Annotated in this window: 54 protein-coding genes and 1 tRNA gene (1 of these 55 running past the window's edge); 24 read left to right on the forward strand and 31 right to left on the reverse strand. The window is 62.7% G+C overall.

Translation table 11 applies throughout. The features are described from left to right. Positions 1–230: 230 nt before the first annotated feature. Both L981_RS08790 and L981_RS08795 read right to left on the reverse strand, forming a co-directional pair. Positions 231–698, reverse strand: coding sequence for a DUF5680 domain-containing protein (locus L981_RS08790; protein WP_043614070.1), 468 nt, complete (start codon positions 696–698; stop codon positions 231–233). Positions 699–778: 80 nt separating this feature from the next. After that, a complete protein-coding gene (locus L981_RS08795) occupies positions 779–1,351 on the reverse strand; it encodes a hypothetical protein (protein WP_043614184.1) in 573 nt (190 codons plus the stop codon). A gap of 418 nt (positions 1,352–1,769) precedes the next feature. Between L981_RS08795 and dnaE the strand changes: the two genes are divergently transcribed. Next, positions 1,770–5,267, forward strand: a complete 3,498-nt coding sequence (gene dnaE / locus L981_RS08800) for a DNA polymerase III subunit alpha (RefSeq protein WP_043614072.1) — start codon at positions 1,770–1,772, stop codon at positions 5,265–5,267. A gap of 108 nt (positions 5,268–5,375) precedes the next feature. On the opposite strand, the gene L981_RS08805 is transcribed toward dnaE, so the two are convergent. The 4 genes from L981_RS08805 to L981_RS08820 all read right to left on the reverse strand — a co-directional run bounded on the left by L981_RS08805 (position 5,376) and on the right by L981_RS08820 (position 9,118). Next, positions 5,376–6,605, reverse strand: a complete 1,230-nt coding sequence (locus L981_RS08805) for a L,D-transpeptidase family protein (RefSeq protein WP_043614074.1) — start codon at positions 6,603–6,605, stop codon at positions 5,376–5,378. A 139-nt stretch (positions 6,606–6,744) separates the two neighbouring features. Next, positions 6,745–8,037, reverse strand: coding sequence for a DNA polymerase IV (locus L981_RS08810; RefSeq protein WP_043614077.1), 1,293 nt, complete (start codon positions 8,035–8,037; stop codon positions 6,745–6,747). A gap of 167 nt (positions 8,038–8,204) precedes the next feature. After that, positions 8,205–8,846 (reverse strand): hypothetical protein, encoded by a 642-nt coding sequence (locus tag L981_RS08815; RefSeq protein ID WP_043614084.1) that lies wholly within the window; start codon positions 8,844–8,846, stop codon positions 8,205–8,207. Between the two features lie 2 nt (positions 8,847–8,848). Continuing rightward, positions 8,849–9,118 carry a DUF3572 domain-containing protein gene (locus L981_RS08820; protein WP_043614086.1) on the reverse strand — a complete coding sequence of 90 codons (270 nt, stop codon included), beginning with the start codon at positions 9,116–9,118 and terminating at the stop codon, positions 8,849–8,851. 156 nt (positions 9,119–9,274) lie between these two features. Between L981_RS08820 and L981_RS08825 the strand changes: the two genes are divergently transcribed. Beyond that, positions 9,275–9,646 (forward strand): response regulator, encoded by a 372-nt coding sequence (locus L981_RS08825; RefSeq protein ID WP_003537642.1) that lies wholly within the window; start codon positions 9,275–9,277, stop codon positions 9,644–9,646. Between the two features lie 17 nt (positions 9,647–9,663). Then, the gene (locus L981_RS08830) at positions 9,664–11,031 is read left to right on the forward strand and encodes a PleD family two-component system response regulator (RefSeq protein ID WP_043614090.1); all 1,368 of its coding nucleotides are present in this window, start codon (positions 9,664–9,666) and stop codon (positions 11,029–11,031) included. Between the two features lie 577 nt (positions 11,032–11,608). Here L981_RS08830 and rpmG read toward each other — a convergent pair. The 10 genes from rpmG to L981_RS08880 all read right to left on the reverse strand — a co-directional run bounded on the left by rpmG (position 11,609) and on the right by L981_RS08880 (position 23,515). Then, the gene (gene rpmG / locus L981_RS08835; protein ID WP_034795357.1) at positions 11,609–11,776 is read right to left on the reverse strand and encodes a 50S ribosomal protein L33; all 168 of its coding nucleotides are present in this window, start codon (positions 11,774–11,776) and stop codon (positions 11,609–11,611) included. A 93-nt stretch (positions 11,777–11,869) separates the two neighbouring features. Further along, on the reverse strand, positions 11,870–13,054 hold the full coding sequence (locus L981_RS08840) for an MFS transporter (protein ID WP_043614093.1): 1,185 nt from the start codon (positions 13,052–13,054) through the stop codon (positions 11,870–11,872). 13 nt (positions 13,055–13,067) lie between these two features. After that, positions 13,068–13,772: an NUDIX domain-containing protein gene (locus L981_RS08845; protein WP_043614095.1), complete on the reverse strand. Its 705-nt coding sequence runs from the start codon at positions 13,770–13,772 to the stop codon at positions 13,068–13,070. Further along, complete coding sequence (locus L981_RS08850) at positions 13,769–14,224, reverse strand: DUF983 domain-containing protein (protein ID WP_043614190.1); 456 nt, start codon at positions 14,222–14,224, stop codon at positions 13,769–13,771. The genes L981_RS08845 and L981_RS08850 overlap by 4 nt, the downstream gene beginning before the upstream one ends. 26 nt (positions 14,225–14,250) lie before the next feature. Beyond that, on the reverse strand, positions 14,251–16,623 hold the full coding sequence (gene rnr / locus L981_RS08855; RefSeq protein ID WP_043614098.1) for a ribonuclease R: 2,373 nt from the start codon (positions 16,621–16,623) through the stop codon (positions 14,251–14,253). A 2-nt stretch (positions 16,624–16,625) separates the two neighbouring features. Then, positions 16,626–19,292 (reverse strand): type I DNA topoisomerase, encoded by a 2,667-nt coding sequence (gene topA / locus L981_RS08860; protein ID WP_043614100.1) that lies wholly within the window; start codon positions 19,290–19,292, stop codon positions 16,626–16,628. Between the two features lie 208 nt (positions 19,293–19,500). Further along, positions 19,501–20,643, reverse strand: a complete 1,143-nt coding sequence (gene dprA / locus L981_RS08865) for a DNA-processing protein DprA (protein WP_043614104.1) — start codon at positions 20,641–20,643, stop codon at positions 19,501–19,503. Next, complete coding sequence (gene plsY / locus L981_RS08870) at positions 20,643–21,254, reverse strand: glycerol-3-phosphate 1-O-acyltransferase PlsY (RefSeq protein WP_043614105.1); 612 nt, start codon at positions 21,252–21,254, stop codon at positions 20,643–20,645. Before plsY ends, dprA begins: the two co-directional genes overlap by 1 nt. 30 nt (positions 21,255–21,284) lie before the next feature. Then, positions 21,285–22,577, reverse strand: coding sequence for a dihydroorotase (locus L981_RS08875; protein WP_043614106.1), 1,293 nt, complete (start codon positions 22,575–22,577; stop codon positions 21,285–21,287). Beyond that, positions 22,574–23,515 carry an aspartate carbamoyltransferase catalytic subunit gene (locus L981_RS08880; protein ID WP_043614107.1) on the reverse strand — a complete coding sequence of 314 codons (942 nt, stop codon included), beginning with the start codon at positions 23,513–23,515 and terminating at the stop codon, positions 22,574–22,576. Before L981_RS08880 ends, L981_RS08875 begins: the two co-directional genes overlap by 4 nt. A 157-nt stretch (positions 23,516–23,672) precedes the next feature. On the opposite strand from L981_RS08880, the gene L981_RS08885 reads away from it, so the two are divergent. Further along, entirely contained in the window at positions 23,673–25,325 is a 1,653-nt protein-coding gene (locus tag L981_RS08885) for an acyl-CoA dehydrogenase family protein (RefSeq protein ID WP_043614109.1), read from the forward strand. Positions 25,326–25,349: 24 nt separating this feature from the next. On the opposite strand, the gene L981_RS08890 is transcribed toward L981_RS08885, so the two are convergent. After that, a complete protein-coding gene (locus tag L981_RS08890; RefSeq protein WP_043614111.1) occupies positions 25,350–26,285 on the reverse strand; it encodes an AEC family transporter in 936 nt (311 codons plus the stop codon). A gap of 231 nt (positions 26,286–26,516) precedes the next feature. On the opposite strand from L981_RS08890, the gene L981_RS34990 reads away from it, so the two are divergent. Both L981_RS34990 and L981_RS08895 read left to right on the forward strand, forming a co-directional pair. Continuing rightward, positions 26,517–26,657, forward strand: coding sequence for a hypothetical protein (locus tag L981_RS34990; protein ID WP_089045732.1), 141 nt, complete (start codon positions 26,517–26,519; stop codon positions 26,655–26,657). Beyond that, a complete protein-coding gene (locus L981_RS08895; RefSeq protein WP_043614112.1) occupies positions 26,654–26,995 on the forward strand; it encodes a DUF6105 family protein in 342 nt (113 codons plus the stop codon). The genes L981_RS34990 and L981_RS08895 overlap by 4 nt, the downstream gene beginning before the upstream one ends. On the opposite strand, the gene ruvX is transcribed toward L981_RS08895, so the two are convergent. Beyond that, positions 26,941–27,426, reverse strand: a complete 486-nt coding sequence (ruvX, locus tag L981_RS08900) for a Holliday junction resolvase RuvX (RefSeq protein WP_043614114.1) — start codon at positions 27,424–27,426, stop codon at positions 26,941–26,943. The two genes, L981_RS08895 and ruvX, sit on opposite strands and share 55 nt — an antisense overlap. Positions 27,427–27,507: 81 nt before the next feature. Here ruvX and L981_RS08905 point away from each other — a divergent pair, with 81 nt between their 5' ends. The 5 genes from L981_RS08905 to L981_RS08925 all read left to right on the forward strand — a co-directional run bounded on the left by L981_RS08905 (position 27,508) and on the right by L981_RS08925 (position 32,316). Next, positions 27,508–28,212: a metal-dependent hydrolase gene (locus L981_RS08905; RefSeq protein WP_043614116.1), complete on the forward strand. Its 705-nt coding sequence runs from the start codon at positions 27,508–27,510 to the stop codon at positions 28,210–28,212. Positions 28,213–28,321: 109 nt separating this feature from the next. Continuing rightward, entirely contained in the window at positions 28,322–28,609 is a 288-nt protein-coding gene (gene gatC, locus L981_RS08910; RefSeq protein ID WP_043614118.1) for an Asp-tRNA(Asn)/Glu-tRNA(Gln) amidotransferase subunit GatC, read from the forward strand. 50 nt (positions 28,610–28,659) lie between these two features. Then, positions 28,660–30,141 carry an Asp-tRNA(Asn)/Glu-tRNA(Gln) amidotransferase subunit GatA gene (gatA, locus tag L981_RS08915; RefSeq protein WP_043614121.1) on the forward strand — a complete coding sequence of 494 codons (1,482 nt, stop codon included), beginning with the start codon at positions 28,660–28,662 and terminating at the stop codon, positions 30,139–30,141. A 99-nt stretch (positions 30,142–30,240) separates the two neighbouring features. Then, entirely contained in the window at positions 30,241–30,732 is a 492-nt protein-coding gene (locus tag L981_RS08920) for a GNAT family N-acetyltransferase (protein ID WP_043614124.1), read from the forward strand. 132 nt (positions 30,733–30,864) lie between these two features. Beyond that, positions 30,865–32,316: a diguanylate cyclase gene (locus L981_RS08925; protein ID WP_156134013.1), complete on the forward strand. Its 1,452-nt coding sequence runs from the start codon at positions 30,865–30,867 to the stop codon at positions 32,314–32,316. 77 nt (positions 32,317–32,393) lie between these two features. On the opposite strand, the gene L981_RS08930 is transcribed toward L981_RS08925, so the two are convergent. Beyond that, entirely contained in the window at positions 32,394–32,648 is a 255-nt protein-coding gene (locus tag L981_RS08930; RefSeq protein ID WP_043614127.1) for a YjhX family toxin, read from the reverse strand. A 205-nt stretch (positions 32,649–32,853) separates the two neighbouring features. After that, entirely contained in the window at positions 32,854–33,132 is a 279-nt protein-coding gene (locus L981_RS08935) for a DUF1294 domain-containing protein (protein WP_043614130.1), read from the reverse strand. Positions 33,133–33,292: 160 nt separating this feature from the next. Here L981_RS08935 and gatB point away from each other — a divergent pair, with 160 nt between their 5' ends. From gatB to L981_RS08960, 5 genes are all read left to right on the forward strand, one after another. After that, positions 33,293–34,795 (forward strand): Asp-tRNA(Asn)/Glu-tRNA(Gln) amidotransferase subunit GatB, encoded by a 1,503-nt coding sequence (gene gatB, locus L981_RS08940; RefSeq protein ID WP_043614196.1) that lies wholly within the window; start codon positions 33,293–33,295, stop codon positions 34,793–34,795. Between the two features lie 3 nt (positions 34,796–34,798). Continuing rightward, positions 34,799–35,293, forward strand: coding sequence for a GNAT family N-acetyltransferase (locus L981_RS08945; RefSeq protein WP_043614133.1), 495 nt, complete (start codon positions 34,799–34,801; stop codon positions 35,291–35,293). A gap of 127 nt (positions 35,294–35,420) precedes the next feature. Next, positions 35,421–35,888 (forward strand): GNAT family N-acetyltransferase, encoded by a 468-nt coding sequence (locus tag L981_RS08950; RefSeq protein ID WP_043614136.1) that lies wholly within the window; start codon positions 35,421–35,423, stop codon positions 35,886–35,888. A 108-nt stretch (positions 35,889–35,996) separates the two neighbouring features. Then, entirely contained in the window at positions 35,997–36,392 is a 396-nt protein-coding gene (locus L981_RS08955) for an NADH:ubiquinone oxidoreductase subunit NDUFA12 (RefSeq protein ID WP_043614139.1), read from the forward strand. 121 nt (positions 36,393–36,513) lie between these two features. Beyond that, the gene (locus L981_RS08960; RefSeq protein ID WP_043614142.1) at positions 36,514–36,966 is read left to right on the forward strand and encodes a DUF2155 domain-containing protein; all 453 of its coding nucleotides are present in this window, start codon (positions 36,514–36,516) and stop codon (positions 36,964–36,966) included. A gap of 39 nt (positions 36,967–37,005) precedes the next feature. Here L981_RS08960 and aat read toward each other — a convergent pair whose 3' ends face one another. The 5 genes from aat to L981_RS08985 all read right to left on the reverse strand — a co-directional run bounded on the left by aat (position 37,006) and on the right by L981_RS08985 (position 40,812). Then, positions 37,006–37,620 (reverse strand): leucyl/phenylalanyl-tRNA--protein transferase, encoded by a 615-nt coding sequence (gene aat, locus L981_RS08965; protein ID WP_043614144.1) that lies wholly within the window; start codon positions 37,618–37,620, stop codon positions 37,006–37,008. Positions 37,621–37,630: 10 nt separating this feature from the next. Next, positions 37,631–38,974, reverse strand: coding sequence for an acetyl-CoA carboxylase biotin carboxylase subunit (accC, locus tag L981_RS08970; RefSeq protein ID WP_043614147.1), 1,344 nt, complete (start codon positions 38,972–38,974; stop codon positions 37,631–37,633). Between the two features lie 12 nt (positions 38,975–38,986). After that, positions 38,987–39,466 carry an acetyl-CoA carboxylase biotin carboxyl carrier protein gene (gene accB / locus L981_RS08975; protein WP_043614150.1) on the reverse strand — a complete coding sequence of 160 codons (480 nt, stop codon included), beginning with the start codon at positions 39,464–39,466 and terminating at the stop codon, positions 38,987–38,989. A 25-nt stretch (positions 39,467–39,491) separates the two neighbouring features. Beyond that, positions 39,492–39,938 carry a type II 3-dehydroquinate dehydratase gene (aroQ, locus tag L981_RS08980; RefSeq protein ID WP_043614153.1) on the reverse strand — a complete coding sequence of 149 codons (447 nt, stop codon included), beginning with the start codon at positions 39,936–39,938 and terminating at the stop codon, positions 39,492–39,494. Positions 39,939–40,044: 106 nt separating this feature from the next. Continuing rightward, entirely contained in the window at positions 40,045–40,812 is a 768-nt protein-coding gene (locus L981_RS08985) for a DsbA family protein (RefSeq protein ID WP_043614156.1), read from the reverse strand. A gap of 233 nt (positions 40,813–41,045) precedes the next feature. Between L981_RS08985 and L981_RS08990 the strand changes: the two genes are divergently transcribed. After that, a complete protein-coding gene (locus L981_RS08990; protein ID WP_043614199.1) occupies positions 41,046–42,203 on the forward strand; it encodes a pyridoxal phosphate-dependent aminotransferase in 1,158 nt (385 codons plus the stop codon). A gap of 112 nt (positions 42,204–42,315) precedes the next feature. Here L981_RS08990 and L981_RS08995 read toward each other — a convergent pair whose 3' ends face one another. Beyond that, positions 42,316–45,120, reverse strand: coding sequence for a ribonuclease E/G (locus L981_RS08995; protein WP_043614158.1), 2,805 nt, complete (start codon positions 45,118–45,120; stop codon positions 42,316–42,318). 748 nt (positions 45,121–45,868) lie between these two features. Between L981_RS08995 and L981_RS09000 the strand changes: the two genes are divergently transcribed. The 3 genes from L981_RS09000 (at position 45,869) to prfB (ending at position 51,134) form a co-directional block, all read left to right on the forward strand. Further along, positions 45,869–47,113, forward strand: a complete 1,245-nt coding sequence (locus L981_RS09000) for an N-acetylmuramoyl-L-alanine amidase (RefSeq protein ID WP_082005949.1) — start codon at positions 45,869–45,871, stop codon at positions 47,111–47,113. Positions 47,114–47,451: 338 nt separating this feature from the next. Then, positions 47,452–49,905: a penicillin-binding protein 1A gene (locus L981_RS09005; protein WP_043614161.1), complete on the forward strand. Its 2,454-nt coding sequence runs from the start codon at positions 47,452–47,454 to the stop codon at positions 49,903–49,905. A gap of 97 nt (positions 49,906–50,002) precedes the next feature. After that, positions 50,003–51,134 (forward strand): peptide chain release factor 2 gene (gene prfB / locus L981_RS09010; RefSeq protein WP_156134014.1). Its coding sequence is split into 2 segments (ribosomal slippage): positions 50,003–50,071 and positions 50,073–51,134, totalling 1,131 coding nucleotides; the frame shifts between segments, so codons are not numbered across the junction. A gap of 68 nt (positions 51,135–51,202) precedes the next feature. Here prfB and L981_RS09015 read toward each other — a convergent pair. Further along, on the reverse strand, positions 51,203–51,691 hold the full coding sequence (locus L981_RS09015; RefSeq protein WP_043614167.1) for a hypothetical protein: 489 nt from the start codon (positions 51,689–51,691) through the stop codon (positions 51,203–51,205). Between the two features lie 102 nt (positions 51,692–51,793). Then, on the reverse strand, positions 51,794–52,567 hold the full coding sequence (locus tag L981_RS09020; protein ID WP_043614170.1) for an NAD kinase: 774 nt from the start codon (positions 52,565–52,567) through the stop codon (positions 51,794–51,796). Between the two features lie 157 nt (positions 52,568–52,724). On the opposite strand from L981_RS09020, the gene L981_RS09025 reads away from it, so the two are divergent. Next, positions 52,725–52,800: transfer RNA gene (locus tag L981_RS09025), tRNA-Thr, on the forward strand. 105 nt (positions 52,801–52,905) lie between these two features. Here the strand turns inward: L981_RS09025 and L981_RS09030 are convergent. Beyond that, the gene (locus L981_RS09030) at positions 52,906–53,154 is read right to left on the reverse strand and encodes a hypothetical protein (protein WP_043614173.1); all 249 of its coding nucleotides are present in this window, start codon (positions 53,152–53,154) and stop codon (positions 52,906–52,908) included. A gap of 355 nt (positions 53,155–53,509) precedes the next feature. Here L981_RS09030 and L981_RS34995 point away from each other — a divergent pair, with 355 nt between their 5' ends. Continuing rightward, positions 53,510–53,731: a hypothetical protein gene (locus tag L981_RS34995; RefSeq protein WP_197067113.1), complete on the forward strand. Its 222-nt coding sequence runs from the start codon at positions 53,510–53,512 to the stop codon at positions 53,729–53,731. Between the two features lie 443 nt (positions 53,732–54,174). Here the strand turns inward: L981_RS34995 and L981_RS09040 are convergent, their stop codons facing one another. Further along, positions 54,175–55,116 carry a LysR family transcriptional regulator gene (locus L981_RS09040; RefSeq protein ID WP_043614179.1) on the reverse strand — a complete coding sequence of 314 codons (942 nt, stop codon included), beginning with the start codon at positions 55,114–55,116 and terminating at the stop codon, positions 54,175–54,177. A gap of 137 nt (positions 55,117–55,253) precedes the next feature. On the opposite strand from L981_RS09040, the gene L981_RS09045 reads away from it, so the two are divergent. Together L981_RS09045 and L981_RS09050 are read left to right on the forward strand one after the other, a co-directional pair. Further along, a complete protein-coding gene (locus tag L981_RS09045) occupies positions 55,254–55,874 on the forward strand; it encodes an FMN-dependent NADH-azoreductase (protein ID WP_043614181.1) in 621 nt (206 codons plus the stop codon). A 131-nt stretch (positions 55,875–56,005) separates the two neighbouring features. Next, on the forward strand, positions 56,006–56,296 hold the full coding sequence (locus tag L981_RS09050) for a hypothetical protein (protein WP_371258850.1): 291 nt from the start codon (positions 56,006–56,008) through the stop codon (positions 56,294–56,296). 185 nt (positions 56,297–56,481) lie between these two features. On the opposite strand, the gene L981_RS09055 is transcribed toward L981_RS09050, so the two are convergent. Next, a protein-coding gene (locus L981_RS09055) for an RNA methyltransferase (RefSeq protein WP_043614183.1) crosses the window boundary here: on the reverse strand, positions 56,482–56,747 show its end. It continues 610 nt past the right edge of the window; only the last 266 of its 876 coding nucleotides appear in the window; its start codon lies beyond the right edge, outside the window; it ends in the stop codon at positions 56,482–56,484.

The raw sequence follows: 56,747 nt of genomic DNA on the forward strand, positions 1-56,747 counted from the left end.
CGATCTTTCCGGCCTGGCGCGCCTCGCGCCTCGATCCGGTGCAGGCTTTGCGTTACGACTGACCCGACCCCACGACCGACAACGGCATCTCTTGAATGAATGCGCGCTTGCGACGAGCGACCGCCACCGTCACAAGCGATTCCACCGCACAGGGCGCCGAAAGTTCGCCGCGATCTTTCCGCGTCGCAGACCGCTGCTCGCTCCTGCGCCACAGGCCGCAGCGTCTTGCCCTATGGCCTGATCAGGCCGCCGCGATAGTCGAGCTCATAGGCTTCCTCGCCATCGACGAAGATGACCTCGTGCCCGGAAAAATGAGCGATGTCGCCGCGGCTGTTGTCGATATAGTAGCCATGGGCGTGCCGGAACTCCGTGCCGCCGAGGAAATGCCGCTTGTCGCGGTACATCGCCTGAAGTGCCGCCTTGATGACGACGCCTGCCTTTTCGCCGTTGATGAGGTCAGGACGGATGATCCGGCCGAAGTAGTTCATCGCCCACTGCGGCTGATCATCCTGCCAAACGGTCTCCTGGCCTGCGAAATCGGTCCCGCCGAAATAGCTGTCGACGTAGCGCCAGCGATCCCGTTCATAGCCGATATCGTGGGAACCCGGGCGTGACGACGAGCGCCGCCCGCCGCCGCCGACATAGGTGTTTGATTTCGCTTCGACGATGAATTCTTTGAGTGGTTCGAGCGCGGCCATGATTGTTCCTCATACGTTCGAACAAAAGGATGCAGCGGTCCGTCGAGGTTGTAAAGAACAAATAGGGAACATTCACCCAATTATTGCAGGCCGCAAGCCTTCTGCCCGCGATCGTCGGTCCAGTCCTTGAGGAGGATGAGCTCGCCTTTGGCTTCGACTGGCTTGTCGTTGGATTTGCCCTTGCCAGTCAGCACATTGAGGTCGCATTGCGCGGTGTTGTCGGGATCGAGCGTATCGTAGGACGAGTAGGTGTAGCCCGCCACGACGAAGTCGAAGTTGCGATAGGCGACCGTCAGCTTCTGTTCCCAGCGGTCACGCCCGATGGCATCGTTGTGACTGGTGATGAGCAGCGAGCCGCTCGGCAGCGCTTCGATCGAGGGCGCTTGGCCGACGAGTTCGAACTGACCCCAGACCTTGTTCGGAATGGCCGATCTCAATGCCAGCGCGCCGTTGTCGCCGGTGAGGTAGAGAACGACGCCGTTGTCGTCGTCGCTGCCTTCGGCCGGTCGCACGATCAGCGCGAGATCGGAAGAACCGTCCTTGTCCCAGTCGCCGGTCGCCGCAGAGACGATACGGGCGGGGTCGATTGCGTCGGCCGCCGAAGCAACGGCAGGAAGCAGTAGCAGAGAGGGGAGAATCAGGCGTGCAAGCATGTCGGAGCGCTCCGCGTGGTTGTTCCTTTTGATATGCGGGCGCGGCACTTTCCTCAAGCGGCTTGCCCGCCGGTTAACCCGCATTCACGCGCCGTATTAACCATCGTGAACAGAACGCCTGTGCATTGCTTGACGCGTGAACAAAAATGGAACAAAATAAAAACATAACGGAAAAGGAGCCATGTTATGACTGATTTTGTTCGTGACCTCGCCGCCTTCGCGTCGATGAGCCTGTTCATCGCAAGCATCTCTTTCATCGCGCTCGGCCTCTGAAGGCGGGCGTCGATATTTTCTCTCAAGCACCTCCGCAAAGCGCCTCATCCCCGTTGAATAAGGGGGACGATATGCCAGGGGAATCTGGACATGGCGGGTGATAAACGGGATATCCTTCCGAGTGGACAGGAATCAGGGTGCGACAATGGCAGACGACAGCAAGGCAGCATCGAGTGAGGCGCTCGGCACGGATCCGCAATTCGTGCATCTGCGCGTCCACTCTGCCTTCTCCTTGCTCGAAGGCGCCCTGCCGCTGAAGAAGGTCATCGGCAAGGCGGTCGCCGATAACCAGCCGGCGATCGGGATCGCCGACACCAACAATCTTTTCGCAGCGCTGGAATTCTCGCAGAAGGCAGCCGGTGACGGGCTGCAGCCGATCACCGGCTGCCAGCTGTCGATCGACATGGAAGACGAGACCGAGGGGGATCGACGCGGCCATGGGCACCAGCTTGCCAAGCTGCCGTCGATCGTGCTGATCGCGGCGACCGATGACGGCTATACGCGCCTCGTCGATCTCGTCAGCCGCGCCTATCTCAGCGGCGAGGGCAGCCAGGCGACGCGCATCACCCGCTCCTGGCTTGCCGAGTGCGGCACCGAGGGGCTGATTGCGCTGACCGGCGCATCCGGCGGTCCGGTGGATGTCGCCATGAAGACAAGCTCGACGGCGCTCGCCGAAGCGCGCCTCGAAGCCCTGCATGATCTCTTCGGCGATCGGCTCTATATCGAGCTGCAGCGGCATGGTGGCTACGACCGGCGGCACGAAAGCCGGATGATCGAGCTTGCCTACAAGTTCGACATTCCGCTTGTCGCCACCAACGAAGCCTTCTTCCCGTCGCCCTCCGACTACGAGGCGCATGACGCCCTGATGGCGGTCGCGCACAATGCCATGGTTTCGGACGACAGCCGCTTCCGATTGACGCCGGACCATTATCTCAAGAGCCGCAAGGAAATGGCGGCGCTGTTTGCCGATCTGCCCGAGGCGCTGGAAAACACGCTCGAGATCGCCCGGCGCTGCTCCTTCATGCTGAAGACCCGTGGGCCGATCCTGCCGCGCTTTACCGGCGCGACGGCGGATCCGGAGGAGGCTGAGCGCGCCGAGTCGGACGAACTGCGTCGCCAGGCGGAGGAGGGTCTTGAAGATCGTCTCGCGAGGCTCGGCATGGCGCCCGGCTACACCGAAGAGGAATACCGCGAGCGCCTGGCCTTCGAACTCAGCGTCATCGAGCGCATGAAGTTTCCCGGTTACTTCCTGATCGTTGCCGACTTCATCAAATGGGCCAAGCAGCACGACATCCCCGTCGGGCCGGGTCGTGGTTCGGGTGCCGGCTCGCTCGTCGCCTATGCGCTGACGATCACCGACGTCGATCCGATGCGCTTCTCGCTGCTGTTCGAACGCTTCCTCAATCCCGAGCGCGTCTCGATGCCCGACTTCGACATCGACTTCTGCCAAGACCGGCGCGAAGAGGTGATCCGCTACGTGCAGCGCAAGTACGGCCGCGAGCAGGTGGCGCAGATCATCACCTTCGGTTCGCTGCAGGCGCGCGCCGCCTTGCGCGACGTCGGCCGCGTGCTGGAAATGCCCTATGGTCAGGTCGACAAGATCTGCAAGCTGGTGCCCAACAACCCGGCCAACCCGACGCCGCTTTCCAAGGCGATCGAGGAAGAGCCGCGCCTGCAGGAAGAGGCCGAGAAGGAGCCGGTGGTCGCCCGCCTGCTCGATATCGCCCAGAAAATCGAGGGCCTCTACCGCCACGCCTCGACCCACGCCGCCGGCATCGTGATCGGCGACCGGCCGCTGTCGCAGCTGGTGCCGATGTATCGCGATCCGCGTTCCGACATGCCGGTCACCCAGTTCAACATGAAGTGGGTGGAGCAGGCCGGTCTCGTCAAGTTCGACTTCCTCGGCCTGAAGACGCTGACCGTCCTGAAGGTCGCCGTCGATTTCGTGAAGCAGCGCGGCATCGAGGTCGATCTGGCGAGCATCCCGCTCGACGATCCGAAAACCTACGAGATGCTGTCGCGCGGCGAAACGGTCGGCGTGTTCCAGGTGGAAAGTGCCGGCATGCGCAAGGCGCTGATCGGCATGCGGCCCGACTGTATCGAAGACATCATTGCGCTCGTGGCGCTCTATCGCCCGGGCCCGATGGAGAACATCCCGGTCTATAACGCCCGCAAGCATGGCGAGGAGGAGGTCGAGTCGATCCACCCGAAGATCGACCACCTGCTCAAGGAAACCCAGGGCGTTATCGTATACCAGGAGCAGGTGATGCAGATCGCCCAGGTGCTCTCTGGCTACTCGCTCGGAGAGGCCGACCTTCTGCGCCGCGCCATGGGTAAGAAGATCAAGGAGGAGATGGACAAGCAGCGCGCCCGTTTCGTCGACGGCGCCGTCAAGAATGAGGTGTCGAAGCCGCAGGCCGACCTCATTTTCGACCTGCTCGCAAAGTTCGCCAACTACGGCTTCAACAAGTCGCACGCGGCAGCCTACGCGATCGTGTCCTATCAGACCGCCTACATGAAGGCGCACTATCCGGTCGAGTTCCTGGCGGCGTCGATGACGCTCGACATGTCCAACACCGAAAAGGTCAACGACTTCCGCCAGGATGCCAAGCGCCTGGGCATCGAGGTGATCGCCCCGTCGGTGCAGACCTCGTTCCGGCATTTCCAGACGGGCGAGAGCCGCATCTACTACTCGCTTGCAGCGATCAAGGGCGTCGGCGAATCGGCCGTCGAGCACATCGTCGAGGTTCGCGGCGACAAGACCTTTGCAAGCCTCGAAGACTTCTGCCTGCGGATCGACCCCAAGCTTCTCAACCGACGCGTCTTTGAAAGCCTGATTGCCGCCGGCGCCTTCGATTGCTTTGGCTACGACCGGGCGGAGCTGGTCGGCGGGCTCGATCGCATTCTCGGATTTGCCCAGCGTGCCCAGGAAAACAAGACGAGCGGGCAGAGCGACATGTTCGGCGCAGGTGCTGCCACCGGGCCGGAACGCATTGCGCTTCCGACCTACACGCCGTGGCTCGCCTCGGAAAAGCTGCACCGCGAGTTCCAGGTGCTTGGCTTCTATCTCTCAGCCCATCCGCTCGACACCTACAATGCGCTGCTCGCCAAGATGCGCGTACAAACCTTCGGCGATTTCGCAGGCTCGGTGAAAAAGGGGGCAACGGCCGGAAGGCTCGCCGGAACCGTGACCTCGAAGCAGGAGCGCAAGACGCGAACCGGCAACAAGATGGGCATCATTGCCTTCTCGGATTCCTCCGGCCAGTTCGAAGCGGTTCTGTTCTCCGAGATGCTGCACCAGTATCGAGACCTGCTCGAGCCCGGCAAATCGCTGGTCATGACGGTGGCTGCCGAAGAGCGGCCGGAAGGCATCGGCCTGCGCATCCAGACGCTACGCTCGCTCGAAGAAGAATCGCTGCAACTGCAGAAGGCGCTGCGTGTCTATGTGCGTGATTCCGGCCCGTTGAAATCGATCGCTTCGCACCTCAACACCAGGGGCGATGGTCTCGTCTCCTTCGTCGTCATCAAGGACAATGGCCAGCGCGAGATCGAGGTGGAGCTGAGCGAGAAGTTCCGGATTTCACCGGAGATCGCTGCAGCACTGCGCTCGGCGCCGGGCGTCATCGACGTCGAACTGGTGTAATCCGAGAGGGGTCCGCTCGATTGCAGCGGAGCGGCGTCTGACCAGGTTTGGAACCTAGCGATAGGCGGCCGGACGTTGGTCGGGTGTCGTCTGCCGGTCTGGGACGGATCAGTTGCCGGGACGTGTCCGGGTGATGGTGATGAAATCGGTGCCCTGACCGGTCTCCAGTCCGCTTTCCATATCGGCGATCGAGAGCGACGAGCCTTCGGCGAGCAACGCTTCCACGCGCTTGCGCACATCGTCGGAGATCGTCATGCGCGCGAGCGTGCGCTGGATACCATTATAGGCGAAGGGATCGGCCTCCATGGAGATTCCGAGGCGCTTCTTCGTCGAGGCGGGCAGGTGGTTCTCAAGCGAGACGCCGAACCATTTGCCTTCGGCACCTTGCTCTTCATTGTGGCGGAACTGGAGGAAATGGGTTCCGAGTGCCTCTTCCGGCTTGTCGATCGTAAGCCCTGCCTCAAAGAGCGGCTTGAAGCCTTGCCGCACGAGGATCTTGCCGTTCTGCGGCGGCGTACGGCCGGCCTTGCGCAGAAGCCTGTCGGTCAGTTCCGGCGTCAGCTTGCCGTCGCCGTCGAGGCCCTCGCTCGCCTGGAAGGCGCGCAGGGCCGCAATCGTCGCTGGCCCGGCATGGCCGTCGATCGCACCGGGTGCGTAGCCGAGGAAATCGAGGGACGACTGAACCTCGCGCATGGTGTCGCGTGCGTCGCTGCGGGTGATCAGGATCCGGATCGGCTCCTCGGTGGAGCGCGCCGAATTGGCGCCGCCGGGCGGCTCCCGCATTGCCACTTCCACCGGCGTGTCGCCGGCCTGGCTGATCGCGGGTCTCAGTGGCACGTCGGAAAGCGGTGGCTGGAGGTCGATCGGAGCCGGGCGGAAGAGCAGGGCGCTCTTCACCTCCAGGGGTGTTATCTGCCGGTCGGAGATCAGCACGTGCACGCCGCGCTCGGTCATCTTGTAGAGCGAGGCGGCAAATTGGCTCGGCAACCGCACGCAGCCATGGGAGGCCGGATAGTCCGGCACATGGTTGGAGCCGTGCAGCGCAATGCCCGACCAGGTAAGCCGCTGCATGAACGGCATCGGCGCGTTCGAATAGATGTTCGACTTGTGATGGCGCCGCTTTTCGAGGATCGAAAAGATGCCCGATGGCGTGGTGTGACCCGCCTTGCCGGTCGAGACCGGCGACGTCGCAATGACAGCGTCGCCGTCATAGACGACGAGCGATTGCTGGTCCTTCGAGACGATGATCTGCAGCGGCCCGCGACTGCCTGCAAAACCGGTGGCCGGCGACAAGAGCAGTGCGACGACGCTGGCGGTGAGAGCGAAACGCGATACCATACACTCAACCCAACACGTGACTTGGCGAACAAGCCTAGTCGCCAATCTTTAAGGAATTCATCCTGATGTGTGTGGGGTCGATCAAGGTTGCGTGATCGCTCTGCGAGGCGTGTCTGCTCGAGCAAGCGCGCCTGCGGTTTTACGGATCGCGTTTTTTGGTGCCGAACGTGTAGCCGGTTTCAACGCTCGCCTTGCCGAACTTGTCGCGCAGCCTGTTCATCGCGTCCTCGGCCGCAGCGCGTCTGGTGGCCGCGGGATCAACGAGATCCGGCGGATCGGCGAGATCCGGGGCGGAGAGATCGCTGACTCCGATACCGATCAGCCGATACTTCGTTCCGTCCGCCTCTTTTTCCAGAAGCTGCAGGCCGATGCGAAAGATGCGGTCGGCAAGGCGGGTAGGGCTGTCCAGGCGCCTGTTGCGGGTGCGGATCTTGAAGTCGGCGGTTTTGAGCTTAAGAACGACCGTCTGGCCAGCGAGTTCGGACTTTCGCAGCCGGTGGGCCACCTGCTCGCTGAGGCGCCGCAGATGCGTGACAAGGTCGTCGTAGCGCGCGATATCGTCGTTGAACGTCGTCTCTGAGGATACGCTCTTGGCTTCGCCATCGATTTCGACCGCTCTTTCGTCGAGCCCGCGCGACAGGCGGAAGAGCCGTTGCCCCATGGTGCCGTAGCGGCGCATGAGGTCGCCTTCCTCCATGGTCTGCAATTGCCCGATCGTGCGCACGCCGTCACGCTCCAGCGTCGCGGCAAAGGCCTTGCCGACGCCCCAGATCAGGGTCACCGGCTTTTCCCGCAGGAAGTCCAGCGCCTCGGCCTGGCCGATGACGGAAAAGCCGCGCGGCTTTTGCAGGTCTGACGCCACCTTGGCGAGGAACTTGCAATAGGAGAGGCCGACCGAGACGGTGATGCCGATCTCCTGCTCGATCCGGCGGGCAAGACGCGCAAGCGTGCGCGCCGGCGGATCGTGATGCAGCCGCTCCGTGCCGCTGAGTTCGAGGAAGGCCTCGTCGATCGACAGCGGCTGCACCAGCGGTGTCAGTTCCTGCATCAGCGTGCGCACCTCGCGGCCGACACGGGCGTATTTCTCCATATTAGGCTTGATGACGATGGCCTGCGGGCAGGCTTCCAGCGCCTTGAACATCGGCATCGCCGAGCGCACGCCGTGAATGCGGGCGACGTAGCAGGCGGTGGAGACCACGCCGCGCTTGCCACCGCCGATGATCACCGGCTTGTCGGCGAGCTCCGGGTTGTCGCGCTTCTCGATCGAGGCATAGAAGGCGTCACAGTCGATGTGCGCCAGCGTCAGGTCATAGAGCTCCGCATGCCGCAGAATGCGCGGGCTGCCACAGGCCAGGCAGCGCCGCACCGACGCCGCCTGTTCCTTGAGGCAGTCGCGGCAGAAGCCTGGAGAGTGAGCAGCGCTGTCGGGCATATCGGGAACAAATATTGAACATTGCGACCTTAAGCTCTACTCTAGCGAGTCTCAAGGAGGCGCGATTGGAAATCACAATGCAATTGTCGCCGTTGAAAAGGATCGCCGGGCGCGTCTCGCGCAGCGCGGGCGTAGCTGAATTTGCGCCGCCGGGCAGCCGGTCCGGGCTAGCCGCGGAAATGTGCGCGAATGGCGGCAGCTGCCTCCGGCCAATCGGCGACAGCACGAATGTCTGCGTCGAGCTTCGGCGCGAGCGCCTTGAAATCCGAGTCGGCCATGAGGTTGATCGGCAGGCAGGACGGCGCGTGATCCTTCACCGATCGCAAATTGCGAAGCATGTCGTCGATGAAGACCAGCGGAACGGTTCGGCCGCCGTGAAGTTTTTGGACGATCGGGCCCTTGGGCTCTTCGGACGCAAGCAGCGGATAGGGAAGGCCGAGCCGATCGAGAAGCGCGCGGCGGACCGTGGCGTGCTGCGGCGGCATCGCGGTCAGAAAGACGATATCGGCTTCCTCCGACAATGCGGCGAGCGTCTCGACGGCCCTGGCGGCGGGCGTCTGCCAACGATCTTGCGAGCCGTAGAAGGCGTCGAGCAGGATTTTGACCTCCGGCTCAGCCACTGGCTGCTCGTCCGCATGCGTAATGATGTTGCCGGTCAGGCGGAACGACCGGGGCAGCAGCACATGGCCGCAGCTCCCGAGGAACGCTTTGAACGGATTGATGAATTCGAGCACGACATCGTCGATGTCACTGACGATCAGCGGGCGGTTGCCAAGCGTGATGCTGTGAACTGTCGGCGCGTTTGCCACCCTCAATCCTCGAAGCCTGCGTGGCCGGAAAGCACCGTATGGGCGCGCACAACGTCTTCGGGCGCCGTACCGGTCGCTGTACAGAATGCCATCAGGGTCGGCTCATGGTCCATCAGAAAGGCGACGAGCCCGCCCATGAAGCCGGGTTCGGCGATGGCGTTGCGCAGCGCCGTCGGGTCTGTGCCGGTCAGCGCCAGGAAACGGGACAGGAGTTCCGGCTCGCCGGCAAGCCAGGCGAGAATGTCTACTGCAATTTCGTCGGCGCTCTTCAATGGTTTGTCCCCGTATGGTTTTTACGTGCGGAGTTACCTATTTTTCAACCAAATAGGCCTATCTCTGACGTTGAGGAAATGGGTCGAGTCGTCGGCTCCGCACGTTAATTGTCCTGAGGAGACTTGCAAGGTGACGATGGACAGCAAGGGATCGACATGCCCAAACAGGTGATGATTGTTGAGGACAACGAGCTGAACATGAAGCTCTTCCGCGACCTGATCGAGGCCTCCGGCTATGCGACGATCCAGACTCGCAACGGCATGGAAGCGCTCGAGCTTGCGCGCAAGCATCGGCCCGATCTTATCCTGATGGACATTCAGCTGCCGGAGGTTTCCGGCCTGGAAGTGACGAAGTGGTTGAAGGAAGACGACGAACTGCACGTCATCCCGGTCATCGCGGTTACCGCATTTGCAATGAAGGGGGACGAGGAGCGTATCCGCCAGGGCGGATGCGAGGCCTATGTCTCCAAGCCGATCTCCGTACCGAAGTTCATTGAGACGATCAAAACCTACCTGGGCGATGCCTGAGCGGCGGGAAAATTGATATGACTGCGCGTATTCTTGTTGTCGATGATGTTCCGGCCAATGTGAAGCTGCTCGAGGCCCGGCTGGTTGCCGAGTACTTCGACGTGCTGACGGCCAGTGACGGTTATGCCGCCTTGGCGCTCTGCGAAAAGACGCCCATCGATCTGGTGCTGCTCGATATCATGATGCCGGGCCTCGATGGTTTCGAAGTCTGCGAGCGGCTGAAGGCCAACCCGAAGACGGCGCATATCCCGGTGGTCATGGTCACCGCGCTCGACCAGCCTTCCGACCGCGTGCGTGGCCTGAAGGCCGGGGCCGATGATTTTCTGACGAAGCCCGTCAACGATCTGCAACTGATGTCGCGGGTGAAGAGCCTGGTGCGGCTGAAGAACGTCAGCGACGAGCTACGCCTGCGGGCGCAGACGGCGCAGACGATCGGGCTTGAGGATATCGGCCGGGTGGACCGGCCAGACGAGCCAGGCAACGTCCTGCTCGTCGATGGCCGCGGCTCGTCGCAGGAGCGGCTGCAGCGTGCGCTGAAGCCGATCGCCGAGGTCTCGGTCATCTCCGATCCGCAGGCCGCACTGTTCGAGGCGGCGGAGAACAATTTCGACCTCGTCATCGTCAATGCGAATTTCGACGACTACGATCCGCTGCGGCTCTGCTCGCAGTTGCGCTCGCTGGAGCGCACCCGTTTCATCCCGATCCTGCTGATCGCCGAACAGGGCAGCGACGAACTGGTGGTGCGCGCGCTCGATCTCGGCGTGACGGATTACCTGATGCGGCCGGTCGACCCCAATGAACTGATCGCCCGCTCGATGACCCAGATCCGGCGCAAGCACTGCAACGACAGGCTGCGGTCGAGCGTGCAGCAGACGATCGAGCTTGCCGTCACCGACGGCCTCACCGGGCTGCACAACCGGCGCTATTTCGACACGCACCTGAAGTTGCTGATGGATCGAGCCGCCGCGCGCGGCCGGCCGCTGTCCATCTGCATGACCGACATCGACCGCTTCAAGCAGGTCAACGATACCTATGGTCATGATGTCGGCGACGAAGTGCTGCGGGAATTCGCCAATCGCATCCGCACGACGGTGCGGGGAGCCGATCTTGCCTGCCGGTTCGGCGGCGAAGAGTTCATCGTGGTGATGCCGGACACCTCCGCCGAAATGGCAGCCGGTGTCGCCGAGCGTCTGCGCACGATCATCGAAAGCCTGCCATTTGCGATCCCGCAGGCGGATGGTCCCTTGAAGGTCACCGCATCCATGGGGATTGCGACGCTCCGGCCCGGCAACGACACGGCCGAAGCGCTGCTGAAGCGCGCCGATACGGCGCTTTATCAGGCCAAGCACGAAGGCCGTAACCGGGTGGTGGCAGCCGCCGCCTGAGCCGCGGCTGACGCGTCTCAGGCCCCGGCGCCCTTCAAGGAATTTCTTGGGCCGCCTCTTGCGGCCTGCATTCAAAGTTGTATTCTCGCGTCACCTCTTGCTACCGGGGAGTTTGGGTAGCAGCAGGGATCATGCAGTGTGCCTGTCCAGGTCTGATACAGAATTAACCATGCGCCGAGCGGCACCGCTCCGCGCATTAAGAATTCGTTGATTTTTTTTTATTTTCAGGTGATGCTCATGAAAGAGGGGGCATCGGCCTTCTGCGATATTCGTTACCCCATGATGCTCAGGTCCGCCGCATCTCCTGGGTCGTGGGGTCGGTCGGTTGGCTTTTGGCGTCCGCGGAATCCTCGTGCCGCAGTCAGAGGCCAGCCGACCCCCTTTCCGACACGCCGTCCCGCCTTCGGGGCGGCGTTTTGATTCTGGGGCAAGAGCCGGGGAGGGCGAGCCGTTTGCTGGCGCCGGCGTGAACGCGTTGCGCTCGGCAAATTTTTGAGATGCCCAAGGCGCTGGCCCAAAAAGGAAAAGGCGCCAGACCTTGCGGTCGGCGCCCTTCAATTCCCGAAAACCGGCGATCTTACTTGATCTTGGTTTCCTTGAATTCGACGTGCTTCTTGACGACCGGGTCGTACTTGGTCTTCGTCATCTTTTCCGTCATCGTACGGCTGTTCTTGGTCGTGACGTAGAAGAAACCCGTGTCGGCTGTCGAAAGCAGCTTGATCTTGATGGTGGTGGCTTTTGCCATGGTCGTCCTGCCTTTGTAACAATGAAAGCCGTGGACAACCGGTTGCGGGCCACGGGCAAGGTTGGCGCGAAACTACAAATCGCGGCCGAAAAGTCAAGACCGTTTTGGTTTCAAAACGATCCTGACCACCGAAAGCGCGACATAGAGACCGAAAAAGCCGGCGATCGCCCAGGCAAAACCGTTGTTGCCGGTAGCGTCCATCGCCGCGCCGATCGCCTGCGGCCCAGCGACGGTACCGACGGCATAGGAAAACACGAAGGCCGCGTTGGCGGCCGCGAGATCCGCGCCCTGCAGCCGTGAGCCCAGGTGGCTAAGGCCGACCGTGTAGAGGCCGGAGACGCAGCCGCCCCAGAACAACAGCACGATTGCCATCAGAAACCAGCTCTCGACCAAGAGCGGCAGGAACAGTGCGCCGATGAGGCCGATCAGCGTCATCGCCGAGAGCAGTGTGCGGCGGTCTTTGACCCTGTCGGAAAGCATGCCGACCGGGATCTGGAAGATGAAGTTGCCGACGCCCATGACGGTCAGCAGCAGCGCCGCCTGCGATTCGCTGAAACCGGACCGTGTTCCAAAGATGAGGAACAGTGAAAGGCCACCTGATTCGACCGCGCCGAAGATGAAGACGGCGGCCGTTGCCGTGGGCACGAGGAAGACATAGCGCAGGAAATGCCGCTCCGGCTTCTCGTCGATGACAGGGCTTTCGTCGCGCGCAAGAAAGATCGGCACGGACGCCAGCAAGATGACGCCGGCGCCGACGAGGAAGGGCAGGAGGCCTTCGCTGCCGAGGATCGAGAAGAGAAGCGGTCCGGTCAGGAACCCGAGCGACAGGAATGTGCCGTAGATTCCGAGCACGAAGCCGCGCTTGCGCGGCGGCGCCGTCGCGTTGATCCAGAATTCGGAGAGAATGAAGAGGACGGTGATCGCTCCGTGGAAGACGATCCGGAGCGGGAACCAGAGCCAGAAATTGGTGATGTAATAAAAGCCGAGCGCGCTGGTGGCCGCGATCAGTACGGCCCAGAGCATCGTCGGCGCTACGCCATGTCGGTGAGCGAACTTCGTCGTGAACGGGGCAGCCACCATCGATGCCAGGCCCGCCATGGCGGAGTTCAGGCCGATGAGGGTCGAGGAAATCCCGCGCTTCTCCATGATGATGGAAAGCAGCGGCAGCCCGAGGCCGATGGCGATGCCGACCGCGCTGATGGCGGCGACGGCCGCGATCAGCGACCGCCAGTGAATTTCCTCAACCGGTGCAGCCGTACCGGGCGATGGCTGTGACATCTGACGCGGATCCTTAGAGCAACGTGCGCACGAAGCGCCCATGGCGCGAGGTGTAGAGCGGAACCGGTCGTTCGCAGGGCAGCGAAGGATCGGCGTCCAGTCCGTTCCTGAGGTCCGCGAGGATGACCGCGGTGATGTCAGGTATCCGTAGCGACGGCGTAGCGTTCACATCGATCCACTGCAAATCCTGAAGCTCCCGACTGTCCAGGAACCGCGTGGGATCGATTTCGGCCTCGTCGGCGAACACGGCGAAGAAGCGCGTATCGAACCGCCTCGTGTTGCCTGGAGGGGTGATGGCCCGAGCCATATAGCGCAACTTTGCAAGATCGGGAAGAAAGGGAACGGGAGCTTCGGCGGACGGAAGCGGCGCGCCTATGGCGATGCCGGCTTCCTCGTAGAGTTCACGCAGGGCGGCAAGCGCGAGCGCGCGCGCCCGGGCATCCGACAGTCCGCGCGCGCCGGCAACCTTCAGCGTTCGCAGGACGGAGGGATGGAGATCGGAACCGAAGCCAATTCGGTGATCGCCGGTATCGCGACGTCCGCCGGGGAACACGTAGAGATCCGGCATGAAGGCGTGGGCACTATGGCGCCGCCCCATCAGCACGTGCACGCGGCCGCCAACGCGATCGAGCAGCATGATCGAAGCGGCATCCCGGGGCCGCAGGGTCGCGGGACGCGGAGGCTTGGGCTCGCTGCCCGTCTCCCGCGCCGGCGTCATGCCCGTTCGTCCCTCGGCGGCAGTACGTCCTCAGGGGCATCCTCGTGTCCGCCGAAGCCATGCATCTTCAGCGCCCATTGCAGGCCGATGACGGCGCCCTTTACAGGCTGCAGCAGCGCCAGCGAACTGATGACGGTGATCGGCGCCCAGATGGCGAGATGCTGCCAGCTGTTGAGCGGCAGGATAAGATCGGTCGCCATGTAGCCGGCAAGCACGAGGTGGCCGACGATGGTCACGACGATATAGGGCGGGAAGTCGTCGGCGCGGTGGTGGTCCATGCGCTCGCCGCAGGCCGCGCACGTCTCAACCGACTTGAGGTAGCTGCGAAACAGCTTGCCACTGCCACACGCCGGACAGCGACCAAGAAAGCCGCGCTTCATCGAAAGACTAACGGAGCGCTCGTCGCTTTTGGACCCGCCCAGATGAAGTGTTTCGCCTGATGCTGCTTTCATGTGCATTCCTCTGTCCTATCGGGACCCTATCGCCGGCCGCGCGGCGGCCGTGTACCCGGCTTCTTCCGGGCGCCGGTGCGATCCCTGCGACCGGACTTGTGGAAGGAGCGCGTTGCCGTCGGCATCTTGCGTCCTTCGCTCTGCATCTCGAAGCGAAGCGCACCGGCAAGCGGCACGGCCTCGACGAGCTTGACGCGTACGGGATCGCCGAGGCGATAGCCGAGCCCGGTCTTCTCGCCGGAAAGCGCCTGATGTGCCTCATCATAGATGAAGTAGTCGCGTCCGAGTGTTGATATCGGAACGAAGCCGTCGGCGCCATAGGCGGGCAGGGTGACAAAGAGTCCCGCCTTGGTGACACCGGAGACGCGGCCATCGAATTCTTCGCCGACGCGACCGTTGAGATGGTGTGCGATCAGCCGATCGACCGTGTCGCGCTCGGCCGCCATGGCACGGCGCTCGAAGGTCGAGATCTCGGCGGCGATATCGTCGAGCACCGCCTCTTCCTGCGGCGTCAGCCCGCCTTCGCCCAGACCGAGCGAGGCAACCAGTGCCCGGTGCACGATGAGGTCGGCATAACGGCGGATCGGCGAGGTGAAGTGCGCGTACTTCAAAAGGTTGAGGCCGAAGTGCCCGATATTCTCCGGGCTGTAGATCGCCTGGCTCTGCGAGCGCAGCACCATCTCGTTGACCATGGTCTCGAAGGGCTTGCCTTCGGCCTTGGCGAGAATGCCGTTGAAGTGGTTCGAGCGCATGTTGCCGCCCTTGACGAGCGAGATGTCGAGCGTCGCGAGGAATTCGCGCAGGCTTTCCTGCTTGGCAAGCGATGGCTGATCGTGGATGCGGTAGATGAGCGCCTGTCGCTTCTGCTCGAGCGTCTCGGCGGCAGCGACGTTCGCCTGGATCATCATCTCCTCGATCAGTTTGTGCGCGTCGAGGCGTTCGGGAACGTGAACACGATCGACCGTGCCGTCCGGCTTCAGGATGATCTTGCGCTCGGGCATGTTGAGCTCAAGCGGCTGACGCCGTTCGCGCCCGCGCGTGAGGATGCGATAGCCTTCCCAGAGAGGCTTCAGGATGCTCTCGAGGATCGGTCCCGTCTTGTCGTCAGGGTTGCCGTCGATCGCCGCCTGCGCCTGCTGGTAGGAGAGTTTTGCCGCACTCTTCATCATGATGCGATGGAAGGTATGGCCGGCCTTGCGGCCTTCCTTGGAGAAGCGCATGCGCACGGCAAGCGCCGGGCGGTCGACGCCTTCCTTCAGCGAGCAGAGATCGTTGGAGATGCGCTCCGGCAGCATGGGCACGACGCGATCCGGGAAATAGACCGAGTTGCCACGCTTCAGCGCTTCGAGGTCCAGAGCGGATTTCGGGCGGACATAATAGGAGACATCGGCGATCGCGACGGTGACGATGACGCCGCCGGGATTGTCTTCGGACGGATCCGGCTCCGCATAGACCGCGTCGTCATGGTCCTTGGCATCGGCCGGGTCAATGGTGATCAGCGGCAGCGAGCGCCAGTCCTCGCGGTGCGCCATGGTGGCCGGACCGGCGGCGTTCGCCTCCTCGATCACCCGCTCCGGGAAGACGTGGGGGATGCCATGGGCGTGGATGGCGATCATCGAGATCGCCTTTTCCGAAGCGACCGAACCGATGACGGTCTGTATCTGCGCGCGCGGCAGGCCGTAGCGGCCGAGCCGCGACAGCTGCACCTCGACCAGGTCACCGTCCTGAGCATTGCCGGTGAACTCCGGATCAACAAGGATTTCCTCGCCGCGCTTTTCGATCGGCATCAGCCGTCCGCCGCCGCCGGGCGTCGAGCGGAAGACACCGAGCACGGCATCCTTGCGCTTGTCCAGAACCTTGATGATGCGCGCCGTATAGGCAGGGCCGCCCCGTTCCTTGGCCGGAAAGATCTTGGCGAGCACCCGGTCGCCGAGACCGCCAACCGGAGCCTTGCCCTTACCCTTGGCGACGGCCGACTGCTTGATCAGCACCGCCGGCGCGACACCGTCGTCGTCGAGCCATTCGGCCGGGCGGCCGATCAGCTCGCCGTCGACATCGCGGATGGTGATGTCGAGCACGGTCACCGGGGGCAGGGCGCCCGGACGCACCAGCGACTTGCGCTTCTTTTCGACCAGACCGTCGACTTCCAGCGACTTCAGCAGGGCTTTCAGTTCGACGCGGGTCTCGCCCTTCAGTCCGAAGGCCTTGGCAATCTCGCGCTTGGAGGCGCGGTCCGGGTTTTCGGCGATGAAGCGCATCAGCACGTCACGCGGCGGGACCGCGCCGTGGATAATCGGTTCGCTTGGCTGGGCCGATCCGCCCTTTGCCGCGCGAGCTGGCTTCTTGCCCTGGCTTCTCTTGCCGGACTGTTCGGTCGGGTCGCGCGGTATTCTGGTCAAGATCAGTCCTTCTTGGCCTTGGCGGCCGTCTTTGTTTTGCTCTTGGCGGGCGCCTTGGCCTTAGCCTTGGTCGCCTTGGCGCCGTCCTCGGACTTCGCCGCTGCCTTGGTCGTCTTGGCCTTGGTTGCCTTGCCCTTGGTCGTTCCGCCCTTGGCGGCACGCTCCGAGATCAGCGCAAGTGCCTCCTCGACCGTCACCGACTGCGGATCCTTGCCCTTCGGCAGAGTGGCGTTGACCTTGCCCCAGTTGACATAGGGGCCATAGCGGCCGTCGCGGACGGTGATCGGACCACCGTCGGGATGGTCACCAAGTTCCTTGAGCGATGCGGCGGCGGTACGGCCACGGCCGGCACCGGCCTTCGACTGCTTGTCGGCGAGAACCGAGACGGCGCGATTGAGGCCGATCGAGAAGACGTCCTCGATCGATTCGAGGTTGGCATAGGTGCCGTCGTGCAGCACGAACGGTCCGTAGCGGCCAAGCCCAGTCGAGATCATCTTGCCGCTTTCCGGGTGCGCGCCGATATCGCGCGGCAGCGACAGCAGAGCGACCGCCTTCTCGTGGTCGATCGTCGATGGCGTCCAACCCTTCGGCAGGCTCGAGCGCTTGGCTTCCTTGCCGTCGCCACGCTGGACGTAGGGGCCGAAGCGGCCGCTCCGGAGCGTGATTTCCTCGCCGGTATGCGGATCCTTGCCGAGCGCCTGCGGTTCGTTCGAAACCGCGGCCTCCTCGCCGTTGCTCTCGGAGGAAAGCTGGCGGGTGAAGTTGCACTCCGGATAGTTCGAGCAGCCGACGAAGGCGCCGTACTTACCGAGCTTCAGCGACAGCTTGCCGGTGCCGCAGACCTGGCAGATACGCGGGTCGCCACCGTCTTCGCGCTTCGGGAAAACCAGAGGCGCGAGCTCTTCGTTCAACGCATCGAGCACGTTGGTGACGCGCAGTTCCTTGGTTTCCTCGATCTGGGCGAAGAAGTCCTTCCAGAAGTCGCGCAGTACGTCCTTCCAGTTGACTTCGCCGGCCGAGACCTGATCGAGCTTTTCTTCGAGCGATGCCGTGAAGTCGTAGCCGACGTAACGGGTGAAGAAGCTTTCGAGGAACGCCGTCACCAGCCGTCCCTTGGCCTGAGGGATGAGCTTGCGCTTGTCGTTGGTGATGTAGTCGCGGTCGAGCAGGGTGGTGACCGTCGCGGCATAGGTGGACGGCCGGCCGATGCCGAGCTCTTCCATCTTCTTGATCAGGCTTGCTTCGGAATAGCGAGGCGGCGGCTCGGTGAAGTGCTGGGAGGCGTTGATCTTCTGCTTGGCGAGGTTTTCGCGCGCATTGATCTCCGGCAGGCGGCCGTCGTCTTCGCTGTCGTCCGTCTGCTCGCCGTCTTCCTTGGCGTCCGTATAGGCGGCGATGAAGCCGTCGAAGCGGATGACGGAGCCCGTGGCGCGCAGGCCGGCCCTCTGGCCGCCGTTGTCGGCGGTGATTTCAGCCGTCGTGCGCTCGATCTCGGCGGATGCCATCTGGCTGGCGATGCCGCGCTTCCAGACGAGGTCGTAGAGCCTGAGCATGTCGCCATCGAGGAAACGGCGGACCTCATCCGGCGTGCGGTTGAAGTCGGTCGGGCGGATGGCTTCGTGCGCTTCCTGGGCGTTCTTCGCCTTGGTGGAATAGAAGCGCGGCTTTTCCGGTAAGTAGCGTTCGCCGAACTGGCTGGCGATCGCCTTGCGCGATGCTTCGATCGCTTCCGGCGCCATCTGTACACCGTCGGTACGCATATAGGTGATCAGACCGACCGTCTCGCCGCCGATATCGACGCCTTCATAGAGCTTCTGCGCGACCTGCATGGTGCGCGAGGCCGAGAAGCCGAGCTTGGAGGAGGCGGCCTGTTGCAGCGTCGAGGTGGTGAACGGCGGCGACGGATTGCGCTTGACCGGCTTTGCTTCGATGCTGTCGACCACGTAAGCCGCGCCATCGAGCAACGACTTCAGCCGGTTGGCTTCCTCGCCATTGCCAACGGCCCTTGGCGCCAGTCGCTTGCCGTCGGCCGAAACGAGACGTGCTTCGAACTCGTCGCCGCGCGGCGTCTTCAAGAGCGCCGAGATGTTCCAGTATTCTTCGGAGATAAAGCGCTCGATCTCGGATTCGCGGTCGCAGACGAGGCGCAGCGTTACCGACTGCACGCGGCCGGCCGAGCGGGCGCCCGGCAGCTTGCGCCAGAGCACCGGCGACAGGTTGAAGCCGACGAGGTAGTCGAGCGCGCGGCGCGCCAGGTAGGCGTCGACCAGCGAAATGTCGATGTCACGCGGATGGGCGATTGCCTCGAGAACCGCCTTCTTGGTGATGGCGTTGAAGGCGACGCGCTTGACCGGCTTGTCGCCGAGCACCTTCTTTTTCTTCAGAAGATCGAGCACGTGCCAGGAAATCGCTTCACCCTCGCGATCCGGGTCGGTTGCGAGAATGAGACCGTCGGAGGATTTCACCGCGTCGGCGATGTCCTTCATCCGTTTCGCCGAGGCGGCGTCGACTTCCCAGGACATGTCGAAGTCTTCGTCCGGACGCACCGAACCGTCCTTCGCCGGCAGGTCGCGCACATGGCCGAACGAAGCCAGCACCTTGTAGCCGGGCCCGAGGTACTTGTTGATCGTCTTTGCCTTGGAAGGCGACTCCACCACTACAACATTCATCGTCATTTTCTGAGACAACCGGTCCTGGTTCGGGCGTCAGCGCCGTTTGCGCCGTGCTTCGCCTTGTATTGACGCCCCGAAATGGACAGGGATTCGTGCGGGGTCAAGAGGGCTCACCCAAAATAACGATGAGAGCAGACTATGCAACTCATGCAGGATTGGGTCGTTTCCGCCCTCAAAAAAGGTTGGTGCGCCGTCCGGCCAGTCCTCATTCCGCTGCTGCCACGGACACCAAACCGCCGGGATGGCGATGGAGGCGGCCGGCAAGATCAAGCTCCAGCAACAGCAGATAGACCTGCGCCGGCGAAAGCCCTGTGTGGCGGACGATGTCGTCGATTTCGACCGGCGTCGGACCGAGTGCGGTACTGACCGCGATGCGGTCGCTGTCGCTCGCATTGGCGGGAGCGACGGTTTGGCCATCCGGCTCCCGCGCGCCCGGCAGGGGCAGCTCCAGCTGGCTGAGCGGCGCCAGCGCTTCGATCACGTCGTCCGGCCCGGTTGTGACGATCGCGCCCTGTTTGAGGAGATCGTTGGTGCCGTGACAGCGCGGATCGAGCGGCGAACCGGGGACCGCGAAGACGAGTCGGCCGAAATCGGCGGCGTATCGCGCGGTGATGAGTGAGCCCGAGCGGTGGGCCGCCTCGACGATCGCAACGCCGAGGCTGATGCCGGCGATCAGCCGGTTGCGGCGCGGAAAGTCGCGGGCCCGGGGTTCCCAGCCAAACGGCATCTCGCTGATCGCAAGGCCTCGGCCGCTCGTTATGTCTTCGAGCAGGCCGATGTTTTCAGGCGGGTAGGGCTTGTCGAGCCCGCCGGCAAGGGCTGCGATGGTGCCGGTGTCAAGGCTGGCGCGATGGGCGGCCGTGTCGATGCCGCGCGCAAGGCCCGAGGTCACGACATATCCGGCGCGGCCGGCATCGCGCGCGATCATCGCCGCGAACTTCGCGCCGCTGACCGAAGCGTTGCGTGAACCGACGATGCCAAGCGAAGGGCGGGCAGCCGCGCTGAGATCGCCTTTTATAGCAATGAGAGGAGGAGCGCCGTCGATCTGCCGCAGCGCCGAGGGATAGGCCGCTTCCCCGATGCCGACGAAGATGGCGCCGTGGCGTCGTGCCGCCTCCAGTTCCCGTTCGGCTTCGGCGATGGATGCCACGCGATAGCTGTGTTTGGTGCCGCCGCGCCGCGACAGCTCCGGCAGCGCATCGAGTGCGTTTTCGGCGGTGCCGAAATGGTTGATCAGGTCGCGGAAGGCGATGGGGCCGACATTGTCGCTACGGATCAGCCGGAGCCAGGATATTTTCTGTCGTTCGGTCAGCGCCAATCCGGTTCGTCCTGCGCTGGCCTCAGACATTATCCCTTGTCTCCGATCTTGCTTTCCGTGCCGGCAAGCAGCCGCTGAATGTTGGCGCGGTGCTTTACCCAGGTGATGACCGTCATGGCGGCAAAGAGGAGGGCGACCTTCTCGTTGCCTACCGCGTAAAGTAGAACCGGGATGATAGCCGTTGCAACCAGGGCGGACAATGAGGAGTAGCGGCTGATTTTTGCCATGCCGAGCCAGATGACCGCAAAGGCGAGCACCATCAGAGGGGCAAGGCCGAGCAGTACGCCGATATAGGTCGCGACGCCCTTGCCGCCCTTGAAGCCAAGCCAGACCGGGTAGAGATGGCCGATGAAGGCGGCAAAGCCGGCGGCAATTCCGGCCTCGATGCCCCAGTAGGATGCGATGAAGGCTGCGGCCGAGCCTTTCAGGGCATCGAGCAACAGCGTCGCGGCGGCAAGCTTCTTGTTGCCGGTTCGCAGCACATTGGTCGCGCCGATATTGCCGGAGCCGATCTTGCGCACGTCGCCGAGCCCGGCCATGCGGGTCAGGATCAATCCGAACGGGATCGAGCCGAGCAGATAGCCGAAGGCAAGGCTTAGAAGCGTAGAGGGCAGCCCAAGCTGCCAGGACAATAGTTCCACCGGTTCCCCTCCCGCGCGATCGCTTTCGGCTTAGGCCGAATGCACCAGCTTGCCGGCAACATAGGTTTGCACGACCCGCCCGGTAAAGCGCGCATTTTCAAACGGCGTGTTCTTGGAGCGAGAAACGATCGCCTCTTCGTAAAGCACCCAGGGCTCGTCGAGATCGAGGACGGTGATATCGGCCTTGGCGCCGGGTTTCAGCGTACCGGCATCGAGACCGAAGATTGCCGCCGGACGCGTCGACATCGCGTCGATCAGGCGCATCAGCGGTACCTGGCCGCTATGATGCAGGCGAAGGGCGGCCGCGGCCAGCGTTTCCAGGCCGATCGCGCCATCGGCGGCATCGGCAAAGGGCAACCGCTTGGTATCGACGTCCTGCGGGTCGTGCGAGGAAACGATGATATCGATCGTGCCGTCGGCGAGCGCCTCGGCCATGCCGACCCGGTCGTCTTCGCTGCGCAACGGCGGCGAAAGCTTGAAGAAGGTCCGGTATTCGCCGATGTCGTTCTCGTTCAGCGCCAGATTGTTGATCGATACGCCGCAGGTGACGTTGGCGCCACGCTCGCGTGCGGTGCGGATTGCGGCTGCCGATTCGGGAACCGAAATCTGGGCGGCGTGATAGGCCGCACGCGTCAGCCCGGCGATGCGCAGGTCGCGCTCAAGCGGAATAATCTCCGCTTCGCGCGGGATGCCGGAGAGGCCGAGCCAGCTGGCAAGCAGGCCTTCGTGCATGACGCCGTTGGCGCCGAGATATTTGTCGCGCGTTTCAAGGGCGATGACGGCGCCGAATTCGCGCGCATAGGTCATGGCGCGGCGCAGGACCAGCGTGTCGTGGATCGAGCGGCGACCGTTGGTGAAGCAAACGGCACCCGCTTCGCGAAGCAGGCCGAACTCGGTCATCTCCTCGCCTGCGAGGCCCTTGGTCAGCGCTGCGGCCGGGTGCACGTTGACGAGCGCCTTGTCGCGCGCCGTCTTCTTCACATATTCGACGAGCGCGATGTCGTCGATGACAGGATCGGTCTCCGGCATGGCGATGAAGGTGGTGACCCCGCCGGCAGCGGCCGCGCGTGACGCGGATTCGAAGGTCTCGCGGTGCTCGCTGCCCGGTTCGCCGACGAAGACGCGGGCGTCGACGAGGCCCGGGACGGCGGTGAGCCCGGCGCAGTCCTTTACGAAGGCGCCATCCGGCGCGCCCTGGTTCTGGGCATCGGCACCGGCGGCAAGGATATGCCCGTCGTCGCCGACGATGATCGTGCCGACTTCATCGAGATTGCGCGAAGGATCGACAATGCGAAGGTTCTTCAGAACGAGTGGTCTGGTCATGTGCGCGGCCCCTGGTTCTGCGAGAGAAGCAGCGTTTCCATCACTGCCATGCGCACGGCAACGCCCATCTCGACCTGCTGTTCGATCACGCTCTGCGGTCCGTCGGCGATTTCCGAGGCGATCTCGACGCCGCGGTTCATCGGCCCGGGATGCATGACAAGCGCATCCTCCTTGGCCGCCTTCAGCTTTTCCGCATCGAGCCCGTAGTAGTGGAAATATTCGCGCACGGAAGGCACGAAAGACCCGGCCATGCGCTCGCGCTGCAGGCGCAGCATCATGACGACATCCGCATCCTTCAAGCCCTCGGCCATCGAATGGTAGACCTCGACGCCCATGTCGGCGATGCCGGAGGGAAGCAGCGTTGCCGGTGCGACGACGCGGACGCGCGCGCCCATCTGGTTGAGGAGCAGAATGTTGGAGCGCGCCACGCGCGAGTGCAGCACGTCGCCGCAGATGGCGACGATGATGCGCGAGAGCTTGCCCTTGGCACGGCGGATCGTCAGCGCGTCGAGCAGCGCCTGCGTCGGGTGCTCGTGCTGGCCGTCGCCGGCGTTGACGACGGAGCAGGAGACTTTCTGCGCGAGAAGGGCGGCAGCACCCGCCGACGAATGGCGCACGACCAGCACATCGGGGTGCATGGCGTTCAGCGTCATCGCCGTGTCGATCAGCGTTTCGCCCTTCTTTACCGAGGAGTTGCCGACCGACATGTTCATCACGTCGGCGCCAAGGCGTTTGCCGGCAAGCTCGAAGGAAGACTGCGTGCGGGTCGAGGCCTCGAAGAAGAGGTTGATCTGCGTCAGACCCCGAAGCGTCGACGTCTTCTTTTCTCTTTGACGGGAGATTTGGACGGCTTCATCGGCGCGATCGAGCAGATAGGTGATATCCTGCTCCGTAAGCCCCTTGATGCCGAGCAGGTGGCGATGCGGGAAAGTGATCATGGGCCGCCCTTGCGCTCTGGAAATGTGGTCGCTCTATAAGACCTGGTCCCCGGCACGGCAAGGCTTGGGCGTGCCCGTCCGCAGAAAACTTGCAACGGCGATCCTATCTTTTCCGCGCCCCGTTCCGTGGTCGAGAAACTTGCGCTAGAACCGGCCCATGAATCAGATGAACCGGACTGAACAGAAACTCGCCGAGCTGAACCAGCCCAAGCCCTGGTCCGGCGTCAACGCCTATCGTTCCGATCCGCTCGTGGTCGACATCACCTCGGGCATGAGCAAGACGCTGCGCGATGAGTTCGATGTGCTCGGCCGCTACGTCACCTCGCCGGAGGCGCAGGAACTGGCGCGCATGGCGAACGAAGGTCCGCCGAAGCTGAAGACCCACGGGCCGCGCGGCGAGCGTCTCGATGTCGTCGAGTTCCACCCGGCCTGGCATGCACTGATGCGCCGCTCGATGTCCTCGGGCCTGCACGCGTCCGCCTGGGAAAATTTGGCCGACGAGCGCAACCAGTCGCATAAAGTCCGTGCAATCCGCTTCTATCTGACGGCGCAGCTCGAATGCGGCCATCTTTGCCCGCTGACCATGACCAGCGCGTCGCTGGCCGCGATCACCGCCTCGCCGGCGGTGCAGAAGGAGTGGGCACCGAAGATCCTGTCGCGCAAATACGATTCCACCAACCGTCCGTGGATGCAGAAGTCTGCCGTCACCGTCGGCATGGGCATGACCGAGAAGCAGGGCGGTACCGACGTACGTGCCAACACCTCGACCGCCGAACGGGTGGGCGAGGGGATCTATCGGCTGAATGGCCACAAGTGGTTCATGTCGGCGCCGATGAGCGACGCTTTCGTCATGCTGGCGCAGACCCGCGAAGGCCTTGCCTGCTTCCTGGTGCCGCGGCTCCTGGAAGACGGCAGCGCCAACGGCCTGCGGTTCCAGCGGCTGAAGGACAAGCTCGGCAACCGTTCCAATGCGTCTTCCGAGGTCGAGTTCTCCGATACGTTCGGCTTCATCCTCGGCGCGCCGGATGCCGGCCTCCGCACGATCCTCGACATGGTAACGCTGACGCGGCTCGACTGCGCGCTCGCCTCCGCCGGCATGATGCGCGCTTCGCTTGCCGAAGCCGTCCATCATACGCGCGGCCGCAAGGTTTTCGGCAAGCCGCTCGTCAGCCAGCCGATGATGACGCGGGTGCTTGCCGACATGGCGCTCGACGTTGCCGCGGCGAGCGCACTTTCGTTCCGCCTGGCCGAAGCCTTCGACAGGGCCCGAAGCAGTGCGGAAGACGCTGCCTATGCGCGGATCATGACGCCGGTTGCGAAATACTGGGCCTGCAAGATCGCGCCGGCACTGATCTACGAGGCGATGGAGTGCCTGGGCGGCAACGGCTACGTGGAAGAGCGCGCACTGGCGCGCCACTACCGCGAAGCGCCAGTGAACGCCATCTGGGAAGGCTCCGGCAACGTCATGGCGCTGGATGTGTTGCGGGTTCTCGCCAAGGGCAAGGACCTGTTCGAGCAGCTCTTCGTCGTGCTGGCGCGCGATCTCGGCCCGTCCGGCCGCAAGACCATCGACGTGCTGCGCGCGGCCATGTCGCTGTGCGAACGCGATGAAGGTGCAGCCCGCATGCTGGTCGAACAACTGGCGCTCGCTGCCGCTGCCGCCGAACTCTACCGTCTCGGTGCCGGTCGCATTGCCGATGCGTTCCTGGAATCACGCCTGGCCGCCGGCTGGCGCTCGACCTACGGCATGCTCGATTCGCGCTTTGATTCCGCCTACATCCTCGACCTTCTCTATCCCCCTGCGGCGTAAGCCGTCAGGCACCCCGCGACGTCGTCAGTTGCTTGCGACGTAGGCGGTGACAAGGAGGACGAGCGGGATCGTGAAGAACGAAACCACGGTCTGGACGGTGGCCACGGCCGCGTAGAGCTCGGCGTCGCCACCCATCTGTTTGGCGAGCAAATAGCCGTTCATCGCCGTCGGTACCGCCGCGCCAAGGGCGATAACGAGAAGCGCATCGCCACGAATGCCGAGCAGGTAGCTGGCGCTCACCATGAAGACCGGCATGACGATCAGCTTGAGGAAGACGGCAAGCAGCGCGACGGCGCTTGGTTTGAGCGCGTCCGACGCGCGTAACCCGGCGCCGACCATCACCAGCCCGAGACTGAGCGATGCGCTCGCCAGCATCTCGATGGTGGCCATCAGCGGGCTGTAGATCTTCAGTCCGATCAGGTTGACGAAAATTCCGAGCACCGAAGACACGATGATGGGGTTGGTGGCGATCCGCGTGAAGAAGCGGCGAAAGTCACGGCTGCCGCCCGTGAACCACACGAGCACGGCAATATTGTAGAGATTGGTCGGGATGATCAGGAGCGTCATCAAGAGCGCGGTCAGTGTCAGGCCGAGTTGCCCGTAGAGTTTGTGGGCGATTGCAAGCGCCATGAAGCCGTTCCACCGTGTCGCCGTCTGGAACGTCGAGGTGAAGGACGCTGCGGAAACCTTGCGGTTTCTAAGCATGGGCCAAAGCAGGAGCACGAAAAGCGACATCAGGCTGACGCTGCCGATCGTGGCGATGGCCGTTGCGTCCGCCTGCAATCCGGTGAAGTTGGCCTCAGCCAGGGTCGAGAACAGGAGGGCAGGGAACAGGATGAAGTAGCCGAACTGTTCGAGCCCCAGCCAAAGGTTCTGGTCGACAAGCGTCGAGCGCTTGAGCCAGGCGCCGAGCAGGACCAGCAGGAAGACGGGGAGGATGCTTTCGAAGACGATAGTCATGGGGAGGGCCTGCGTGCGAGAGGCCTATCGCTACCGCAAATTTCCGCAAACCGGAATGTCTTGCCGCACGGGAAATGCGGGGAAGGGCTTATCCAGGCCCGATTGCGGATGCGCCCCTGTGAAAATTAACCTTAACAAATGGTTTACGTTGCGCAGGCCCCCGCAAGGGCGGAGATTGATCCGGCATTTTAATGGATTCCGGAGTGGAGCGGTTCGGTGAGAACTGGTCTTATGATCATCATGATGATGTTTTTTGCCGGACTGGCGCTAGATATTGCAGTTCCCGCGATGGTTCTTGTGGCCGTCGTGTTGGCAGACCGCGCGATTTACCCCGTCGTCTTTCGGCAGATCTCGGAAAGGGGAGCCGCATGAAGTGGTTTCTGATCCTTTGGGGCGGACCGGTCCTTTTGCTGACGGGCTGGTACAGTCTCTCGTACTACGACATGAGCTTCGGCTTTTTCATGCTGACGCGCCAAACCCATGATCTGGTATTCCAGATCTACGGCAACGTCCTCGGCATTCCGCCGGAATCGATCCCGCCGCTCGTCGCACGCGCGATCGTCGTCGACAGCCTCATCGTTTTTGCCATTATCGGCTTTCGCAAGCGCCGCCAGATCGCGGCCTGGTATCGCCGCCGCTTCGGCGCCGCGGCCCCTCAGTCCGAGAGGCCGTCTCTTGCCAGCGACGCCAGCCTGTCGAGCGCGCCCTGAAGAATGAAGGATGCGGCAGCCGAATCGATGCGTTCGGCCCGCTTGCGTCGCGACACATCCATCTCGATCAGTACCCGCTCGGCAGCGACCGTCGACAGCCTTTCATCCCAGAAGATGAAGGGCAGGGGCGTCTTCTGTTCCATGTTGCGCACGAAGGCGCGGGTCGCCTGACAGCGCGGTCCTTCGGTGCCGTCCATGTTGACCGGCAGGCCGATGACGAAGGCCGCGATCTTTTCTTTGTTCCCTGCCGAAAGCAGCGCTTCTGCGTCCACGCCGAACTTGACCCGGCGGATTACCTCGCGCGGGGTCGCAAAGCGGCGACCGAGATCGGAGACCGAGAGGCCGATCGTTTTCGTGCCGAGGTCGAGGCCCGCTATCGCCTGGTTCGGCTGTAGCTGGGCTGCGAGTTCTTCGATGGTGAGAATTGCCATGGGATTGTCGATTCGATCTTTGCGCGGAGAGTTGTCTGATCCATATGCTGTTGCGACAGACAAATCATCAGGGAGATCGTCATGAAGATCAAATGGCTCGGCCATGCCGCCTTTCACATCGAAACGGCAAAGTCCAAAATCCTGATCGACCCCTTCTTTACCGGCAATCCTGCCTTCCGCGACGAGGAGCGCCGGGACGCGACCGCCGGGCTCACCCACATTCTCCTGACCCATGGTCACGGCGACCATGTCGGCGACACCATTGCGATCGCCAAGGAGACGGGCGCAACGGTTGTTGCCAATGCCGATCTTGCCGCCTGGCTCGGCCGGCATGGCGTCAAGGCGCTGGAAATGGGCAACACCGGCGGTACGATCCAACTCGGCAGTTTCTCGACGACTTTTGTCAACGCGCTGCATTCGTCGGCGCAGCTGACCGAGGACGGCGTCTCGCACTCGCTCGGCAATGCCAACGGCCTGGTGCTGCATTTCGAGGACGAGCCGACGCTCTATCACATGGGCGACACGGACATCTTTTCCGACATGGCGCTGATCAACGAGCTGCATCAGCCGGAGATCGGCATCGTACCGATCGGTGATCGTTTCACCATGGGCGGGGCGGTTGCGGCACTCGCCTGCCAACGCTTCTTCTCGTTCTCGACGGCGATCCCCTGCCATTACGGCTCGTTCCCGATCATCGACCAGACGCCGGAAACCTTCGTTGCCGGCATGGAAAGTGCATCGACGAAGGTGGCGACGCCACAGGTCGGCGGCGTCGTCGCCGTCTGATGTTGCGCCGGGCCTTTTGACGAGAGGTCCGGTCCTCCGGCAATTCCCCCGTTGCGTGGCTCGCCCTGCGCCATTATAGCGGGGGAAGTTCCAGTTACCGGAGACGATCATGTCCGTAGACCTTGCCACCGTGAAGCGCGTCGCGCGCCTTGCCCGTATCGCCGTCAGCGAAGAAGAAGCCGAACGGATGATGGGCGAGCTCAATGGCATCCTCGGTTTCGTCGAGCAGCTCTCCGAAGTGAATGTCGAAGGCGTCGAACCGATGACCTCGGTCACGCCGATGGATATGAAGAAGCGGACGGACACCGTGACGGACGGCAACAAGGCCGACGACATCGTTGCCAATGCGCCGAATTCCGATCGCAATTTCTTCCTCGTTCCGAAGGTGGTCGAGTAATCTCCCGCCAGCCGCCCCGACGTTTCTGATTGCGAAAGCCAGATTTTACCATGACCGACCTTACCAGCCTGACGATTGCCGAAGCCCGCGCCAAGCTCGCCGCCAAGGACATCACCGCCGTCGAACTGACCGACGCCTATCTCGGCGCGATCGATGCCGCCAATGAGGCGATCAACGCCTACATCGCCGTCACGCCCGAAAAGGCGCGCGAGATGGCCAAGGCCTCGGATGCGCGTATCGCCGCCGGCAAGGCCGGTGCGCTCGAAGGCATCCCGCTCGGCATCAAGGACCTCTTCGCCACCGAAGGCGTGCACACCCAGGCCTGCAGCCACATCCTCGACGGATTTGCGCCGCGCTACGAATCGACCGTCACCCAGAACCTGTGGAACGACGGCGCCGTCATGCTCGGCAAGCTGAACATGGACGAGTTCGCCATGGGCTCGTCGAACGAGACCTCCTACTACGGCGCGGTCAAGAACCCGTGGCGTGCCAAGGGCTCGAACCTCGATCTCGTACCGGGCGGCTCCTCGGGCGGCTCTGCAGCGGCCGTCGCCGCGCATCTCTGCGCTGGTGCGACCGCTACCGATACGGGCGGCTCGATCCGCCAACCTGCCGCCTTCACCGGCACCGTCGGCATCAAGCCGACCTATGGCCGCTGCTCGCGCTGGGGCACCGTCGCCTTCGCCTCGTCGCTCGACCAGGCAGGCCCGATCGCCCGTGACGTGCGCGATGCCGCAATCCTCCTGAAGTCGATGGCAAGCGTCGACACGAAGGACACGACCTCGGTCGATCTGCCGGTGCCGGATTACGAAGCCGCGATCGGCCAGTCGATCAAGGGCATGAAGATCGGCATTCCGCGCGAATACCGCGTCGACGGCATGCCGGAAGAGATCGAAGCGCTGTGGCAGCAGGGCATCGCCTGGCTGAAGGAAGCCGGTGCCGAGATCGTCGACATCACCCTGCCGCATACGAAATACGCGCTGCCGGCCTACTACATCGTCGCTCCGGCCGAAGCCTCTTCGAACCTTGCCCGCTACGACGGCGTTCGCTACGGCCTGCGCGTCGACGGCAAGGACATCGTCGACATGTACGAAAAGACGCGTGCTGCCGGCTTCGGCCACGAAGTCAAGCGCCGTATCATGATCGGCACCTACGTGCTTTCGGCCGGCTACTACGATGCCTACTACCTGCAAGCGCAGAAGGTGCGCACGCTGATCAAGCGCGACTTCGAACTGGCGTTCCATGCTGGCGTCGACGCCATCCTGACGCCGGCAACGCCGTCGTCCGCCTTCGGCATTGCCGACGAGGATCTCGCATCAGATCCGGTGAAGATGTACCTCAACGACATCTTCACGGTGACGGTCAACATGGCCGGCCTCCCGGGCATCGCCGTTCCCGGTGGTCTCGACCACAAGGGCCTGCCGCTTGGCCTGCAGCTGATTGGCAAGCCGTTCGAGGAAGAGACGCTGTTCAAGACGGCGCATGTGATTGAACAGGCGGCCGGCCGCTTCACCCCCACCAAGTGGTGGTAATCTCTTGAAGGGCGGCACCGACGGTGCCGCCCTTTCCACTTCTGCCGCCTACTTCTGCTGCATTGATCGCCACTCTTGTCGCGGAAGGAGACCCGCGTCGTGCCCGTCATCCGCCATGCCCGCGCCGGCGACGTTGAACGGCTGGCCGACATCGGCCTTAGGGCCTGGCAATCGGCAATCGCGGGCCTTGCCGATGGCGAAAAGATGCGGCGCGTGGCCGAGGCCGCATTTCTCCGTTTTCTGTCCGATCACTGGCTTTCCGTTTTGCTCGTCGAAGGCGAAGGCGTCATCGGCGGATGGTGCGCGCGAGAGAACTTCGACAATGCGATCTCCGATCTGTGGATCGAGCCGCAGCTCCAGGGCAGGGGCTTCGGTGCGCTGTTGCTCGGCGAGATCGAACATCGCATTGCTGCGGATGGATTCGACGCCGTCACCACCAAGACACACGCGCGCAACGACCGCGCCGTGCGCTTCTTCCGCAATCACGGCTATGGCGTGAGCTGGCTGTCGACCGCCTATGCGCCACAACTCGACAGCGACGTTGCCTTCATCGGCCTGAGCAAATCCCTGGAGCCGACCCCGGGTCCCTGACACTCCGCCGCCCCATGCATGGCAGCCACGCGCAAAGCGGGCTGGCCTATTCACACCGCATTCATTAGGCCCATGAAATATTATGGGGTATGACGTGGTGGTGGGGCACCGCAAGGGGGGCGCTTGTTGCAGATGCTGGATAAAACGGTTCCGCGACCGTTGGTTCTGAGACCTTTCCACCATTCGATTTGGCTTGTCGGGCTGGGCGTGATCGTCTTCACCGCCTGCGTGCTTGGCATCTTGAGTCGCCCGGTCGGCATGTTGGCCTCGATCTGGCCGGCAAATGCGATCCTGCTCGGCCTGCTGATCAGAAGACCGTCGCTTGCCAGCCCGGCTGGATGGTCGACGGCGGCACTGGCCTACGTACTTGCGGACCTGGTGACCGGTGCGGATCTCTATGAAGCCGCGGCGCTGAATACGGCGAACATGGTCGGCGTCGTCATCGGTTTCCTGCTCTATCGCCGCTTTTCGCCAGAGCACCGGCATCTGCGCCGGGCGCGCTCGGTGCTTTACATGTTCGCGGCATCCTCGCTCGCGGCGATGGGCGCCTCGCTTGTCGGAGCGGTTGCTGTTCACCTGTCGTTCGGCAAACCCGTCACGGAAGCATTCGTCGCCTGGCTCACCACCGAGCTGGTCAATTATGTGGTTCTGCTCCCGGTCTTCCTGGCAGCGCCGCTTCCGGAAGGCGGCTTGCGATCCCGTGGCACGAGAACGACGGTGTCGACCGCCTCGGCTTCGGCAACCGTCTGGCCGTTCGTCTCCCTGGTTTTCTCGTGCGCTGCGGCGCTCTTCGTCGGCGGGCCGGGCGCTTTCGCCTTTCCGGTGCCGGCGCTTTTGTGGTGCGCGCTCAGCTACGGTCTGTTTCCGGTGACGATCCTGACGGCGATCGTTTGCGTGTTGACGCAGATTGCCGTTGCCTCCGGCGCCCTGCATCTCGGCGTCAGCGGCGTTGCCGAGGAGACGCTCACCTCCACCCGGCTGGGAACGACCCTGCTTGCGCTTTGCCCGCTGGCGGTCGCCAGCGTCGATGCGGCACGGCGGGCGCTGATCGGCCGCCTGTCCCATGCGGTCGACTATGATTTCCTGACCCAATGCTTGGCGCGTGCGACCTTCATGTCGCGTGCCGCCGCGCTGATCGCAGCACCGGTCGCCCGAAAAGGCGGAACGGTGGTGATGATGCTCGACATCGACCGCTTCAAGGCGATCAACGACACCTATGGTCATGCCGTCGGCGATCAGGTGCTGATTTCCGTCGCCGGCGTCGTTCGCGCGGCGCTGCGCGGTGACGATCTCGTCGGACGGCTTGGGGGCGAAGAGTTCGCCGTGGTGCTGGTTCGGCAATCCCCGACCGATGCGCTCAAGGTTGCCGAGCGGCTGCTCGAGGCCGTGCGGGCGCTTCATATCGATCTGGAGCAGGGCGGAAGCATCGCCGTCACCATCAGCATCGGCGCCGCCGAAGTCCTGACCCAAGACCCCGGTCTCGACGGCTTGCTGCTTGCGGCCGACCGCGCGCTCTACCAGGCGAAGGCTGCGGGCCGCGACCGCGTGCAATGCGCGGCCCCATCGAGCGCTCACGCAACGTAATTCGCTTTCCGTGAAGTAAAGTGCGCATCTGACGATACCGGGCATGCTGGCATGCCCGGTATCGTTCGTATTCGCCGCTAGCGGTTGTTAAGTTCGGAGCGCACGAGCTGCAGCCCGCGTTCCGTGATGCGGTAGGGTTGTCCGCCTGACGATGAGATCGCCTTCTTCCGCTTCAATTTGCGGAAGAGTTCAAGGTCGAAGCCGGGATAGACCCAGCCGTCACGGGTGAAGCACCGGATTTCGGTGATCGCCTTTTCTTCGCGGATGATTTCGATACGACCGCCCTGGGCCAAATGATGAAGAATGCGCTGCTCTGCGCGCGAGATGTCCATTGTCTGAATGTTCCGGAATAGCGTTCGGAAGAACGCAGGAAAACGTTCCGCAAATCTCTGGAAAAGCGGGGTGACGTTTTCGGCCCGTGCGCGCAATCAAGGGATTACGCGGACGGGCTTTACCGGGACTCAGGCGAAGACAGGAACATCAAAACTCCAAAATAACGGTTGCTTCCTAAAAGACCGCCGCTCGCGCGTCAAGACATCATTGCAACGCCAGGGTGCCGATGGCCGCCAGCGCCACTTGGAAAACGATGATCAGCGCAAGGCGCGTGCGAAAGGGTTCCTTGCGTGTCTTGTGCCGGAAGAGATGGCGCGCCGTCATCGCTCCCGGGCTGCCACCGAACAGGGCGACCATCAGCAGCGTCCGCTCGCTGATCCGCCGTTTACCGGACCGCGCCGCTCGCTTGTCGTACCAGAACAGCCCGAAGGCAGCCAAGTTGACGAGAATTGCGAACGCGAGCGGGGCAAAGGCGATGGACATGGCCGAAGTCTTGCCGATAGGCGCTAAACGGTGGTTAAGAGACGCCCGCTGTTTGCATGAGATTGCAGATGGCGCGTCTGATCCAGCCGAACAACTTGCACCGGCGGACCAATTGTTCTACCGAGAAACCAAGAATTCAGGCTTCAAAGAAGAGCATGATATGAGCATTGTCGACGTCCGCACCCCCGATCCGAAACGCTTCATCCCTGGCGCCACCGGCGACTGGGAAGTCATCATCGGCATGGAAGTCCATGCCCAGGTGCTTTCCAATTCGAAGCTGTTCTCGGGCGCATCGACGGAGTTCGGCAATGCGCCGAATGCGAACGTCTCGCTGGTCGATGCCGCCATGCCCGGCATGCTGCCTGTGATCAACGAGGAATGCGTGAAGCAGGCGGTGCGCACCGGTCTCGGTCTCAAGGCTGCGATCAACAATCGCTCGATCTTCGACCGCAAGAACTATTTCTATCCGGACCTGCCGCAGGGCTATCAGATCTCCCAGTTCAAGGATCCGATCGTCGGCGAAGGCAAGATCATCATTTCGGTCGGCCCGGACCGCCAGGGCCAGTTCGAGGATGTCGAGATTGGCATCGAGCGTCTGCATCTCGAACAGGATGCCGGCAAGTCGATGCACGACCAGCATCCGTCGATGTCCTATGTCGACCTTAACCGCTCGGGCGTCGCGCTGATGGAGATCGTCTCCAAGCCGGACATGCGCTCCTCGGATGAGGCCAAGGCCTACATGACGAAGCTGCGCTCGATCGTGCGCTACCTTGGCACCTGTGACGGCAACATGGACGAAGGCTCGATGCGCGCCGACGTCAACGTGTCCGTCCGTCGTCCGGGCGAGGGCTTCGGCACGCGCTGCGAGATCAAGAACGTCAACTCGATCCGCTTCATCGGCCAGGCAATCGAATACGAGGCACGCCGCCAGATCGGAATTCTCGAGGACGGTGGCAGCATCGACCAGGAAACCCGCCTGTTCGACCCGAACAAGGGCGAGACCCGCTCGATGCGCTCCAAGGAAGACGCGCACGACTACCGCTATTTCCCGGATCCGGACCTGCTGCCGCTCGAATTCGACGATGCATTCGTCGCGGCGCTGAAGGCCGACCTGCCGGAACTGCCCGACGACAAGAAGGAGCGCTTCGTGCGCGACCTCGGCCTCTCGGTCTATGACGCTTCGGTGCTCGTTTCCGAAAAGTCGATCGCCGACTATTTCGAGGCGGTTGCCGAAGGGCGCGACGGCAAGATTGCCGCCAACTGGGTCATCAACGACCTGCTCGGCGCCTTGAACAAAGCCGGCAAAGCCATTGAAGAGACTCCGGTTTCCCCGGCACAGCTCGGCGGCATCATCGACCTCATCAAGGCCGAGACCATCTCCGGCAAGATCGCCAAGGATCTCTTTGAAATCGTCTGGAACGAGGGCGGCGACCCGGCCGAGATCGTCGAAGCCCGCGGCATGAAGCAGGTGACCGACACCGGCGCCATCGAGAAGGCCGTCGACGAGATCATCGCCGCCAACCCGGATCAGGTCGCCAAGGTGCAGGCTAAGCCCTCGCTTGCCGGCTGGTTCGTCGGCCAGGTGATGAAGGCGACTGGCGGCAAGGCCAACCCGCAGGCCGTACAGGCGCTGGTCAAGGCCAAGCTCGGCATCGAGGAATAAGCGATGTTCTTCGTGCGCACGGCAAGCGAGCGCGACCTGGAGAAGGTTCGTGCTCTGCTTATCGACACGTGGCACGCAACCTATGACACTTTCTATGGTGTCGAGAAGGTCAACGAACTGAACGAGCGCTGGCATTCGCTGCCGGCGCTCAAAGCCCGGCTCGCGCGCAAGAACGCCGAGTTCCTCGTTGCCGACGACGGAAGGCAGCTTGGTGGAATGGGCTATGCGGCGATGTCCGACACACAGACCAAGACGGTGGTGCTGCACCAGCTCTATGTCCTTCCGAAGTTCCAGCGCCAGGGCGTCGGCCGCGATATCTTTGCCGAGCTCGAGACCTGCTTTCCGGACGCCGAGCGCATGCGCGTCGAGGTCGAGCCGCAGAACCTGCACGCACTCACCTTCTATCGGGCGCATGGCTTTGCCGACGTGGGCGAGGCCCCGGGCGACGACCCGTCCGGCCTGCCGGCCATCGTTCTGGAAAAGCCGCTTCTCGGCTAGGCGATCCGCCCGGTTGCCTGAAGCTTCGCATGCCTGTGGATAAGCTCTGGAGGCAACGGCGCCTGTCATCGCGCCGTTACCTTCAGGTGTTTGATCCGCTGCCGATGAACGATGTGAGCGGGGAACCATGGACGCGACCGAACTCTTGATCCGCAAGGCGGAGCGTAAGGACCTCGAAGCGATCGTTGCGCTCTTCGCCAATGATCCGCTCGGCGGCCACGGCGACACGACCGACCCCGAAGCCTTCGCAGACTACGCCGCCGCCTACGACCGGATTGAAGCCTCGACGCTGCAGACGCTGTTTGTCGCGGTTCTCGAAGGGCAGGTCGTCGGCACCTTTCAAACCGCGCTGCACACATCGCTGTCCGGGCGGGGAAGCTCCAGCCTGATCGTCGAAGCCGTCCAGACGCGCGCCGACATGCGCGGCCGTGGGATCGGCGAACGCATGATGCGCCACGCAATTGCCGAGGCGCGGGAGAAGGGGGCCAGGAAGGTGAGGCTCACGTCCAACGCCGTGCGCACCGATGCACATCGCTTCTATGAGCGCCTGGGCTTTGCGCGCAGCCATTTCGGCTTTCAACTGCCGTTGAAATGACCGCCTTTACCTCGGAATCACTGGACAAGCCCTGAGCGGCGGGGCATAAGCGGGAACATTGTTTTGGTATCTGGCCGCCTTCCCAACGGCCGGTCAAGGACGGCATCCATGAAGCTCCTGCTGCAGATTTTCACCTGGTGGAACGAACAGACGATCGGAACGCGCTTTCACACCTGGCGCCACGGTCAACGGGTCGGTCAAGACGAACTCGGCAATGTCTACTACCAGGGCGGCAAGGACTCCGAAGGTCGCACCCGCCGCTGGGTGATCTACAACGGCTACGCCGAAGCTTCCGCCATTCCGGCCGGCTGGCACGGCTGGATGCATCACCGGACCGACGTTTCGCCGGCCGATGAAAAGTACACGCCGCGCGAATGGCAGAAGGCGCACCGCGCCAATCCGACCGGCACGGCCAACGCCTACCGCCCACAGGGCTCGATCGCTGCCACCGGCAAGCGCCCGCGCGTGACCGGTGACTACGACGCCTGGACGCCCGGTTCCTGAATAATCTGTTCTCAGTGACGACGACGGACCGCGGAATGGGTTCCTCGATCATGGCGCGGCCACAATTGATGGTTAGCGCCTGAAATCCATGACGAACAGGATACGCGGGAGACAGGCGACGATGGCAGGTTCTGATCTGCGCAAGGCAATCGGCCAAGGAGCACGGCGTTTGGGCTTGTCCCTGCTTGCAGCCCTGCCGCTGGTCGCATCTGCGGAAGCCGTTGACGCAGCCCGCCTTTCCAACGCCGTTGCCGTCTTCTCCGGCATCGACAAGATCACCGGCCGCATCACCACCTTCGACGTCTATATCGGCGAGACCGTACAGTTCGGTGCCCTCCAGGTCACGCCGCGCGTCTGCTATAGCCGTGACGATACGGAAGCGCAGAAGATCACCACCTTCGTCGAGGTCGAGGAAATCACGCTCGACCGCAAGATCCGCCGCATCTTCACCGGTTGGATGTTTGCCGACAGCCCCGGTCTGAACGCCGTCGAGCATCCGGTCTATGACGTCTGGCTTCAGTCCTGCAAGGCGACCTCGGACCTGCCGCCGCCGGATACTGCGCAGAAGCGCTGAGCGGCGGGGCATATCCCCATTCTTTAAAATGTGGCTTGGTTAGAAGGCGAGGTCGGGCGACGACATCGCGTTCGCGAGCAACACTTCGTATTCCGCCTTCGGCACGTCAACGGCGCCGAACGACTTCAGGTGTTCGGTGGTGAACTGTGTATCGAGCAGTTCGAAGCCGCGCGCCTTCAGTCGCTCGACCAGATGCACGAGGCAGATCTTCGAGGCGTCGGTGCGTCTGGAAAACATGCTTTCGCCGAAGAAGGCGGAGCCCAGCGAAACCCCGTAAAGCCCGCCGACCAATTGGTCGCCTTCCCAGGCTTCGACGCTGTGGGCATAGCCCATCGAGTGCAGTGTCGCGTAGAGCGTGCGGATCTTGTTGTTGATCCAGGTGGTCGGCCGGTCGGGAGCAGGAGCAGCGCAGCCGTCCATGACCGCTTCGAAGGCGGTGTTGAAGCGGATGTCGAAAGGCTTTCGGCGGATGGTCTTGGCGAGGCTGCGAGAGGTGTGGAAGCCTGCGAGCGGGATCACCCCGCGAATTTCCGGCTCGACCCAGAAGAGCTCCGGATCATCGGCCGAATCGGCCATCGGGAAGAGGCCGATCGAATAGGCGCGCAGCAGCATGTCCGGCGTGATATCGGGCTGCTTGCTGCGCGTCCCTTTCAATGTCTGGTCCTTACTCGGACGTGGCGGCCAGATGCTTTTCCAGCCAATGGATATCATAGTCGCCGTTGGCGATATCCTGATTATTGATCAGGTCCTGGAACAGCGGAAGCGTCGTCTTGATGCCGTCGATGACAAATTCGTCAAGCACGCGGCGCAGGCGCATCATGCATTCGACGCGGGTGCGGCCATGCACGATCAGCTTGCCGATCAGGCTGTCGTAGTAAGGCGGGATCCGGTAGCCCTGATAGGCACCCGAATCGACGCGCACACCAAGACCGCCCGGCGCGTGGAAATGCGTGATCGTGCCCGGGGAGGGGACGAAGGTGCGCGGGTCTTCGGCATTGATGCGGCACTCGATCGCGTGGCCGGAAAACACGATGTCTTCCTGCTGGACAGAGAGACCACCGCCGGAGGCGACGCGGATCTGCTCATGCACGAGGTCGATGCCGGTGATCGCTTCGGTGATCGGATGCTCGACCTGAAGACGGGTGTTCATTTCGATGAAATAGAACTCGCCGTTCTCGTAGAGGAACTCGACCGTGCCGGCGCCGCGATACTTCAGCTTCTTCATCGCGTCGGCGCAGATCTGGCCGATCTTCATGCGCTGATCGACGTTGAGGGCCGGGGAATTCGCCTCTTCCCAGACCTTCTGGTGACGGCGCTGAAGCGAGCAATCGCGTTCGCCGAGATGCACCGCATTGCCGGCGCCGTCGCCGACGACCTGGATTTCGATGTGACGCGGCTTGGAGAGGTACTTCTCCATGTAGACGGCGTCGTTGCCGAAAGCGGCAAGCGCTTCGGTGCGGGCCGTCGCAACGGCCTCCTCGAGATCCGCCTCGCTGCGGGCGACCTTCATGCCGCGGCCGCCGCCGCCGGCGGTCGCCTTGATCAGGACCGGGAAACCGATCTTGCGGGCGACTTCGAGCGCGTTCTCCGGCTTCACTTCGCCGTCGGAACCCGGAACGACCGGGATGCCAAGTTCCTGCGCCGTCTGCTTGGCGGTGATCTTGTCACCCATGATGCGGATGTGTTCCGCCGTCGGGCCGATGAAGGTGATGTCGTGCGCTTCAAGGATTTCGGCGAACTTGGCGTTTTCCGACAGGAAGCCGTAGCCCGGATGCACGGCGTCGGCACCGGTGATTTCGCAGGCGGCGACGATCTGGTGAATGTTCAGATAGCTATCGCGCGAGGGCGGCGGGCCAATGCAGACGCTCTCGTCGGCGAGGCGCACATGCATGGCATCGGCGTCGGCCGTGGAATGAACGGCGACCGTGGCGATGCCGAGTTCCTTGCAGGCACGAAGCACGCGAAGGGCGATTTCGCCGCGATTGGCAATGAGAATTTTCGAGATCATCGCCGCGCCGCCTTATTCGATTACGATCAGCGGTTCGCCATATTCGACGGGGGCTGCGTCCTGGACGAAGATTTCGGTGACCTTGCCCGAGCGCGGAGCCGGGATCTGGTTCATTGTCTTCATCGCTTCGATGATGAGGATCGTCTGGCCTTCCTTGACCGTGGCACCGACCTCAACGAAGGGGCGGGCTCCCGGTGCGGGGGACAGGTAGGCAGTGCCGACCATCGGCGCCGTCACGGCATTCTTCGATGCGCGGGCGCTCTCGGCGGCGGGAGCGGCAACGGCGTTTGCCGGGGCGGCCGCTGCGGCGGGCATCTGGTAAGCCGGCATCTGCGGCATGGCCATCGGCATCGCAACCGGCGTGCCGTTGCGCGAAACGCGAATGCGCAGGTCGTCCTGCTCGACTTCGATCTCGGTCAGATCGGTGTCCTTGAGAATGTTGGCGAGATCGCGGATCAGCGCCTGGTCGATACCTGGTTTCTTGTCAGCCATGGAATATGAGCCTCTTGTGTTCTTTTTATTTCGACGGATTTGTCAGGTTCTTTAGCGCATGCAGCGCAAGAATGTAACTCTGTGCGCCGAAGCCGCAGATGACGCCCTTGACGGCGGGTGCGATCATCGACTTGTGGCGGAACTCCTCACGCGCATGGATGTTCGAGAGGTGCAGTTCGACGACCGGAATGCCGATGGCGCGGATGGCATCATGAAGTGCGATCGACGTGTGGCCATAGGCAGCCGGGTTGATTGCAACGCCCGCGGCGACGTTGCCGGCCTCGTGCAGCCAATCGACCAGCGTTCCCTCATGGTTCGACTGGCGGAAATCGACGTCGAAGCCGAGCGCCTTGCCTTCCGCCTTGCACATGGCCTCGATGTCGGCCAGCGTCTGGCCGCCATAAATACCCGGTTCGCGCTTGCCCAGCGCATTCAGGTTGGGGCCGTTCAGCACGAAAATGGTCGATGGCATAAGGGATTCCGGTCCGGTCATGGAGGGTTACCTATAGACTGATGGTCCCGCGAGGAAAAGCCCTTTGGGCCCCCGCGGGATTTGTCCACAGTCATGGGAAGGTTTGTCAGCAGGCGGTCTTGCCGCATTCGCGCATATTGGCGACCTTGCCTTCGATCTCCTCGGCGCCGACGGCTCCGAAGACCGCTTCGTTGCCGATGACGTAGGAAGGCGTTCCGGTGATGCCGAGGTCGTTGGCAAGGCTGTAGGCCTCGCGCACGGCCGCGTCATGCGGCTCCTTTTCCATCTTGGCGCGAAGGTCCTTTTCCGACACGCCGAGCTTGGCGGCAACCGCGAGCGCCGTCTCCTCCGTGGCGCGGTCCTCGCCGCCGAGCAGCGCCCGGTGGAAGTCGCCGTATTTTTCCGGAGCGACCAGGCGGAAGGCGGCGCTCACCTTGTGGGCGGCCAGCGAATCCGGGCCGAGGATCGGCAGTTCCTTCAGCACGAAGCGCACGTTCTTGTCCTTGGCGAGGATGTCGTCCATGTCGGAAAGCGCGCGTTTGCAGTAGCCGCAATTGTAGTCGTAGAACTCGACGACGGTGACGTCGCCCTTGGGGTTGCCGAGCACCATGTCGTAGTCGGAATTGAAGATCGCCTTCTTGTTCTCGGTGATCGCGCCTTCCGCCGCTTCCTGCTGCTTGGCGCGCTGCTTCGTCGTCAGCGCCTCCTGGACCTCGAGCATAATCTCCGGATTGGCGATCAGGTATTCCTTGATGAAGGCGCCGATCTCTTCCTTCTGCTTCGCATCGAGCGCGAATGCGTTCTGGGGCAGGCTGACCCCGGCTACGAGCGCTGCGAGCGTCCCGGCGGCAATCATCTTGGTGCTGAAGTTCATTTCTACCTCGTTGTCCTTGCGTATCTCGTGTGTCGTCCATCGCGTGTCGCCGGGTCAACCGGCTGTTCTGAATGACAACAGGATTCCTCGTATCCGCAATATGCCGGCAGCATAGGGTGGGTGCTGCGGAAACGAAACGGCAAAATCGGCGGAAATACGGCACTCGCGGACTTGTGAAGGTCATTTTCATCGGGCAAAGGGCTGGAGAACAGCCGCATATCGAGGATTTTCCGTTGGTAGATTTGTCAAAACGCAGTGCCGTTGAACCTTTCCATGCGATGGACGTCCTGGCGGAGGCGACCCGCCGCCGCGATGCCGGCCATCCGGTGATCTCGATGGCGGTCGGGCAGCCAGCCCACCCGGCGCCCAAGGCAGCGCTCGACGCTGCGCGCACGGCGCTTGAGCATGGCAGGCTCGGCTATACCGACGCGCTCGGCACCTTGTCGCTGCGCACCGCGATCGCCCGGCACTATGAAAAGCGCCACGGCATCGCGCTCGATCCGCAGCGGGTGGCGGTCACCACCGGCTCATCCGCCGGCTTCAATCTCGCCTTCCTGGCTCTCTTCGATCCCGGCGACTGTGTTGCCATTGCGCGGCCGGGCTACCCAGCCTACCGCAACATCCTCGCAGCGCTCGGCCTGACGGTCGTCGAGGTTGAGGCCAATGCCGAGACCGGTTTCACTCTGACGCCTGAAAGTCTTTCACGTGCCGCTGCGAAATTAGGCCGTCCTTTGAAGGGCGTGCTTTTGGCGAGCCCGGCCAACCCGACCGGAACGGTGACAGGCAGGGCGGGCCTCAAGGCGCTGGCTGACTATTGCCGGGCCGAATCGATCGCCTTCATCTCCGACGAGATCTATCACGGGCTGACCTTTGCCGGCGAAGAGGCGAGCGCGCTGGAGGTGACCGACGAGGTGATCGTCATCAATTCCTTCTCGAAATACTATTGCATGACCGGCTGGCGGATCGGTTGGATGGTGCTGCCGGCCGACAAGGTGCGCGGTTTCGAGCGCATCGCCCAGAGCCTCTACATCTCGCCGCCCGAGCTCTCGCAGATTGCGGCAGAGGCAGCACTCGACGCGCAAGGGGAACTCGACCGTTACAAGGCCGCCTATGCCGCCAACCGGGACATGCTGATGAAGCGCTTGCCGGAGATCGGCTTCGCGATCGCCTCGCCGATGGACGGCGCCTTCTACGCCTACGTGGATGTCACGCGCTTTACCAATGACAGCATGGCCTTTGCCAAGCGGATGCTCGCCGAGATCAATGTCGCGGCGACCCCGGGATTCGACTTCGATCCGCTGGAAGGGCACCGCACGATGCGCTTCTCCTATGCTGGCGCCGAGGCCGACATGGTCGAGGCGATGGACAGGATCGGACGCTGGCTGGCGTGACCGCCTGAGCGAACGGGCAGGGGCAAGGCCCCTTCTGTCATCCGTCTAAAGGAAAAGGCCCGGATCGCTCCGGGCCTTTCGTATTTTCAGAGTTTGGCGCTTGCAGCGCGGCTTAGAAGAAGCCGCGGCGCTGCCACCAGCCACCCTTTTTCGGCTTGGCCGGCTCTTCCTCTTCGGGCTTCGTCGCGCTCGACGTTACCACCGGTTCGGAAGCGATCTTCGAAAGGTCGCGGTTGGCGCGCACCGGCTTGGTCTCGGCAAGGTCGGCGGCAGCCTCTTCCACCGCTTCGACGGCCGGGTCGGCAACGGCGGGCTGGTCTTCGATCGCTGCCTGGGCAACTTCGTCGACGCTGACTGCCGGCTCTTCAGCCTTGACGGCCTTCTTGCGGGTGCGCTTCGGCTTGGCAGGCTTTGCGTCCGCCACCTCGACTTCTTCGGCAACCACAGCCGTTTCCTCGACCGCGACAGCCACTTCGACCTCGGCTGCAGCGGCCGGTGCCTCTACGGCTTCGGCTTCGTCTGCGCCATCGTCGCCGGCTTCCGCATCGGCATCGGCTTCGAGCTGGCCTTCACCTTCGCCTTCCGGACGGTTGCGGCGGCCGCCACGCTTGCCGCGGCGGCGGCGCTTGCGCTTCTGATCGCCATCGGCGGTCGCGGCGTCTGCATCGACGCCCTCGTCATCGCCTTCGTCCTCATCGGAACCGTCGTCAGCATCGCCTGCCGATTCGGAAACCTGGAGGGCGCTGCCTTCGGCCTGCTGGCCACCCTTGCCGCGACGGCGGCGACGGCGCTTGCGCTTGCGTCCATTCTGATCGTCGGACTGGGCAGCAGCCTTCGGCTGTTCCTGGCGCTGTTCGCCGGCGACTTCTTCTGCTTCTTCCTCGTCGAGATCCTCTTCGATCACGACGTCGTCTTCTTCCTCTTCCGGCTCGAAGTGCAGCAGCTGCTCGATCTTGACCGGGTTTTCGACCGGCTCGCCGCGATCGATCGCGAAGTGCTGTGCGCCGACATGGGCGTCAGCCTCGATGATGATCGAGACGCCGAAGCGGGCTTCGTAGTCCATGATCGTGCCGCGCTTCTGGTTGAGCAGGTAGAGCGCGATATCCGGGATGGTGCGCACGGTGATGTCGTGCGTCGTGTTCTTGAGCAGATGTTCCTCGATGCCGCGCAGCACGTGCAGGGCGACGGAGGACTGCGAGCGAACATGTCCCGTGCCGTTGCAGTGCGGGCAGGTCTGCATCGTCGATTCGAGCACCGAGGCGCGAATGCGCTGGCGCGACATTTCGAGCAGGCCGAAATGCGAGATGCGGCCGACCTGGATGCGGGCGCGATCGTTCTTCAGGCAATCCTTCAGGCGCTTCTCGACCGAGCGGTTGTTCCGCTTTTCTTCCATGTCGATGAAGTCGATGACGACGAGGCCGGCAAGGTCGCGCAGGCGCAGCTGGCGTGCCACTTCTTCCGCCGCTTCCAGGTTCGTCTGGAGTGCGGTGTCTTCGATCGAGTGCTCGCGCGTCGAACGGCCGGAGTTGACGTCGATCGAAACCAGCGCTTCGGTCTGGTTGATGATGATGTAACCGCCGGACTTCAGCGTTACCTGCGGCTGCAGCATGCGGTCGAGCTGCGCTTCGATGCCGGAGCGCGAGAAGATCGGATGCACGTCGCGGTAAGGCTGAACCACCTTGGCGTGGCTCGGCATCAGCATCTTCATGAAGCCCTTGGCTTCCTTGTAGCCTTCCTCACCGGAAACGATGATCTCGCTGATGTCCTTGTTGTAGAGATCGCGGATCGAGCGCTTGATCAGGCTGCCTTCCTCATAGACGAGGCAGGGGGCCGTGGAGTTCAGCGTCAGCGTGCGGACGTTTTCCCACAGGCGCATCAGATATTCGAAGTCGCGCTTGATCTCGACCTTGGTGCGGTTGGCACCGGCGGTGCGCAGGATCACGCCCATGCCCTGCGGCACTTCGAGGCCGCGGGCGATTTCCTTCAGGCGCTTGCGGTCCTGCAGGTTGGTGATCTTGCGGGAGATGCCGCCGCCGCGTGCGGTGTTCGGCATCAGCACCGAGTAACGGCCGGCGAGCGACAGATAGGTCGTCAGTGCCGCGCCCTTGTTGCCGCGCTCTTCCTTGGCGACCTGAACGAGCAGGATCTGGCGGCGCTTGATGACTTCCTGAATGCGGTACTGCTTGCGCGGCTTGCGAACCTGGCGGTCCGGAACCTCTTCCATGGCGTCTTCGGCGCCGACGGATTCGATGATTTCCTTTTCGCCGTCGTGGCTGTCGTCGTCATCATCGTCGTCGTCATGACGACGGCGGCTGTCGACATCCTCGGAAATGGCGTCGGTATCGACCATGGCAGCCATTTCGCCGCCATTGCTCTCGTCGCCATCGGCCGACGCGGCAGCGGCTTCTTCCGCGGCCTTGGCCTTGGTCTTGCGAGTGCGCTTCGGCTTCGTCTTCGGCTTTTCGGCCGGGGCTTCCTCTTCGACGACCGGTGCGGCGTCAGCGACGGCTGCGACCGGCTCGGCTTCAGCGTCAGCTTCCGTGACGATTTCGAGATCCACGGGAACGGAGAGTTCGCTTGCCGGGGCAGGGGCGGTCTCGACATGCTCGATGTCGTCGTCGCGCCGCGCTTCTTCGGCTTCGGCCTTTAAGAGCGCCTGACGGTCGGCGAGCGGGATCTGGTAGTAGTCGGGGTGGATTTCGGCGAAAGCCAGGAACCCGTGGCGGTTGCCGCCGTAATCGACGAAGGCGGCCTGGAGCGAGGGCTCCACCCGGGTGACCTTCGCCAAGTAGATATTGCCGCGGATCTGCTTTTTGTGTTCCGACTCGAAGTCGAACTCTTCTATGCGGTTCCCGCGAACGACAACGACGCGCGTCTCTTCTGAATGAGACGCATCGATAAGCATTTTCTCTGCCATCTAAGCTGTGCTCCTCGGCGCGCCAGCGGAACGGGAGACAGACCTGCTTCCTTAGGAAGACTGCCAAACACGTCGGAAGGTGCGCCGGATATGAAAGTTCCTGTTTGGCGCAGGCGATGGTGCAGCAGCCAGACGACAGCCGGAACATGTGTGTCCCGGGGCCGCGCTACTTCTGACCGATACTGCTGAGTCAACATCAATGACCAAACAAGAATGCCAATGTCTAAGGTCTCATGAAGACCCGATGAATGCGCCCGCTTGCGGGCGTCGGTGAAAAATCACCATCAAGAACTCCGGCCACCGCCGGAAATTTGCGATCCAGTGTACGGGGAGGAAATGCAGCGACGGCGGATGAACATCTTGCGACCGCGGAAATGCGATAAGTTAACCGGTCAATCCGGTTCGACCGCACCCTGGCGCCAAGCTTTGGAGAAGCTCCGGCTGCCCGGTCGACTGTTCTATCCCGTCAACACTTTCTCCTTGTGACGCTTTTATGTTTTCTATGTCACATTGGCAAGGGAAAAGCCCGTGCCGCCACAATAATGATCGATTCGCTTGTCCACGTGGAGTAGGTCGATAAACGGTAAATCGATTGTCCCCGCTGCCCGGGGAAGATGATCATTGTCAAGCATTGGTTAACCATAAGGGTTCATTGATCAACCTGTGCGTACAGCAGCCGTGCGTCGGCTGCTGTTTGGTTTTCTGAGAAAGTGGTGGAGAGCCCGAGGTGAGGCCTTTGGCGGTTTGTATGCGTGGTTCGCTGTTGTCTTTGATATCGCCCGCGAGCCGGCTTCTGCTCGGAGCGTCGCTGCTAGCCGGCGGTCTTCTTTGGAACGTGCCGGCGGCAGGGGCCGTCGAGCCGGGTCCTTTGCTCGCCTTTGCGGCACGGATCGCAGGTGACGATGCACGCACGCGCGTCGTCGTCGAGTTCGATCGCAAACCGGAATTCTCCCTGCATTATGTCGCCGATCCCGTTCGTGTCGTGGTCGACCTGCCGGAAACGGCCTTCGGCCTGAAGGCGGACAGCCTTGAACCGCGCGGCCTGTTCGATGCGATCCGCTACGGCGGCATGGGCGCGGGCAGCTCCCGCATCGTTCTTTCGGCAAAAGGCCCGGTCGCGGTCACCCATGCGGAAGTCATCGCGGAAGAGGGGGGCAAGGGTTACCGCCTCGTGCTCGATGCCGAGCGCGTCGACCAGGCGCGCTTCGATGCGCTTCTCGGTGAACAGCAGTGGACCGGATCGGTTGCCGCCACCAAGACCGACAGGCCGGTTGCCGTCGCCCCGACGAGGGAAGGCGGGCCGTTCATCATCGCGATCGATGCGGGCCACGGCGGCATCGATACCGGCGCGCTCGCCGGCGAAACGAAGACGGAAGAAAAGCACGTTACGCTCGCCTTCGCGAAGGATCTCGTCGAGGCCCTGAACAAGGGCGCCGGGATCGAGGCTTTTCTCACCCGCGACAAGGACGTCTTCCTCTCGCTTCCCCAGCGCGTGCAGATCGCCCGCAACAAGGGCGCCCATCTCTTCATTTCTCTTCATGCGGACGCGCTGCGCCAGAAGGATATTCGCGGCGCGACGGTCTATACCATCTCCGACAAGGCCTCCGACCATCTGGCCGCAAGCCTTGCCGCGCGCGAAAACTTGTCCGACGAAATCGCCGGCGTGCCGCTTCAGAGCGAGCCGGCGGAAGTGGCTGACATCCTGATCGATCTGACGCGCCGCGAAACGCAGGCCTTCTCCGTCAACATGGCGCGCGCTGTCGTTTCGTCATTCGAGGGCCAGATCAATCTCATCAACAATCCGCACCGTTTCGCCGGCTTCCGCGTGCTGCAGGCGCCGGACGTGCCCTCGATCCTGCTTGAACTGGGCTTCCTGTCGAACAAGGAGGACGAAAAGCTGCTGCTCGACCCGGAATGGCGCAAGAAGGTTTCCGAGCGTCTTGCGGTCGCCGTGCAGCGCTACCGCGAGCAGGCCGTCGCCAGCGGCGGCTGACGTTTGAAGGCAGGTCCGGGAACGAAGTGATTTGTGTCGCCCCGGTAACAGCGCTATGCTTTTCAACGGGATGCGCACGGGATTATCGCATAACAGCCCTATTTTACGCACAATCCGGGACCTAACCGGAATTGCGCCCGGATTTGTTGAGAAACGAGTTGAAGCCCGGAGTTCCCCGCCATATGAGGAGCCGGGTTGGCGGGACGCTGCGACGCCAGACGATTTCGCGTGAAAGAGTTTGGTCGGGCCGCTGCCATAAAAGCCGGCAGGACAGAGCATGGACTGTCAGTCGGGCGGTTCGGCAATTGGACGATAATTAAGGTACCGGTATCTGACTGATGATCAGGCTGATTGGATATTTTTTCGGGATTGGCGCGTTTCTGCTGCTGGGTGTGGCCGGAGCCGTGGCGCTCTATCTTGGTGTCGTCACCAAGGACCTGCCGGACTACGAGGTGCTGGCGAAATATTCGCCACCGGTGACCACGCGCTTCCACGCCGGCAACGGCGCGCTGATGGCGGAATATGCCCGCGAACGGCGCCTCTATCTGCCGATCCAGGCCATCCCGGATCGCGTCAAGGCAGCCTTCATCTCGGCGGAAGACAAGAACTTCTATCAGCATCCGGGCGTTGACATCACTGGTCTCGCGCGCGCCATCGCGGTAAACCTGCAGAACTTCGGCTCCGGCCGCCGCCCGGTCGGCGCCTCGACGATCACACAGCAGGTGGCCAAGAACTTCCTGCTTTCGTCCGACCAGACTATCGACCGCAAGGTCAAGGAAGCGATCCTGTCCTTCCGCATCGAGCAGGCCTACAGCAAGGACCGCATTCTTGAGCTCTATCTCAACGAGATCTTCTTCGGTCTGAACTCTTACGGCATCGCCGGCGCCGCGCTGACCTATTTCGATAAGTCGGTGACCGAACTGACCATTGCCGAGACCGCCTATCTTGCAGCGCTTCCGAAAGGCCCGGCCAATTACCATCCGTTCCGCAAGACCGCAGCAGCGCTCGAGCGTCGCGACTGGGTGATCGACCGCATGGTCGAAAATGGCTACGTCACCAAGGCTGATGGCGAAGAGGCCAAGAAGCAGCCGCTCGGCGTCAATCCGCGCCGTGGCGGCGCCCATCTCTTTGCATCCGACTTCTTCGCCGAAGAAGTCCGTCGTCAGATCATCCAGAAGTACGGCGACAACGCGCTTTATGAAGGCGGCTTGTCTGTCCGCACGTCGCTTGACCCGCGTCTCCAGACCGCGGCACGCAAGGCCCTTCAGACCGGCCTGTTGACCTATGACGAGCGTCGCGGCTTCCACGGCCCAGTCAAGTCGATCGAAATCGGCGGCGACTGGGGCGAGCCGCTCGGCGCGGTCGTCGCCTTCAGCGACGTGCCCGAATGGAAGCTCGCTGTCGTACTTTCCGTCGATGGCCAGGGCGCCGAGATCGGCATCCAGCCGGAGAAGGAAGCTTCGGGCAAGATCGTCGCCGAGCGTGTCACCGGACACATCTCCGCCAAGAACATGCAGTGGGCCTATCGCTCCGCAAGCGGCGACCGCAAGTCGGCGAAATCGCCTGAAGGCGTCTTCGGCGCCGGCGACGTGATCTATGTCGAGCCGCTCGCCGAAAAGGGCGAATACCGTCTGCGCCAGCCGCCGAAGGTGCAAGGTGGTCTTGTCGCCATGGACCCGCAGACCGGCCGCGTGCTGGCGATGGTCGGCGGCTTCTCCTATGGCCAGTCCGAATTCAACCGCGCGACCCAGGCGATGCGCCAGCCGGGCTCGTCGTTCAAGCCCTTCGTTTACGCGGCCGCACTCGACAACGGTTATACTCCGGCGTCGGTTATCCTCGACGCGCCGATCGAGATTGTCGCCGGCGGCCAGGTCTGGCGTCCGGAAAACTACGGCGGCGGCTCCGCCGGGCCGTCGACGCTGCGCCTCGGCATCGAGAAATCGCGTAACCTGATGACCGTTCGCCTCGCCAACGATATGGGCATGAACCTTGTTGCCGAATATGCCGAACGCTTCGGCATCTACGACAAGATGCCGCCGCTTCTGGCGATGTCGCTCGGTTCGGGCGAAACGACGGTGCTGCGTATGGTGTCGGCCTATTCGGTGCTCGCCAATGGCGGCAAGCAGATCAAGCCGTCGCTGATCGACCGCATCCAGGACCGCTACGGCAAGACGATTTTCCGTCACGAGGACCGCACCTGCGACAACTGCAACGCCGGCGATTGGCAGAACCAGGAAGAGCCTGTTCTGACCGACAACCGCGAGCAGGTGCTCGACCCGATGACCTCCTACCAGATCACGTCGATGATGGAGGGCGTGGTGCTGCGTGGCACGGCTGCCGGCAAGATCAAGCTCGATCGTCCGGTTGCCGGCAAGACCGGTACCACCAATGACGAAAAGGATGCCTGGTTCGTCGGCTATACGCCCGACATGGTCGCCGGCCTCTATCTCGGCTTCGACAACCCGGCCCCGCTTGGCCGCGGCGCGACCGGCGGCAGCCTCGCCGTGCCGATCTTCAACGACTTCATGACCGAAGCGGTGAAGGGCACGCGCCCGAGCAAGTTCGTCGTGCCCGAGGGCATGAGCATGGTCGCCGTCAACCGCAAGACCGGCATGGCCGCTCAAGAGGGTGAGCCTGACACGATCATCGAGGCCTTCAAGCCCGGCACCGGTCCGGCCGACACCTTCTCGGTCATCGGCGGTCTCGACCAGTACGTGCCGCCGGAAGAGATCCTCAAGAATTCGCCACAGGCGAACCAGGCAGTGACCTCCGGTTCCAACGGCCTGTTCTAGTCCTTATACCCGTCACGCGATGCCCGCCGCCTTTACATCAGCGGCGGGCATCGCTATTTGACGCTCACTTTCCTATCGGTTCACAAGAAGCAGGATCATGCGCAGCGAAATCGAGAATATTGTCGACGAAATCAAGCAGGCCATAAGCCTGCTGAGGAGGCATCTTTGACTGGGATCAGGCGGTAAGACGACTGGACTGGTTGAACAACAAGGCGGAAGATCCGACCCTGTGGAACGATGCTGCGGAAGCGCAGAAGCTGATGCGCGAGCGTCAGCAACTCGACGACGGCATCAATGGCCTTCGTCGTTTCGAGCAGCAGCTCAACGACAACATCGAACTCATCGAGCTCGGTGAGGAAGAGGGCGACGCGGCGATCATCGCCGATGCCGAACAGGCGCTGCGCGAACTTCAGGCCGAAGCGGCCAAGAAGCAGGTCGAGGCCATGCTCTCGGGCGAGGCCGACCAGAACGACACCTATCTCGAAGTGCATTCGGGTGCCGGCGGCACCGAGAGCCAGGACTGGGCCAACATGCTTCTGCGCATGTATACCCGCTGGTCCGAGCGCCAGGGATACAAGGTCGAGCTGATGGAAATCCAGGACGGCGAAGAAGCTGGCATCAAGTCCGCGACGTTGCTCGTCAAGGGCCACAATGCCTATGGCTGGCTGAAGACCGAATCGGGCGTACATCGCCTCGTTCGTATTTCGCCCTATGACAGCAATGCCCGCCGTCACACCTCGTTTTCCTCGATCTGGGTCTACCCGGTCGTCGACGATTCGATCCAGATCGACATCAACGAGAGCGACTGCCGCATCGACACCTACCGTTCGTCGGGCGCCGGCGGCCAGCACGTCAACACCACCGATTCGGCCGTGCGCATCACGCACATCCCGTCGGGCATCGTCGTGCAGTGCCAGCAGGAGCGCTCGCAGCACAAGAACCGGGCGAAGGCCTGGGACATGCTGCGTGCTCGTCTCTACGAAGCGGAACTGAAGAAGCGGGAAGATGCCGCGAACGCCGAAGCCGCGTCGAAGACCGACATCGGCTGGGGTCACCAGATCCGCTCCTACGTCCTGCAGCCTTACCAGCTGGTCAAGGATCTGCGCACCGGCGTCGAAAGCACGGCACCGGGCGACGTTCTCGACGGCGAGCTCAACGAGTTCATGGAAGCAGCGCTCGCGCACCGCGTCGCCGGTGGCGCGGATGCCGTCGTGGATGATTTGAACTAAGGCTGACAGCGGTCTGCCGAATTGAAATTGAAGAGGGCCGGATGTTCACATCCGGCCCTTTCTTTTGCTCAGTTGGAAGCGCGCTCGATCTTGATGTCGCCGAGATCATCGATGAGCACGGTCCAGCTCTCAGGTTCTCTCACCGACGGGTCGGTCTTCAGATAGACGGTCGCAAACATGCCGGGCTGCGCGGTGACGCCGGTCGAGGTCTCCGGACGGATGTCGGTGACATAGGCCTTGAGCGCGGAGAACTCTTCGAGTTCCGCCGACGAAATCACCACGGGGCCGGCCGAGGTCGCTTCCACCTGCTGCAGATGGACCTGGGCGGTTCCGTCCGCTTGGCGAAGCGCGATCAGCTTGTAGTAGCCGCGCCGGGCGTCGCCCGGCTTCTCGGCGGCGGCGTTCGGGTCGAGTGACGACAGCGGCTCTCCGCTTTCCTCCCAGTAGCCAGTGCTGGTCACGAAGGTCGCCTCAGGCGGAACGATGTTGGCATCCTGAGCCTTGGCGCCGGTGCTGCTAAAAAACAGGAACAGCGCGAGGAGGGCGGATCTGTGCATTGGGTCGTCGTCCTTAAGGCGGCGGCTCGTTTGCCGTTTTCTGCGGGCCGGCAGAAGCCTGGCCGGCAGGATGATACCATAGGTCGCGCGGAGAACGTGCGCTCAGTTCGAAAATTGCTCGGCCAGGATGCGGTCCGACCAGGAATGATCGGGATCCGAAAGGATACGCGCCGTCATGTTTTCCGATTCGGCGATCTTCACTCTGACCACCGATTTTACTTCCTGATGGTCCGCCACGGCGTTCACCGGCCGCTTGTCGGCCTCGAGGATTTCGATCTCGACCGTGACATGGTTCGGCAGGAGCGCACCGCGCCAGCGGCGCGGGCGAAAGGCGCTGACCGGGGTCATCGCCAGGAGCGGGGCCTCGAGCGGCAGGATCGGTCCGTGGGCGGAGAGATTGTAGGCGGTGGAGCCGGCAGGGGTGGCGACCAGCAGCCCGTCGCAGGTCAACTCCTCCAGCCGTGTCTTGCCGTCGATCAGCACGCGAAGCTTTGCTGCCTGGTAGGACTGGCGGAAGAGGTAGACCTCGTTGATCGCAAGTGCCGTGAAGCTCTCGCCATAGACGTCGGTCGTCTGCATCTCCAGCGGATGAAAAGCGTTCTCGACCGCCTGACAGATCCGGTCCGTCAGATTCTCGGTGCTGTAGCGGTTCATCAGGAAGCCGACCGAGCCACGGTTCATGCCATAGACCAGCTTGCCGCTGTTCATTGTCTGGTGCAGCGTCTGCAGCATGAAGCCGTCGCCGCCAAGCGCGACGATCACATCGGCCTTCGACGGATCATGGTCGCCATAGATCGCCTTGAGATCAGCCGCAGCCTTTTGTGCCTCTTCCGCGGACGAGGCGAGAAAGGCTAGGGAAGTGAACGTTCGGGCCATGAAATTCTAGTCCGCTCGATATGTTATGCGCCGCCAGCGGCAATCTTTCTCCATTGTTTCTGGCATGGCCCGGAACCGAACGCATCTGAAAAATTGGGAGAATTCGCAATTTTGCTTTACACCACATGAGATTATGGTAACTCCCACCAAAGCAAGTGCCCTTATAGCTCAGTTGGTAGAGCGGCTGATTTGTAATCAGTAGGTCGGGAGTTCGAGTCTCTCTGGGGGCACCACTTCATTTCTTCCCCATCGTTTTTCCGATTTTTTGGCGGCTACCGTGCCGGAATTTGATTGTTCGGGGCGTTGCTGCGGATACACCGTCGACGCAAAGCGAGCCGTCAGTCACGCATCGCAAAGATGGCCATGAACACCGGCGTGCCGATCACAACGCCGACAATCGAAAACAGCGGTCCATAGATCAGCGCGCTCAGCGGTATGCCGGCGACGCATGCCGCAATGCCATCCTCCAGGCAGTTGTACGGCCCGCCCTCGAATATGTCGTAGACCGGCAGGAACAGTCCGGCGACGATCAGGCTGACAAGGAATGCCAGGACGGCGGAGACGATCAGTCTTCCAAGAGTTCTCATACTCCTGAACTATAGGGAATCAGTGGTTTCGGCCACCGCCGATTGTTCCTCCCGTTTTTGATAAGCGGCAGACGAGCATTCCTCGGCTGGTTCTCTTGGAAAGGTCCTGATCATCGAACACGTTCTTTCAGCAGCGACCAAAGCCAACTTCGCCATACCCGCAGCGCTGGCGCCGATCGGATGGGCGTGCGTTCTACTGTGCGGTTTCATCGTTTGGAGCCCTGCCAACGCGCAGGAGGGATCCGATTGGGCGGAGATGAGTTCCGGCGCGACGCAAGTTTCCGGCTTGGGGTCAGTCCGGTACTCCGTGGGATACAGTAACATCGGCTATGACCACTTTCGTTCGGAGATCGTGGTGGAGTGGCATGACGGCGCTAAGCGGACGCAGACGATCTACGAAGGCATCTATGACAAGCCGCCTGCAAAGGTCTGGGGTGTTCAAGGCCATCTTTGCGTTTCGATGCAAGCGTGCGCCCGGTATGAGGACGCCTGCACGGTGCAGGTGATCGCCTACCGATACGACGCCGGCGCCAGATCCTTTGCCGAGCTTGAAAACGGTAGGCAGTGCAGCCGATGACATGCGGAGCAGACCTCGAGCGAATCTCCGTGACAGTTCAGTTTCGGCGCATGGATTACGGAGGAGAATATGCCGGCGATCGGCTTGGGTATTGGAGCGGTCTTCGTTCCGGTTTCGGATATCGAGCTGGCGAAGGCGTGATATGCGCGCCTGCTTCAGGTCGAGCCGCCCGAGACCACGCATGGCCATCTCGCCGTATTTCCTAGGAGTGGCGGCGCGCGGCTCGTTCTCGATGCCCGAATCTTCGTGCCGGGCGAGCGACGGGATGCGCCGCTTTTTCACTTCGACACGGAAGACGTGGCGGCCGCAGCCAGCCATGCACAGGCCCTCGGCGTCGAGATCGTGACGCCAGTGCAGTCGAGCAATGGTTCACGATCCGCGATCCCGACGGCAATGTGCTGATGATCTGCCGGTGCTGATCGGCAAGCCGCACTGCTGCGGCATCAGATGTCGAAGGACGGCCCCATGCGCACCGGAACCTCGCGGCATTTCTGCAGGGCGTTGAGCAGGTTCTCGGCCAGATAGTCGATCAAGGCTCTTGTTGCCGGCAACATGCCCTGGCGGGACGGGAAGACGAGGTGCACGACGACGTCGTTCGACGTCCATTCAGGTAGCACCGGTGCAAGCACGCCGGCGCGGAAGGCGCGCTCGCAGATATGGTCGGGCAAGAGCGCAACCCCCATGCCTTCGATCGCGGCGCGTTCGAGAATCAGGAAGTCGCTGCAGCCGACGATCGGGCGATGGGTAATTTCCGTCGTGTTGCCGTCGATCGAAACCAGCCGCCAGACGTCGGTCGGGTGCTGTTCGTTCATCGACAGCGTCGCCTGCTGGCTGAGGTTCTCGATGGTGATCTCGCCCGAGCGGGCAAGGAAGGTGGGGCTGGCGGCAAGCCGCTCGCGCACTTCGCCGAACTTGCGGATGATCAGCTGGTTGTCCGTATCGAGCTGACCGCGGGCGCGCAGCGCCACGTCGACCCGCTCCTCGATCAGGTCGATGCGACGGTTGGTGGCTGTAATCAGCAGCCGGACGCCGGGGTAGCGGCGATGAAACGCTGGCAGGATATCGGCAAGCATCGGGGTGAAGCCGAGCGGGCAGGCGAGCCGGACCGTGCCCGAAGGTTCGGCGCGCACGGCGGCGATCTCCGCTTCTGCGGCAGCCACCCCGTCGAGAAGGCTCTGGCAATGCTCGTAGAACACCCGGCCAATGTCGGTGACCCGCAGCTTGCGGGTCGAGCGCTCCAGCAGCCGCACACCGAGCTGCTCCTCCAGTCGGGCCACATGTTTGCTGAGCTTGGATTTGGGTATATTGAGGTCCCGTGCCGCAGCACTGAAGCCGTTGTTTCGCACGACGGCGGCAAAAAGCCCGAGGTCGTTCAGATCCTGCATTGTCCTGTCTCCGAAGTGCGGATGATGGATATGATTGTTTCCGTCTGGAAACAGTATGTCAAATATCCGCTGGCTTATCGGGTCATTGTTTTCCCCTCATATGTGGATCACCGCAACGTAAACACAAAGGTGTTCCCATGAACGTTCTTCATATCGACTCCGGTATCCTTGGCGACCACTCGGTTTCCCGCCGTCTGACGGCCGCCCTTGCCGCCCAGGTCAAGGCTGACCGCCCGGATGCCCAGGTGACCTACCGCGATCTCGCCGGCAGCTCGCTGCCGCATCTGACCGGCGCCCAGATCATGGCCCCGGCCGACCTCGAAGGCGTCGATGCCGGCCTTGCTGCCGACGTCAAGCTCGGCCGCGACATGCTGGAAGAATTCCTGGCCGCCGACACCGTCATCATCGGCGCGCCGATGTACAACTTCGGCATTCCGAGCCAGCTGAAGGTCTGGATCGACCGCATCGCTGTCTCCGGCAAGACCTTCCGCTACACCGAGAACGGTCCGGAAGGCCTCGCCAAGGGCAAGAAGGTCATCGTTGCCTCCACCCGTGGCGGCCATTACTCCGCCGGCCCGGCGGCCGTAATGGATCACCAGGAATCCTACCTGAAGACGGTCTTCGGCTTCCTGGGCGTCACCGACGTCGAGTTCGTTCGCGCTGAAGGCCTGAACCTCAGCGCCGACTCCAAGCAGTTTGCGATCGCCGAGGCTGAAAAGACCATCTCCGAAGGCAACGTGCTTCGCCTGGCGAGCTAAGAACTAAGTTCAGCGGATCACCGAGGTGATCCGGTGGGAGGGGCGTATGCCCCGCGTGCGGACGGTGCCGGTTGCGCAAGCAGCCGGCATTGTCCGTTTTCGAATATCGATATCTGCTTTATAATGGCCTCATGATGGACAGGCGGAGGATCCTTTGGGGCATGACCGCTGCGGTGGCCTTCTTGTTCGCCGCCGAAGCCACGCTGGCTGCGCCGCCGGATCATGGCTGCACCTGTCGAAACCGCGACGGTTCCAAATATGAGCTTGGGCAGGTCGCCTGCCTGCGCGTCGATGGCAGCGCCTATCTCGCGCGCTGCGAGATGAACCTCAACGTCACCACCTGGAAGAAATTGCGTGAAGGCTGCCCGACGGCCGGCATGAGCACGCCCAGTCGCCTTGCGCTAAAATCCGTCGGTTTGTGAGGGGTCGGCGCGGCTTGCCGTCTTCTTTCCCGATCTTTCGAAGCTGCACGGCATCAGGCTCCGCAATCCTACCGGTGCGAAGATATCCACAGGCGCCATTTCGCGTTAAAGCCACGGCTTTGGAGCCGGATGATGTGGCCGCCGGCGCCGTAACGCTGAGGCGGCCAAGAGCGTCCGGGGCGATGTCAGCGCTTCAGATACTGGCGTGCCGCATACATGGCGATCGCCGCCGCGTTCGAGACGTTCAGCGACTTGATCGCGCCAGGCATGTCGAGCCGGGCAAGGTCGTTGACGATCGAGCGGGTCTTCTGCCGGAGCCCCTTGCCTTCGGAGCCGAGTACGAGCGCGATCTTCTCGCCGCTGAACGTTCCTTCCAGCGGCTGCGGTCCTTCCGAATCAAGGCCGATCGTCTGGAAGCCCAGTCGATGCAGTTCCTCGATGGCATCACCAA

Source organism: Ensifer sp. ZNC0028 (assembly GCF_000799055.1).
Lineage (GTDB): Bacteria > Pseudomonadota > Alphaproteobacteria > Rhizobiales > Rhizobiaceae > Ensifer.

Bases quoted from the DNA above. Each gene is read 5' to 3' on its own strand.
- L981_RS08790 (WP_043614070.1), bottom strand. From the start codon at position 698: ATGGCCGCGCTCGAACCACTCAAAGAATTCATCGTCGAAGCGAAATCA.
- L981_RS09045 (WP_043614181.1), top strand. From the start codon at position 55,254: ATGAACGTTCTTCATATCGACTCCGGTATCCTTGGCGACCACTCGGTT.
- L981_RS08805 (WP_043614074.1), bottom strand. From the start codon at position 6,605: ATGGTATCGCGTTTCGCTCTCACCGCCAGCGTCGTCGCACTGCTCTTG.
- L981_RS08795 (WP_043614184.1), bottom strand. From the start codon at position 1,351: ATGCTTGCACGCCTGATTCTCCCCTCTCTGCTACTGCTTCCTGCCGTT.
- accC (WP_043614147.1), bottom strand. From the start codon at position 38,974: ATGATCTCGAAAATTCTCATTGCCAATCGCGGCGAAATCGCCCTTCGC.
- L981_RS08840 (WP_043614093.1), bottom strand. From the start codon at position 13,054: ATGTCACAGCCATCGCCCGGTACGGCTGCACCGGTTGAGGAAATTCAC.
- L981_RS08950 (WP_043614136.1), top strand. From the start codon at position 35,421: ATGGACGCGACCGAACTCTTGATCCGCAAGGCGGAGCGTAAGGACCTC.
- aroQ (WP_043614153.1), bottom strand. From the start codon at position 39,938: ATGCCATCGACCATTTTCGTGCTGAACGGCCCCAACCTGAATGCGCTG.
- dnaE (WP_043614072.1), top strand. From the start codon at position 1,770: ATGGCAGACGACAGCAAGGCAGCATCGAGTGAGGCGCTCGGCACGGAT.
- accB (WP_043614150.1), bottom strand. From the start codon at position 39,466: ATGGCTGACAAGAAACCAGGTATCGACCAGGCGCTGATCCGCGATCTC.
- L981_RS09020 (WP_043614170.1), bottom strand. From the start codon at position 52,567: ATGGCCCGAACGTTCACTTCCCTAGCCTTTCTCGCCTCGTCCGCGGAA.
- gatA (WP_043614121.1), top strand. From the start codon at position 28,660: ATGACCGACCTTACCAGCCTGACGATTGCCGAAGCCCGCGCCAAGCTC.
- L981_RS34990 (WP_089045732.1), top strand. From the start codon at position 26,517: ATGATCATCATGATGATGTTTTTTGCCGGACTGGCGCTAGATATTGCA.
- L981_RS09015 (WP_043614167.1), bottom strand. From the start codon at position 51,691: ATGCACAGATCCGCCCTCCTCGCGCTGTTCCTGTTTTTTAGCAGCACC.
- L981_RS08880 (WP_043614107.1), bottom strand. From the start codon at position 23,515: ATGATCACTTTCCCGCATCGCCACCTGCTCGGCATCAAGGGGCTTACG.
- L981_RS09040 (WP_043614179.1), bottom strand. From the start codon at position 55,116: ATGCAGGATCTGAACGACCTCGGGCTTTTTGCCGCCGTCGTGCGAAAC.
- L981_RS08850 (WP_043614190.1), bottom strand. From the start codon at position 14,224: ATGAAAGCAGCATCAGGCGAAACACTTCATCTGGGCGGGTCCAAAAGC.
- L981_RS09030 (WP_043614173.1), bottom strand. From the start codon at position 53,154: ATGAGAACTCTTGGAAGACTGATCGTCTCCGCCGTCCTGGCATTCCTT.
- L981_RS08885 (WP_043614109.1), top strand. From the start codon at position 23,673: ATGAATCAGATGAACCGGACTGAACAGAAACTCGCCGAGCTGAACCAG.
- gatB (WP_043614196.1), top strand. From the start codon at position 33,293: ATGAGCATTGTCGACGTCCGCACCCCCGATCCGAAACGCTTCATCCCT.
- L981_RS08830 (WP_043614090.1), top strand. From the start codon at position 9,664: ATGACTGCGCGTATTCTTGTTGTCGATGATGTTCCGGCCAATGTGAAG.
- L981_RS09000 (WP_082005949.1), top strand. From the start codon at position 45,869: ATGCGTGGTTCGCTGTTGTCTTTGATATCGCCCGCGAGCCGGCTTCTG.
- L981_RS09005 (WP_043614161.1), top strand. From the start codon at position 47,452: ATGATCAGGCTGATTGGATATTTTTTCGGGATTGGCGCGTTTCTGCTG.
- L981_RS08960 (WP_043614142.1), top strand. From the start codon at position 36,514: ATGGCAGGTTCTGATCTGCGCAAGGCAATCGGCCAAGGAGCACGGCGT.
- L981_RS08985 (WP_043614156.1), bottom strand. From the start codon at position 40,812: ATGAACTTCAGCACCAAGATGATTGCCGCCGGGACGCTCGCAGCGCTC.
- rpmG (WP_034795357.1), bottom strand. From the start codon at position 11,776: ATGGCAAAAGCCACCACCATCAAGATCAAGCTGCTTTCGACAGCCGAC.
- L981_RS08895 (WP_043614112.1), top strand. From the start codon at position 26,654: ATGAAGTGGTTTCTGATCCTTTGGGGCGGACCGGTCCTTTTGCTGACG.
- L981_RS08955 (WP_043614139.1), top strand. From the start codon at position 35,997: ATGAAGCTCCTGCTGCAGATTTTCACCTGGTGGAACGAACAGACGATC.
- L981_RS08845 (WP_043614095.1), bottom strand. From the start codon at position 13,772: ATGACGCCGGCGCGGGAGACGGGCAGCGAGCCCAAGCCTCCGCGTCCC.
- L981_RS08875 (WP_043614106.1), bottom strand. From the start codon at position 22,577: ATGACCAGACCACTCGTTCTGAAGAACCTTCGCATTGTCGATCCTTCG.
- L981_RS08995 (WP_043614158.1), bottom strand. From the start codon at position 45,120: ATGGCAGAGAAAATGCTTATCGATGCGTCTCATTCAGAAGAGACGCGC.
- L981_RS08810 (WP_043614077.1), bottom strand. From the start codon at position 8,037: ATGCCCGACAGCGCTGCTCACTCTCCAGGCTTCTGCCGCGACTGCCTC.
- dprA (WP_043614104.1), bottom strand. From the start codon at position 20,643: ATGTCTGAGGCCAGCGCAGGACGAACCGGATTGGCGCTGACCGAACGA.
- L981_RS08935 (WP_043614130.1), bottom strand. From the start codon at position 33,132: ATGTCCATCGCCTTTGCCCCGCTCGCGTTCGCAATTCTCGTCAACTTG.
- gatC (WP_043614118.1), top strand. From the start codon at position 28,322: ATGTCCGTAGACCTTGCCACCGTGAAGCGCGTCGCGCGCCTTGCCCGT.
- ruvX (WP_043614114.1), bottom strand. From the start codon at position 27,426: ATGGCAATTCTCACCATCGAAGAACTCGCAGCCCAGCTACAGCCGAAC.
- L981_RS08825 (WP_003537642.1), top strand. From the start codon at position 9,275: ATGCCCAAACAGGTGATGATTGTTGAGGACAACGAGCTGAACATGAAG.
- L981_RS08890 (WP_043614111.1), bottom strand. From the start codon at position 26,285: ATGACTATCGTCTTCGAAAGCATCCTCCCCGTCTTCCTGCTGGTCCTG.
- topA (WP_043614100.1), bottom strand. From the start codon at position 19,292: ATGAATGTTGTAGTGGTGGAGTCGCCTTCCAAGGCAAAGACGATCAAC.
- L981_RS08930 (WP_043614127.1), bottom strand. From the start codon at position 32,648: ATGGACATCTCGCGCGCAGAGCAGCGCATTCTTCATCATTTGGCCCAG.
- L981_RS08925 (WP_156134013.1), top strand. From the start codon at position 30,865: ATGCTGGATAAAACGGTTCCGCGACCGTTGGTTCTGAGACCTTTCCAC.
- L981_RS08905 (WP_043614116.1), top strand. From the start codon at position 27,508: ATGAAGATCAAATGGCTCGGCCATGCCGCCTTTCACATCGAAACGGCA.
- L981_RS08945 (WP_043614133.1), top strand. From the start codon at position 34,799: ATGTTCTTCGTGCGCACGGCAAGCGAGCGCGACCTGGAGAAGGTTCGT.
- L981_RS09050 (WP_371258850.1), top strand. From the start codon at position 56,006: ATGATGGACAGGCGGAGGATCCTTTGGGGCATGACCGCTGCGGTGGCC.